Source organism: Pseudomonas sp. CNPSo 3701 (genome assembly GCF_028674975.1).
GTDB lineage: Bacteria > Pseudomonadota > Gammaproteobacteria > Pseudomonadales > Pseudomonadaceae > Aquipseudomonas > Aquipseudomonas straminea.
The window spans coordinates 285202-342370 of the sequence record NZ_JAQZSI010000001.1 but is presented as its reverse complement, the minus strand read 5'-3'; the positions used below and the strand labels follow the sequence as shown (position 1 = coordinate 342370).

The window sequence follows — 57169 nt, the reverse complement described above, 5'->3', positions numbered from 1 at the left end:
GCAGCAACAGCAAGGTGGCACGCGGTGCAACAGGCTGCCAGAGTTGGGCGGCGATACGGTAGTCGTCCACCTCGAACCAGCCGAGCCGACTGTCGACCGCCTCGCGTGGTACGAAGCCGTAGAACTGCCGGTAGGCCAGCTCCGCCGCCGACAGCGGCGCAGCGCTGGCCAGCGGGCGCAGGCTGGCGACCAGCGGTTCGGGTTGGAAGAGATCGGACATCGGCACCATCGGACTCATTGATTTATGGCAGCGTCGCCCCTCAGGACTCTCGCTAGAGTGACGATCTTCTGCTGCCAGGCTCGCCATGGCAAGCCACCGAATCGCCTATGAAAGCTGCCCGCATGGCTCGATCCCACCGCACCACCCGCCTCGCCTGCCTCGCCTGCCTCGCCGCGACACTTTGGCTGGCCGCCCTGTTTGCTGCCTTCTGGTGGTTCGAAGCCCGTTACCTGCGCCCCTTCGATGAGCGCACTGCGCTGTTTTCCGGCAGCGACCTGCGCCTGCCGGTGGAGCTGGCCGGCCCAGGCCAGATTCGCCTGGTGCACTTCTGGGACCCCGCCTGCCCCTGCAACGTCGGCAATCAACAGCACCTCGGCGAGCTGCTGGAGCGCTACCGCGAGCGTGGCGTGCAGTTCTACGCCGTGCAGAAGCCGGGCAGCCAGGGGCAGTTGCCGGAAGCGCTGCGCGCACTGCAGCCGCTGGCCGGACTGACGGGCACCCAGCAACTGCCGGCCAGCCCCGCCGTGGCGATCTGGGATCAACGCGGCCAGCTGGCCTACTTCGGGCCCTACAGCAGCGGCTTTAATTGCACCTCGGGCAACAGCTTCATCGAACCGCTGCTCGATGCGTTGCTGGAGGGGCGAAAGGTGCTGGCGGACAATAACCTGGCCAGCGGTTGTTTCTGCGAGTGGACGAAATGAAAACGGTCGTGCCTGGCGTTATCAATAGCACCGTCCACCCTTCACTGCGCATCACTCCGAGCGGCGTCACGTCCTGAGCAGGCCGCCTTGCAGTCGACGCGGATTGCCCGCAGCATGGCGACCCGCGCAAGATAAGGACGGCCGCATGAAACGCTTCCTCATCATCCTGGCGGCCGTGCTACTCACGACAGCCGGCAGTGGCGCCTGGTACCTGCACGACAAGCAGCCGCTGCGTAGCGGCGATCTGGCGTTGCAGCACCTCGGCGCGCCGGTTCAGGTGCGCTATGACGAGCGCGGCGTGCCACACATCGAGGCGCAGAACGAGGCTGACCTGTACCGCGCCCTGGGCTTCGTGCAGGCCCAGGATCGTCTGTTCCAGATGGAGATGCTGCGCCGCCTGGCCCGCGGTGAACTGGCCGAAGTGCTCGGCGCCAAACTGCTGCCCACCGACCGTCTGTTCCGCACCCTGCAGATCCGCGAGCGTGCCGACCAGCAGGCCCGCGAACTGGATCCCGAGAGCCCCCACGGCAAGGCGCTGGCCGCCTACCTCGACGGCATCAACCAGTATCAGGCCAGCCGCCCGGCGCCGCTGGAGTTCGACCTGCTGGGTATCGAGAAGCGCCCGTTCACCGCCGGCGATACCCTGTCCATCGCCGGCTACCTTGCCTACAGCTTCGCCGCAGCGCTACGCAGCGAGCCCCTGCTGACACGCATTCGCGATGAACTGGGCAGCGACTACCTGAAGATCTTTGATCTCGACTGGCACCCCGACGGCGTGCTCGACACAGCGTTCGGCAAAGCCGACTGGCGGATGCTCGACCGGATCGCCGCCCTGAGCGACCAGGCCCTGGCCGACAGCGGCCTGCCGCAGTTCGAGGGCAGCAACGCCTGGGCAGTGGCCGGCGCCCGCACCGCCAGCGGCAAGCCGCTGCTGGCTGGCGATCCGCACATCCGCTTCTCGGCACCGTCGGTGTGGTACGAGGCGCACCTCAAATACCCGGGCTTCGAACTCTACGGCCATCACCAGCCCGCAACCCCGGTGGCCTTTCTCGGCCACAACCGGGATTTCGCCTGGACCCTGACCATGTTCCAGAACGACGACATGGACTTGGTTGCCGAACGCCTCAACCCGGAGAACCCTGAGCAGGTCTGGTACCGGGGCCACTGGGTCGATCTGCAGCAGCGCGAGGAAGTCATCCGGGTCAAGGACGGCGAGCCGGTCACCCTGAAACTGCGTCGCTCGCCCCACGGCCCGATCATCAATGATGCCCTGGGCGACAGCGCTGGTGCCACGCCAATCGCCATGTGGTGGACCTTTCTGGAAACCGAGAACCCGCTGCTCGACGCCTTCTACCGCCTGAACCGTGCCGACACCCTGGCAAAGGGCCGCGCCGCCGCCGAGCGCATCCATGCGCCGGGCCTCAACCTGGTGTGGGCCAACGCCAGCGGCGACATCGCCTGGTGGGCCGCGGCCAAGCTGCCGATGCGACCCACCGGGGTGAACCCGGCATTCATCCTCGATGGCAGCACGAGCGCCGCCGACAAACCGGGCTTCCATCCATTCAGCGCCAACCCGCAGGAAGAGAACCCACCGCGCGGTTACATCGTCTCGGCCAACTTCCAGCCGCTGCCAGCCAGCGGTATCGAGATTCCTGGCTACTACAATCCGCCGGAACGCGGCCAACGCCTGAACCAACGGCTGGCCGCCCCGCAGGTGCGCTGGGATATCCACAATAGCCAGGCCCTGCAACTGGAAACCGCCACCGCTTACGGGCCCAAGCTGCTGGCACCGATCCTTGGCGAGCTGCGCGCCGCGGCAGCCGACGAGCAGGAGCGTGAGCTGGTCGAAGCCCTGGCCGCCTGGCAGGGTGATCACCCGCTGCAATCGCTGCCGGCGACGCTGTTCAACCAGCTCACCTATGAGCTGGGCCGCACGGCACTAGCGCCGCGCCTGGGCGCGCAGGCCTTCGAGCAACTGCTGTCGACGCGAATGATTGACAGCGCACTGCCACGCCTGACCGCTGACCCCGATTCGCCCTGGTGGGCGCGCGCCGATGGCCAGCCGCGCAGCCGCGCCGAGGCGGTGGCCGAAGCCTGGCGCGCCACCGTCGAGCACCTGCATGCCACCCTGGGCGACGACCCGGCGCAATGGCGCTGGGGCAAGGCCCATACCCTCACCCACCAGCACCCCCTGGGCGTGCAGTGGCCGCTGGATGCGCTGCTCAACGTTGGCCCACTGCCAGCGCCCGGCGGTCACGAGATGCCCAACAACCTGTCGCACCGCATTGGCGCCGCGCCCTGGGCCGTGGGTTATGGGCCCTCGACGCGTCGACTGATCGACCTGGCCGACGCCGATCACAGCCTGGGCATCAACCCATTGGGCCAGAGCGGCATGCCGTTCGACCGCCACTACAGCGACCAGGCCCAGCGCTTCATAGACGGTGAATACGTGCCGCAGCACCTGAGTACCGACGACGTAACCGCCCACACGCGCAGCACGCTGACGCTACGACCGGCGCCCTGAACGATCGGCGACGCGCCAAATCGCAGGCATGAAAAAGCCCGCCATGGGGCGGGCTTTTCGAGTCAGCCGATCAATTACTTGATCTTGGCTTCCTTGTACGCAACGTGCTTGCGGACGACCGGATCGTATTTCTTGATCTCGATCTTGTCCGGAGTGGTGCGCTTGTTCTTGTCGGTGGTGTAGAAGTGGCCGGTACCGGCGCTGGACACCAAACGGATCAGTTCACGCATGACAGTCTCCTTAAACCTTTTCGCCGCGAGCACGAAGCTCGGCCAGCACTACGTCAATACCACGCTTGTCGATGATGCGCATGCCTTTGGTGGACAGACGCAGACGGACGAAGCGGTTTTCAGACTCGACCCAGAAGCGGTGATGCTGCAGGTTCGGCAGGAAACGACGACGGGTTTTGTTGTTTGCGTGGGAAATGTTATTCCCGGTTACCGGACCCTTACCGGTAACTTGACAGACTCTCGACATACCTCAGCCCTCTAAACCACATGCCCAACCCGGCATGGGTTGGCCGCTTAATCTCTGTTTTTCGGCGCTGGGCGCCGCGTTTCTTCAGGGTCTTACCGGTGATAGATCGCGATCAAGCAACCGGGCCCCTAGAAAAGAGCGCTGCTTTATACCAGAAAGCCCCCACAGCAACAAGCGCAAACGCACTTTAAAATGCACGCCATTCGGGCGCTGAGCCCCAGGCGGCGGGCATGGACGCGAACGACCGCTCGTCGCCGTATTGCATTGTTAGCCTGCATCTTATCGTTTAGGGTCTGTCCACGCGTTAACGCGACCCTCTCTCCCCTAAGTATTTCATGACTGGCCCGCCGGATGCGCGCCGTTTCGTTCAGGAGATCACCATGCGCCTTGCCCTGTTGCCGCTGCTCGTCGCCCCGCTATTCGCCCAGGCCGCGACCCTGAGCGTCTGTACCGAAGCCAGCCCCGATGGCTTCGATGTGGTGCAGTACAACTCCCTGACCACCACCAACGCCTCGGCTGACGTGCTGATGAATCGCCTGGTGGAGTTCGATGCCGCCAAGGGCAAGCTGGTACCCAGCCTGGCCAGCAGCTGGAAAATTTCCGACGACGGTTTGAGCTACACCTTCACCCTGCGCAAGGACGTGCTGTTCCACCGCACCGACTACTTCAAGCCCACCCGCCGGACGCTGGAAGCCGATGACGTGCTGTTCAGCTTCCAGCGCATGCTCGACCCCAACCATCCCTGGTACAAGACCGCCGCCAGCGGCTACCCCCACGCCCAGTCGATGCAGTGGCCCGCGCTGATCAAGGCGGTGGAAAAGGTCGACGCCCATACCGTGCGCATCACCCTCAACAAGCCGGACGCGACCTTCCTGGCCACCCTGAGCATGGGCTTCGCCTCCATCTATTCCGCCGAGTACGCCGACCAGCTGTTCAGAGCCGGCACGCCGGAGAAGCTCAACAGCCAGCCAATCGGCACCGGGCCCTTCGTGTTCCGCCGCTTCCAGAAGGACGCCGCGGTGCGCTACACGGCCAACGCCGACTACTTCGCCGGCAAGCCCGAGGTCGACAACCTGGTCTTCGCCATCACCCCGGATGCCAACGTGCGCCTGCAGCGCCTGCGCCGCGGTGAATGCCAGATCGCCCTGTCGCCCAAGCCGGTCGATGTCGAAGCGGCGAGCAAGGATGCCGACCTCGCTACCGTGAAGACCGCCGCCTTCATGACCGCCTTCGTCGCCATCAACAGCCAGCACCCGCCTTTGGACAAGCCTGCGGTGCGCCAGGCCATCAACCAGGCCTTCGACAAGAGCAGCTATATCAAGGCGGTGTTCGAGAGTAGCGCAGAGCCCGCCAATGGCCCCTACCCGCCAAACACCTGGAGCTACGCCAGCGACCTGCCGGGCTACGCCCATGACCCGCAGAAGGCCCGCGAGCTGCTCAAGCAAGCCGGGCTGGCCGACGGCTTCAGCACCACCATCTGGACGCGCCCATCGGGCAGCCTGCTCAACCCAAACCCAAGCCTGGGTGCGCAGCTGCTGCAGGCCGATCTGGCCGAAGTCGGCATCAAGGCGCAGATCCGCGTGATCGAGTGGGGCGAGCTGATCCGCCGCGCCAAGGCCGGCGAGCATGACCTGTTGTTCATGGGTTGGGCCGGCGACAACGGCGACCCGGACAACTTCCTGACCCCGCAGTTTTCCTGCGCCTCGGTGGAGTCGGGCCTCAACTTCGCGCGCTTCTGCGACGCCAAGCTCGATAAGCTGATCGCCGACGGCAAAGCCATCAGCGACCAGGCCAAACGCAGCGCTCTCTATAAGGATGCCCAGACGATCATCCAGCAGCAGGCGCTGTGGCTGCCCCTGGCTCACCCGACCGCCTACGCGCTGACCCGCAAGGGCGTCGAGGGCTACAGCGTAAGCCCGTTCGGCCGTCAGGATTTCTCCAGGGTCAGCCTTAAGGACTGAGCCTGCCTCGCGCTACATCCAGCCGTGCTCGGCCATCGACAGCGGCTCGCCGTCGCCGACGATGAAATGGTCGAGCACACGCACCTCGACCAGCGCCAAGGCATCCTTGAGACGCTGGGTCAGCACCTTGTCGGCCTGGCTGGGTTCGGCGACGCCTGAAGGGTGGTTATGGGTGAGGATCAGCGCCGCGGCGTTATGGGACAGGGCGCGTTTCACGACTTGCCTGGGATAAACGCTGGCACTGTCGATGGAGCCGTGGAACAGCGCCTCGAAAGCCAGCACCCGGTGCTTGGCATCGAGAAATAGGCAACCGAACACCTCATGGGGCTCGTGACGCAACTGCGCCTTGAGGTAATCGCGCACCGCCTGCGGGCTCTCCAGGGCCGAATCACGGCGCAACTGCTCAGCCAGATGGCGACGGCCCATTTCCAGCACCGCCTGCAACTGGGCGAACTTGGCGGGGCCGAGGCCCAGGCGCTGACAGAAGCACGGCAGATCGGCCTGCAACAGCGCGCGCAGGCTGCCAAAATCGGCGAGCAGGTGGCGGGCCAGATCTACTGCACTTTGCCCCGCCACACCGGTGCGTAGAAAGATCGCCAGCAGTTCGGCGTCGGTCAAACTGGCCGCTCCCTGGGCCAGCAGTTTTTCCCGCGGGCGCTCTGCCGCGGGCCACTCACGAATGCTCATCAGACGCTCCCTGTCCATCGCTATGACGCCGGCCATCACTCGCCCGGCGCGCCGCTGCGCCGCTGCTCCCCTGCTGCCGCTGTGCTATCGTAGCCCGGTTTTTCGCAGGGCGCCGGGCCTGGGGAGGTCTCGGGCATCTGCGTCTGTAACTACACACGACAAAGGCAGAGTTATGCAGCGGCTGTATCGCAAACGCATCATCCTCGGCGTGGGTGGCGGCATCGCGGCGTACAAGAGCGCCGAGCTGGTCCGTCGCCTCAAGGATCAGGGCGCCGAAGTGCGCGTGGTCATGACCCAGGGCGGTCGCGAATTCATCACCCCGCTGACCCTGCAGGCGCTGTCCGGCCACCCGGTGCACCTGGATCTGCTCGACCCGGCGGCCGAAGCCGCCATGGGCCATATCGAACTGGCGCGCTGGGCCGACCTGGTGCTGATCGCGCCGGCCACCGCCGACCTGATGGCGCGCCTGGCCCAAGGCGTGGCCGACGACCTGCTGACCACCCTGGTGCTGGCCACCGATGCCCCAGTGGCCCTGGCGCCGGCCATGAACCAGGCGATGTGGCGCGATCCGGCGACGCTTGCCAACGTCGAGCTGCTGCGCAGCCGTGGCCTGAAGCTGTTCGGCCCGGCTTCCGGCAGCCAGGCCTGTGGCGACATTGGCCTGGGCCGCATGCTCGAGGCCGACGACCTGGCGCACCTGGCCGCCGACTGCTTCGAGCACCTGGCGCTGACCGGCAAGCACGTGCTGATTACTGCCGGCCCGACCCAGGAAAACATCGACCCGGTGCGTTACATCACCAACCACAGCTCCGGCAAGATGGGGTTCGCCCTCGCCGAAGCGGCGGTGGAAGCCGGTGCCAAGGTCACCCTGATCAGCGGCCCGGTGCACCTGCCAACGCCAGACCGGGTCAACCGCATCGACGTGGTCAGCGCACGCGACATGCTCGCCGCCTGCGAAGCGGCGATGCCCTGCGACATTCTCATCGCCGCAGCAGCGGTCGCTGACTACCGCCCGGAAGTTGTCGCCCAGCACAAATTGAAGAAAGACCCCAACAGCGGCGATGGTCTGCTGTTGCAGATGGTGCGCAACCCCGACATCCTCGCCACCCTGGCGCATCGTGATGACCGCCCGTTCAGCGTCGGCTTCGCCGCCGAGACCGAGAACCTGCTGGAGTACGCCTCGCGCAAGCTCAAGGACAAGAACCTCGACCTGATCGTCGCCAACGACGTGGCCAACCCGAGCATCGGCTTCAACAGCGAGGACAACGCGATCACCATCATCGATCGCGCGCTGCAGCAGACCAGCTTCGCGCAGACCAGCAAGGGCAAGATCGCCCGTCAGTTGGTGAGCTTCATAGCCGCGCAGCAACCCAAATCCTGACATTCATTTTCACGGAAATCCTGATCGCACCATGCACGCCTTACAAGCCAAGATCCTCGACCCCCGCCTCGGCAGTGAATTTCCCATGCCCGCCTACGCCACGCCCGGTTCCGCCGGCCTGGATCTGCGTGCCATGCTCAAGGAAGACCTGACCCTGGAGCCGGGCCAGACCGTGCTGATTCCCACCGGCCTGGCCATTCACGTCGCTGATCCGGGCCTGGCCGCGCTGATCCTGCCGCGCTCGGGCCTGGGCCACAAACATGGCATCGTGCTGGGCAACCTGGTCGGCCTGATCGACTCGGACTACCAGGGTGAGCTGATGGTGTCGTGCTGGAACCGCGGCAACACCAGCTTCAAGATGAGCATCGGCGAGCGTATCGCTCAGCTGGTGCTGGTGCCGGTGATCCAGGCGCGCTTCGAAGTGGTCGAGGAATTCGACGACAGCGAACGCGGCGCCGGTGGATTCGGCCACTCGGGTACCAAGTGATCCCCTTCTAGTTCTCCAGGAGACGTCGGATGAAAGGCTTCAAACGCGCGCCCAAGGAAGAACGCCCCGGCGACTCGCAACACGCTCCTCGTGGCCAGGCCAAAGCCTCGGCCGATCTGCTACCCGGCGTGATCGCTGCCGCCCTTGGCGTGGCCTTGGCCGGCGCCATCCTGTGGTTCGCCGCAGTGAGCCCGGCGCAGCAGGTGCAGCAGCAACAGCTCAACCAGGCCTGGGGCAGCAGCCAGGCCGCCAGCCTGCAGCAGGCTCTCAAGCAGCTCAGCGCCGACACCCTGGCCGCCGCGCGCAACCCGGCACTGGCGCAGGCGCTGCAGAGCGGTGATGAAGCCCAGCTGCGCAATGCCGAGAACGGCCTGCGCTACTGGAACGGCGTTGTCGATGCCCAGCTCAACTTGCCCGGCCAGGCAGTCCCGGACAGCTCGCGCGCCGCGCCAATGAACTTCGCCGCGCTGGATTTGCTGCGCCGCCTGGAAGCCGGTCAGGCGCCGGCCGTGGAAGCCTATAAAGTCGGCGAGCGCTGGCTGGCCTATAGCGTGGCGCCGGTACGCCTGGACGATAAACAGCCCATGGTCGGCACCCTGCTGCTGGCCGTCGACCTCAACCGCCTGCTCGGCAATCTGCCACTACTGCCGGCGGACGTCGGGCAGATCCAGCTGGTGCAACGCTTCGATGCCGGCGCGACTCAGGTGCTGACCCAGCGCGGCCAGGCCGAGGGCACGGCCCAGGCGTTCGCCACCGGCAATCCGCACTGGACGCTGAACTTCACGCCTGCTGCAGGTCTTGGCGCCACCGGCCTGTCGCCTGCGCTCCTGGGGCTTGCCCTGCTGGTCGCCCTGGCCGGTGCGCTAATCGGCCTGTTGCTGGTCAACCGCGGCCTGCAGCAGCGCCTGGCGCGCGACGTCGCGCAACTGAGCGAATTGGTAAAAGAACTCTCCGCGGGCAAAGCCGTCAAAGCCTTCAGCTTGAGCCTGCCCGCCCTGAATAACCTGGCGCAGAACCTGAGCCGACTGCCCCGTCGCGCCCAGGAACCCGTGGCGACTCGCCCGGAGCCCGCTGCCAGTGAAGCACCCAGTAGTCGCGTCGCAGCCAAGCCGGCGGATTTCGTGAATCCGCTGTTTCAAGACACCGATATTCTCGATATCGACATCCTCGACGACGACCAGGATCTCCTGGGACTGGAGCAGACACCGATCATGACCGCGCCGCAAGCCCCGAAACTCCCAGCAGACATCTTCCGAGCCTATGACATCCGCGGTGTGGTGGGCGCAGGCCTGACCCCAGAAACCGCCTACTGGATCGGCCGCGCCATCGGCTCCCAGAGCCTGGCCGAGGGGGAGCCGAACGTCGCCGTTGGCCGTGACGGCCGCCTGTCCGGCCCGAGCCTGGTGGAGCAGCTGATTCAGGGTGTGGCCGACAGCGGCTGCCACGTCAGCGACGTCGGCATGGTGCCGACCCCGGTGGTCTACTTCGCCGCCCATGTGCTGGCCGGCAAGACCGCGGTGATGCTCACCGGCAGCCACAACCCGCCGGACTACAACGGCTTCAAGATCGTCATCGCTGGCGACACCCTGGCCAACGAACAGATCCAGGCACTGAAGACCCGCATCGACACCAACGACCTGAGCAGCGGCGAAGGCAGCGTCGAACGCGTCGATTTGCTGCCGCGCTACCTAGAGCAGATCCGCAGTGACATCGCCATGGCCAAGCCGCTGCGTGTGGTGGTCGATTGCGGCAACGGCGCCGCCGGGGTGATCGCCCCGCAGCTGATCGAGGCGCTGGGCTGCAAGGTTATTCCGCTGTACTGCGAGGTCGACGGCAACTTCCCCAACCACCATCCGGATCCGGGCAAGCCCGAGAACCTGGTCGACCTGATCGCCAAGGTCAAGGAAGAGAACGCCGATGTCGGCCTGGCCTTCGACGGCGATGGCGACCGCGTGGGCGTGGTCACCAACACCGGCACCATCGTCTACCCGGACCGTCTGCTGATGCTGTTCGCCAAGGACGTGGTGTCGCGCAACCCGGGCGCCGACATCATCTTCGACGTCAAATGCACCCGCCGCCTGACCCCGCTGATCAGCGGCTACGGCGGCCGTCCGGTGATGTGGAAAACCGGTCACTCGCTGATCAAGAAGAAGATGAAGGAAACCGGCGCCCTGCTGGCCGGCGAGATGAGCGGCCACGTGTTCTTCAAGGAACGCTGGTTCGGTTTCGACGACGGCATCTACGCCGCCGCGCGCCTGCTGGAAATTCTCAGCCAGGACAAGCGCACCGCCGAGCAGGTGTTCGCCGCGTTCCCCAACGACGTGTCGACCCCGGAAATCAACGTGCAGGTCACCGAGCAAACCAAGTTCCCGATCATCGAACGCCTGCAGCGTGAAGGTCAGTGGGGCGAAGGCAGTGTGACCAACCTCGACGGTGTGCGCGTCGATTACCCCAAAGGTTGGGGCCTGGTGCGTGCATCCAACACCACGCCGGTACTGGTGCTGCGCTTCGAAGCGGAAAGCCAGGCCGAGCTGGAGCGGATCCAGGAGCTGTTCCGTTCGCAGATGCACCGCGTCGCCCCTGACGTCCAACTACCGTTCTGACCCGTCCAGCACTGGAGCCCCGCATGACCCTAGAGCGTGAAGCCGCCACCAACGTCGCCAAGGTGCTGTCCGAAGCACTGCCGTACATCCGCCGTTTCGTTGGCAAGACCCTGGTGATCAAGTACGGCGGCAACGCCATGGAAAGTGATGACCTGAAGGAAGGCTTCGCGCGCGATATCGTGCTGATGAAGGCGGTGGGCATCAACCCGGTGGTGGTTCACGGCGGCGGCCCGCAGATCGGCGACCTGCTCAAGCGCCTCTCCATCGAAAGCCACTTCATCGATGGCATGCGCGTTACCGACGCGGCGACCATGGACGTGGTGGAAATGGTGCTCGGCGGCCAGGTCAACAAGGACATCGTCAACCTGATCAACCGCCATGGCGGCAGCGCCATCGGCCTGACCGGTAAGGATGCCGAGCTGATCCGTGCACGTAAGCTCACCGTCAGCCGGCAGACGCCGGAAATGACCCAGCCGGAAATCATCGACATCGGCCACGTTGGCGAAGTCACCGGAGTGAACACCGATCTGTTGAACATGCTGGTAAAGGGCGACTTCATTCCGGTGATCGCGCCGATTGGCGTGGGCCCGAAAGGTGAGTCCTACAACATCAACGCCGACCTGGTGGCCGGCAAGGTGGCCGAAGCACTGAAAGCCGAGAAGCTGATGCTGCTGACCAACATCGCCGGCCTGATGGATAAGCAGGGTGAAGTACTCACCGGCCTGAGCACCGAGCAGGTCAACGAGCTGATCGCCGACGGCACCATCTACGGCGGCATGCTGCCGAAGATCAAGTGCGCCCTGGAAGCGGTGCAGGGTGGCGTGACCAGCTCGCACATCATCGACGGCCGCGTGCCGAATGCGGTGCTGCTGGAGATCTTCACCGATGTGGGTAATGGCACCATGATCAGCAATCGCAAGCGGCCCTGATCACGAGACGCAGAAATGACAACGCCGGCGCTGAGCCGGCGTTGTCATTTCTGCGGCATTAATTTCGCGACAGTTTTTATCGGCTCTGACTGTGAGATGGCGAAACGGCCGTTCGCGGGCTCGTGGGAGCGGCTTTAGCCGCGAGCTCTTTACGCCTAGCCAGGCATAATCGAGGCTAAAGCCTCTCCCACGAATGAACGGCCGCTTCTGCCTTCAATCCGCCCATCAACGAATCGCGTAGATATCCTTCTCGTTCGCTTCGGCGTATTCGTACAAGCGCGTCAGGTAGGCTTTCTGCTGCTGCCAGACCTTCTGCGCAGCCGGGTCGGCGGCAGCGGTGGCGTCGACTACCTGGGCGGAGACTTCCTTGAGCTTGGTGAGCACTTCGTCCGGCAGGCGGCGCACGTCGACGCCCTCCTTCTTGAGCTGCTCCATCGCTTCCATGTTCTTGGCGTTGTAGTCGTCGAGCATGTCGGCGTTGACGTCACGGGCCGCGGCGCGAACGATGGCCTGCAGGTCGGCCGGCAGGGTTTCCCAGGCCTTGAGGTTGATATCCAGCTCGAAGGTGACGTTCGGCTCCTGCCAGCCGGGCGTGTAGTAGTACTTGGCCGCCTTGTGCAGGCCCAGGGCCTGGTCATTGTACGGGCCGATCCACTCGGTAGCGTCGATGGCGCCGGTCTGCAGGGCGGTGAAGATCTCGCCGGCCGGCATGTTGACCACGGTGCCGCCGACCTTGGTCAGCACTTCACCGCCCAGGCCCGGGGTACGCATCTTCAGGCCCTTGAGGTCGTCGACCGATTTGATTTCCTTGTTGAACCAGCCCGCGGTCTGCACCCCGGTAGCGCCGCAGGCCATCGGCAGCACGCCGTAGGGTTTGTAGACCTCTTCCCAGAGCTGCATGCCGCCGCCGTAGTGCAGCCAGGCGTTCATTTCCTGGGCGTTAGGACCGAACGGCAGGGCGCAGAAAAACTGTGCGGCCGGCACCTTGCCTTTCCAGTAGTAGGGGGCGCCGTGGCCCATCTCGGCAGTACCGCGCGATACCGCATCGAACACTTCCAGGGCCGGCACCAGTTCACCGGCGGCGTAGACCTTGACCTTCAGGCGGCCGTTGCTCATCTGCTCGACCAGCTTGGCAAAGCGCTCGGCGCCCACACCCACGCCGGGGAAGTTCTTCGGCCAGGAGGTGACCATTTTCCAGGTGAAGGATTTGGCCTCTTCGGCCGGCTTGGCGGCGTTGGCGCCGGCCTCTTCCTTGCAACCGACCAGTGCCCCGGCAGCAATGCCGACGCCCGCAGCAGCCAGTATTTGGCGACGTTTCATTGTTAGCTCCTTTTGTTGTTGTAATGGTTCTTGCCCAGCACGCAATGCGCTGTCGCCGCCCGGTAGATCCGGCCTCGCGACACGCGCAAATATCGCTACATTAGAGGCAAGCTGCCATCAGGTATAGCAAAGCTGACTAAAGTCGTATGGCGATTGCTGTTTTACCGGGTAGCTGCCTAGAATCAGCCGCTTTTGCCGACACTCCCGATAACTATAAGGACGTCCCATGTCCAATTCGCCTTCACTCCCGCTGGGCCTGGCCAGAACCATCGACGCGATCAACAGCGCCCTTGGCAAGGCCTGCTCCTGGCTGACCCTGTTTCTGGTGCTCGGCACCACCATCGTCGTGGTATTGCGCTATGGCTTCGGCATCGGCGCCACCGCCCTGCAGGAAGCGGTGCTCTACGCCCACGCCTTGGTGTTCATGGGCGCCGCCGCCTGGGCGCTGCAGCGCAATGCCCACGTGCGCGTGGACATCTTCTACCAGCAGTTCAGCGGCCGCCGTCAGGCACTGGTCGAGATTCTCGGCAACCTGCTGTTCCTGCTGCCCCTGTGCCTGTTCCTCGGCTGGGCCAGCTGGGATTACGTCAGCAATGCCTGGGCGACCCATGAGGGCTCCAGTGAGTCGGGCGGCCTGAAATTCGTTTATCTGCAGAAGAGCATCATCCTGCTGCTGGTGGTCAGCCTCTCTCTGCAAGGCGTCTCCAACCTGATCAAGGCACTCTACGTGATCAGCGGTCGCCTGCCCGCCGAGGAGGTGAAACATGGCTGAGTTGATGGCGATTCTGCTGTTCGTCAGCATCTGCCTCGCACTAATGGCGGGCTACCCGGTGGCCTTCACCCTGGGCGGCGTATCCCTGCTGTTCGCCGGCATCGGCGTACTCACCGCCACTTTCGATGCCGGCTACCTGAGCGCCCTGCCCAACCGCCTGTTCGGCATCATGAACAACCAGACCATGCTGGCCGTGCCGCTGTTCGTGTTCATGGGCGTGATGCTGGAGCGCTCGCGGGTCGCCGAAGACCTGCTCGAATCCATGTCGCGGCTGTTCGGCACCCTGCGCGGCGGCCTGGCGATCTCCGTGTGCGTGGTCGGCGCCCTGCTCGCTGCCAGCACCGGTATCGTCGGCGCCACCGTGGTGACCATGGGCCTGCTGGCCCTGCCGACCATGCTGCGTCGCGGTTATGACCCGGCCATCTCCACCGGTACCCTGGCGGCGACCGGCACCCTGGGCCAGATCATCCCGCCGTCCATCGTGCTGGTGCTGCTCGGTGACGTGATGTCCAGCGCCTACCAGCAGGCGCAGCTAAAGATGGGCATCTTCTCGCCGAAGACCGTGTCGGTCGGTGACCTGTTCGTCGGCGCCCTGCTGCCCGGCCTGCTGCTGGTGGGGCTGTATATCGTCTACATCATCGCGGTGGCGATTCTGCAGCCGAAGAAGCTGCCGGCACTGTCCAAGGAAGAGCTTGGCGATGTCGAGTGGGGCCGCCTGCTCAAGGCACTGGTGCCGCCGCTGGTGCTGATCGGTGCGGTACTGGGCTCGATCCTCGCCGGCTACGCAACGCCCACCGAAGCCGCGGCACTCGGCGCCGTCGGCGCCATGCTGCTGGCCCTGTTCAAGGGCAAGCTGAATTTCGGCCAACTCCGTGAAGTGGCCTATGGCACCACCGAAATCAGCGCCATGGTGTTCCTGATCCTGATCGGCGCCTCGCTGTTCTCCCTGGTGTTCCGCGGCTTCGGTGGCGAAGTGCTGATCGAGGACGTATTCGCCCAACTGCCAGGCGGCGTGCTCGGTGCGTTCTTCCTGGTGATGCTGGTGATCTTCCTGCTCGGCTTCATCCTCGACTTCATCGAGATCACCTTCGTGGTGGTGCCGATCGTCGGGCCGGTGCTGCTGGCCATGGGGCTGGATCCGGTGTGGCTGGGCGTGATGATCGCCCTGAACCTGCAGACCTCGTTCCTGACCCCGCCCTTTGGCTTCGCGCTGTTCTACCTGCGCGGCGTGACCCCGCCGAGCATCCCGACCAGCACCATCTACAAGGGCGTGGTGCCGTTCATTCTGATTCAACTGCTGTTGCTGGTCATCGCGTACATCTTCCCGGGCCTGATCACCTGGCTGCCGACGCAGGTCTACGGCCCATAAACGGTCTGACCGGTGAAAACGCCCGTTTCGACGGGCGTTTTTCATGGTAAACGCGAACCTCGATGCCCCGTCGTGGCCCAACAGCCACCCCCTTTCAAGGAGCAGCATGCCCATGAGCACCACCCACGAACGCATTCAGCTGGGCGACCTGGCCTGCTGGCGCATCCGCCATTCCGGCGCCGAACTGCTGGTCAGCGAGCAGGGCGCGCAGATCCTGCGCCACCAGCCCGCCAGCGGTGAGGCACTGATCTGGCTCAGCGACGAGGCCGCCTATGCCGCCGGCAAGAGCGTGCGCGGCGGCGTACCGGTGTGCTGGCCCTGGTTCGGCGACCTGCAGCGCAACCCCGAGGCGATCCGCAACACCTATACGCGCCCGGCCGATGCCCCCGCCCACGGCCTGGTGCGTGACCGTGACTGGCAGCTGATCGGCCTGGATACCCGCGAGGACGGCGCGACCCTGTCGTTCGCCTTCGACACCGCCGCCCAGCCGATTGCCGAGTGGCCGTTCGCCGCCGAGCTACAGCTGGACATTCATCTCGGCGAGCGCCTGGCACTAAGCCTGACCACCCGCAACTTGGGCGACCACGAATTGCCGATCAGCCAGGCGCTGCACACCTATTTTGCGGTCAGCGATATCCGCCAGGTGCGCATCGAGGGGCTGGAAGGCTGCAGCTATGTCGACACGCTGCAGGACTGGAAGAACGTACGTCAGAACGGCGCGGTGACCTTCAGCGGCGAAACCGACCGCATCTACCTCGATACACCGCCCCAGCTGACCATCGTCGACCCGACCTGGAAGCGGCGCATCTTCATGCGCAGCCAGGGCTCGGGTTCGGCGGTGGTGTGGAACCCGTGGATCGACAAGGCCAAGCGCCTCTCGCAATTCGCCGATGACGCCTGGCAGGGCATGCTCTGCATCGAGCACGCCAATGTTCTGGACGATGCGCTGATCCTCGCGCCGGGCGCCGAATACCGCCTCGACGTGATGCTGTGGGCACAGCCGCTTTGAGGTGACGCCCAGCTCGGCAGTCAGGCGGCGCGGGTCAGCGCGTCGCCAGCCTGTTAGACTGCCGCGATGCACGCCCCTCCACCGGATACCCCGATGCACGCGAAGAACCCCGTAATCGGCTTGTGTCAGCAAGCCACCTTCCAGATCAGCGCCGCCAAGGTCGACCAGTGCCCGGACGACCAAGGCTATGAAGTCGCCTTCGCCGGCCGCTCCAACGCCGGCAAATCCAGCGCGCTGAACACCCTGACCCACGCCAGCCTGGCACGCACCTCGAAAACCCCGGGGCGCACCCAGCTGCTGAACTTCTTCCGCCTGGACGACGAACGCCGCCTGGTCGATCTGCCCGGCTACGGATACGCCAAGGTGCCGATTCCGCTCAAGCAGCACTGGCAGAAGCACCTTGAAGCCTACCTGGGCAGCCGCGAGAGCCTTCGTGGGCTGATCCTGATGATGGACATCCGTCACCCGCTGACCGAGTTCGACCGCATGATGCTCGACTGGTCTGGCGCCAGCGGTATGCCCATGCACATCCTGCTGACCAAGGCCGACAAGCTGGCCTTTGGCGCGGCGAAGAACGCGCTGCTCAAGGTGCAGCAGGAGATCCGCAAGGGCTGGGGCGAGCACGTCAGCATCCAGCTGTTCTCGGCGCCCAAGCGCATCGGTGTGGAAGACGCGCAAACCGTTCTGGGCCACTGGCTGGGCCTGATCGGCGAAGAGGAAGACGAGCAACCCCAAGAATAACCTCACTCCCGTAGCCCGTGGTCGAGCGTAGCGATACCCGGGAGCAGGATTGAGTGTTGTCGTACTTATCAGCGCCTCTTGGGTATCGCTGCACTCAACGCCAAGGCTACCCCTTGAAACGCCCCGCCAACGCGGGGCGTTTTGCGTTGCGCTCTGGCGAGGAGCGACTAGGCTCCAGGAAGGAAATAGGGGTATGGGAAGCTGCCGGCACTTTCCTGCAGGCAAAAAAAACCCCGAACTTCGTATGGGGAGGGAGAAGATCGGGGTTTAAGGGTCTGAACCGCTAGGGCGGGGCTCAGATGTCTGCCAACACTTAACACAACAAAGGAGCATCGAAGGGCTTTATGGGCCATTCCCAAACTCTGACCGGGCGGGCAGAAGTAAAGTTCAGCGGTGCTTAGATCCCTTTGTTTGGTCTTTATTCCAATTAAGACCGGCCAGTACTAATTGAAAACGGGACGCAACGGCGTCCCGTTTTCTTTGCCGTTCAGTGCGCTTCGTCCCAGTTGTTGCCCACCCCCACTTCAACCAGCAGCGGCACATCGAGCTTTACGGTTTCGCCCATCAGCGGGCGAATCTGCGCGCTGACCTGCTCGACCAGATCCTCGCGAACCTCCAGTACCAGTTCATCGTGTACCTGCAGGATCACTCGCGCATCCAGGCCGGACTCGGTCAGCCACTCATCGACGGCGACCATGGCCTTCTTGATGATGTCGGCAGCGGTGCCCTGCATCGGCGCGTTGATCGCCGTACGCTCGGCCCCGGCGCGTTCCTGCGGGCGGCTCGACTTGATCGCCGGCAAGTACAGGCGCCGCCCGAACAGGGTTTCCACGTAGCCCTGCTCCGCCGCCTGGTGACGGGTACGGTCCATATACTCGCGCACGCCCGGATAGCGGGTGAAGTAGGTTTCGATGTAGGCCTTGGCGGTCTTGCCGTCGACGCCGATGTCCTTGGCCAGCTTTTGCGCGCCCATGCCGTAGATCAGCCCGAAGTTGATGGCCTTGGCGCTGCGTCGCTGCTCAGTGGTCACCTGATCGAGCTCGACCTTGAACACTTCGGCGGCGGTCGCGGTGTGCACGTCAAGGTTGTCGCGGAAGGCGTTCATCAGCCCTTCGTCGCGGGACAGATGGGCCATGATGCGCAGCTCAATCTGCGAATAGTCCGCCGCCACCAGCTTGTAGCCCTTCGGCGCTACGAACGCCTGGCGAATGCGCCGGCCCTCGGCGCTGCGGATCGGGATGTTCTGCAGGTTGGGGTCACTGGACGACAGCCGCCCGGTGGACGCCACGGCCTGTTGATAACTGGTGTGGATGCGCCCGGTGCGCGGGTTGATCTGCTCCGGAAGGCGGTCGGTGTAGGTGCTCTTGAGCTTGCTCAGGCTGCGGTACTGCATCAGTACCTTGGGCAACTCGTAATCCTGCTCGGCCAGTTCGGCGAGCACCGCTTCGGCGGTCGACGCCTGGCCCTTGGCGGTCTTGCTGATGATCGGCAGGCCGAGCTTTTCATAGAGGATGGCGCCCAGCTGCTTGGGCGAGCCGAGGTTGAATTCTTCACCAGCCACCTCGAAGGCCTGGCGCTCCAGGGCCACCAGCTTCTCGCCCAGCTCCTGGCTGTGCTCGCCGAGCAGCTTGGCATCGACCAGCGCACCGTTGCGCTCGATGCGCGCCAGCACCGGCACCAGGGGGATCTCGATATCGCGCAACACGCCGGCCAGGCTCGGCATCTCTTCCAGGCGCGCCCACAGGTTCTGGTGCAGGCGCAGGGTCACGTCGGCATCTTCGGCGGCGTACGGGCCAGCCTGCTCCAGGGCGATCTGGTCGAAGGTCAGCTGCTTGGCGCCCTTGCCGGCGATGTCCTCGAAACGGATGGTGCTGTGGCCCAGGTACTTGAGCGACAGGCTGTCCATGTCGTGGCGGGTGGCGGTGGAATCCAGCACGTAGGACTCGAGCATGGTGTCGAAGGCCACGCCCTGCACGTTGATCGGCGTAGTAGCATTGGCCAGCACGTTGATGTCGTACTTGGCGTGCTGGCCGACCTTGGCCTTGGCCGGGTCTTCGAGAATCGGCTTGAGCGCGCGTAGCACGGCGTCGCGATCCAGCTGCTGCGGCACGCCCATGTAGCTGTGCGCCACCGGCACGTAAACCGCCTCGCCGGCCTTGACCGCGAAGGACAGGCCGACCAGCTGAGCCTGCTGGGCGTCGACGCTGGTGGTTTCGGTATCGAAGGCGATCAGCTCGGCCTGCTTGAGGTCCTCCAGCAGGGTGTCGAACTCGCCCTGGTCGAGGATGGTGCGGTACTCGCCGGTGACCACCGATGGCTGCTCCTCAGCAGTGGCCGGCGTGTCAGCCGCCTGCACCGCCGGCACCTCGCCCGCGTCCGTGCTGGCAGCCGCACTGAACAGATCGCCAGCAGGTGGCGCCATATCAGATCGCGCAGCCGCCTTGACCTTGGGTGCGGCAGCCTTGTTCTGGCGCAGCAGCTCGTCGAGCCAGCCCTTGAATTCCAGCTGCTCGTAGAGCGCGGTCAGGGTCTCGATGTCCGGCTCGCCGGGCATCAGTTGCGAGCAGTTCAGGTCCAGCGGCACGTCCAACTTGATGGTTGCGAGCTGGTAGGACAGGTAGGCCATCTCGCGGTGCTCTTCGAGCTTGGCCGGCAGGGCCTTGGCACCACGAATCGGCAGGCCGGGCACCTTGTCGAGGTTGGCGTAGATCACGTCGAGGCCGCCGCCGACGCCGACCAGCAGGCCCAGGGCGGTCTTTTCGCCGACGCCCGGCACGCCGGGAATGTTGTCGATCTTGTCGCCCATCAGCGCCAGGTAATCGATGATCAGCTCGGGACCGACGCCGAACTTCTCTTTCACGCCCTCGATGTCGTAGACGCTGCCGGTCATGGTGTTGACCAGGGTGACGTGCTTGCACACCAGCTGCGCCATGTCCTTGTCGCCGGTGGAGATCACCACGTCACGGCCTTCGGCGGCGCTCTGCCGGGCCAGGGTGCCGATCACGTCGTCAGCTTCCACGCCTTCCACACACAGCAGCGGCAGGCCCAGGCCGCGCACGCTGGCGTGCAACGGTTCGACCTGCAGGCGCAGCTCGTCGGGCATCGGCGGGCGGTTGGCCTTGTAGTCAGCGAACAGCTCATCGCGAAAGGTGCCGCCCTTGGCGTCGAACACCACCGCGAAGGGGCTGTCGGGGTATTGGCGGCGCAGGCTGCGCAGCATGTTCAGCACGCCCTTCACCGCACCGGTGGGCAGGCCTTTGGAGTTGGTCAGGGGCGGCAGGGCATGAAAGGCGCGGTACAGATAAGAAGAACCGTCGACCAGGACGAGGGGAGCTTGGCTCATGAGGGCAATCAACCTTTTCGGCGGGCGTGGCGCTAGAATACAAAGCACCGTTGATATCAAAGGGACAAGGTTACCATGGGACCATTCAATCGCTTGATCCTGCTTGCCGTGCTGGCAGCCGTGCCGTTCGCCGCGCAGGCCAGTGATGCGCCCTCGGCCGAGCCCGACGTAACCATCCGCCAGGACGGCGATCGCACCGTGGAGGAATACCGGGTCAACGGGTTTCTCTACGCCATCAAGGTCACCCCGAAAGGTGGCAAACCCTATTTCCTGGTACGGGCCGACGGCAGCGACGGCAACTTCGTGCGTTCCGATTCGCCGGATATGTTGATTCCGGCCTGGGAAATCTTCAGCTGGTAAGGCAGTCAATTCATGTCGGTGTTCACCCCGCTGCAACGTCCGCAACTGGAAACCTTTCTCGCGCCCTACGGGCTCGGTCGCCTGCTCGACTTCCAGGGCATCGAGGCCGGTAGCGAGAACAGCAATTTCTTCGTCAGCCTGGAACAGGGCGAGTTCGTGCTGACCCTGATCGAGCGCGGCCCCAGCGAGGATCTGCCGTTCTTCATCGAGCTGCTCGACATCCTCCATGACGCAGGGCTGCCGGTTCCGTATGCCCTGCGAACCGACAGCAACGAGGCGCTACGCACCCTGGCCGGCAAGCCGGCGCTGTTGCAACCGCGCCTGAGCGGCAGGCACATTCGCGACGTCAACGCCCAGCATTGCCATGAAGTCGGCGAGTTGCTGGCACGCATTCACCTGGCCACCCGCGACCATCCGCTGCAACGCAAGAGCGACCGTGGCCTGGAGTGGATGCTGCGCGAAGGCAAGGTGCTGGCCACCCATCAGGCGCCGGAGGCAACCGCCCTGCTGGAAAGTGCCTTGGCGGAAATCGCCGCCGTGCAGGAGCAGGTGCGCAAACTGCCGCGCGCCAACCTGCACGCCGACCTGTTCCGCGACAACTGCATGTTCGAAGGCACCCATCTGAGCGGCGTGATCGACTTCTACAACGCCTGCTCGGGGCCGATGCTCTACGACCTGGCGATCACCGTGAACGACTGGTGCTCGGACGAACAGGGCCGTCTGGATGAAGGCCGCGCCCGCGCGGTGATGGGCGCCTATGCGGCCCTGCGCCCGTTCACCGCCGCCGAAGCCGAGATCTGGCCGGCCATGCTGCGCATCGCTTGCGTGCGTTTCTGGCTGTCGCGGCTGATCGCTGCCGAGGCCTTCGCCGGCCAGGACGTACTGATCCATGATCCGGGCGAGTTCCAGCGCCGCCTGGCCGCACGCCAGCAGGTCAGCCTGGCATTGCCGTTCGCGTTGTAGACGCAGAATGTGACGAAATGGTGGCGCCTCGCCCGGGCGCCATCCTTGTTCCTGCCGAACCCTTGCTCCTATGCTGCAGCTCTCTTCGTCTGCTGCGGCAGGCCTTCATCATGGGCTCGTCCAAGGTCGGGTCAGGCGCACGACCTTGCAGGGCCACCATGCGATCAGCCTCGCCCAAGCACCATCGCCGCTCCACCTTCATTTCCTGGGTACGACGTGCGCTGGGCGCGATCGCCCTGCTGGTGCTTGGCGCGGTGCTCTGGCGTGCCTGGGACCATCAGGCGTTCATCGCCTGGCGTGAAGACGCCGGCGTGGTGCCCTTCTTTCTGGCCATGGCCCTGCTGCCTGCGCTGGGCGTGCCGATCACGCCCTTCTTCATCGTCGCTGGCGCGACCTTCGGCACCCTTGTCGGCCTGACCGGCAGCGCCGTAGCTCTGTGCAGCAACCTGCTGCTCTGCTACTGGATCGCCCGCAGCGGCCTACGCCCGTGGCTGGCTCGCTTGCTCGAACGCACCCGTTACGACATACCGGATTTCGAGGAAGGCACAGGCGCCCTGCGTTTCGCACTGCTGGTCAAGCTGGCACCGGGCGTGCCGCTCTTTATCAAGCACTATCTGCTGGGCATGGCGAGCGTACCTTTCTGGATCTACTTCGCCGTATCCGGGACGATCACTGGCCTCTATGCAGTGGCCTTCGTGGTGCTGGGCGAGTCGTTGCTCGAGCATGACTTGGGCAATGGCACCCTGGCGCTCGCCGGACTGGCAGCGGTGGCGCTGGCGATCTACCTGTGGCGCCGGCGTATGACGACCCGCCAGGATAGCGAATGAGCCTTTCTGGAAAGGTGCTTCTGGCAGTTTCACGCCACTGACCGGGCGCGCTTGCAGCCCGGTCAGTGCCTTTAGCCTAGAGCTTGCCCAGGCAGGCGCTGTAACCATCGGCCAGCGCCTGCAGCATGCTTTCGTAGCCTGTCGCATCAAGCGGCGCCTGGCTGCCCATGGCATCCAGCTCGGCCAGGGTGGCCGGCAGGCCGGCAGTCAGGGTTTCGGCCAGCCGCGGACGCAGCGGCGGCTCGCTGAACACGCAAGTCGGCCCGACTTCCTGCAGACGCTCGCGCATGGCCGCCACATGGCGGGCGCCTGGCTGCACTTCGTTGGCAACGCTGAATACGCCGGCGTGCTTGAGGCCGTTGGCGGCCTCGAAATAGTCGAACGCCTCGTGGAACACGAAGAACGGCTTTTCGGCCAGCGGCTTGAGTTGCGCGTGCAGGCGCGGCTCCAGGGCATCCAGGCGCTTGCCGAAGGATTCGAGATTGGCCTGGTAGCGTGCGGCGTTGGCCGGGTCGGCCTTGGCAAGATCAGCCGCCATGCGCGCGGCAATCACTCGGGCGTTGGCCGACGACAACCACAGGTGGGCGTCCAGGCTGCCGGGGCGATGGTCATGGTCGTGCTCGTCGGCGGTGGCCTGCCCAGCCTCGTGATCGTGATCGTGATCATCGCCATGCTCTTCGCCAAAGTGGCGCAAGGTCATGCCCGGCAGGCTCTGCACGGCCACGCTGGGCTTCTCGCGGGTCGCCAGCACGCGGTGCATGAAGCTCTCCATGTCCGGGCCGACCCAGTACACCAGATCGACTTCCTGCACCCGGCGCATATCCGAGGGGCGCAGCGCGTAATGATGCGGCGAGGCGCCCGGCGGTAGCAGCACGTCAGGCTCACCGACGCCGCTCTGCACTGCAGCAGCGATCAGCTGCATGGGCTTGATGCTGGTCAGCACGCGCACCTCGGCCTGGGCGGCGCCGGCGGCAACCAGCAAGGCAAGGGAGAGGATCAGGGAAAGCGGGGAAGGCAGGCGCGGCAACATAGGCTGAAGAATCGATCACGGGCGAAAGGGAGTAATACAATAACATCTCTTTTCACCACACGTCGAAGCGAGGCGACGGGCAAACCGGCCGATGCGTGGCATCGCGGCGCCGATGCGTAATAGAATAACGTCCTACGTTTCGAGGCCACGCCATGTACAAACCCGTCAGCGTCGTGCCGCCACTGGCATCGCGCCCCCATGATCACTCCCACTGCGTCAGCCATGCGCTGGCTGAAGCCGAGGCCATCTGCGCCCGCGAGGGCCTGCGCCTGACCGCCCTGCGCAAGCGCGTGCTGGAGCTGGTGTGGGCCAGCCACAAGCCGCTGGGCGCCTACGACATTCTCGCCGTGCTCAGCGAGGAAGACGGCCGCCGCGCCGCGCCGCCCACTGTCTATCGCGCCCTGGATTTTTTACTGGAAAACGGCCTGGTGCATCGCATCGCCTCGCTCAACGCCTTCGTCGGCTGCAGCCACCCGGCCCACGCGCACCAGAGCCAGTTCCTGATCTGCCGCAGTTGCAGTGCCGCCGTGGAGCTGGAGCAGACCGCCATCAGCGAGGCCATCGTGCGCGGCGCCAAGGGCGTCGGTTTCGCGGTGGAAAACCAGACCGTGGAAGTCGTCGGTCTGTGCGCAGGCTGCCAGGGCAACAAATGAGCAACGCGCTGATACGCCTCGAGGGCGTGACCGTCGGCTTCACCGGGCAGACCGTGCTGGACAAGGTCGAGCTGACCATCCAGCCCGGCGAAATCGTCACTCTGATCGGCCCCAACGGCGCCGGCAAGACCACCCTGGTGCGCGCCGTGCTCGGCCTGCTGACACCGGACAGCGGCACGGTGTGGCGCAAGCCCAAACTGCGTATCGGCTACATGCCGCAGAAGCTGCACGTCGACCCGACCCTGCCGCTCAGCGTGCTGCGTTTCCTGCGCCTGGTGCCGGGCGTGGATCGTGCCCGCGCCCAGGCCGCCCTGGCCGAAGTGGGCGCCAGCCAGGTGCTAGACAGCCCGCTGCAGGGCATTTCCGGCGGGGAGATGCAGCGTGTGCTGCTGGCCCGTGCGCTGCTGCGTGAGCCGCAATTGCTGGTGCTCGATGAGCCGGTGCAGGGCGTGGACGTAGCCGGCCAGGCCGAGCTGTACCGGCTGATCACCCGCCTGCGCGACCGTCACGGCTGCGGCGTGCTGATGGTCTCCCACGACCTGCACCTGGTGATGAGCACTACCGATCAGGTGGTGTGCCTGAACCGCCACGTGTGCTGCTCGGGTCATCCGGAGCAGGTCAGCTTCGACCCGGCCTTCGTCGAGCTGTTCGGCCGCGACGCCCAGAGCCTGGCCGTCTATCACCACCACCATGACCACGAACACGACCTGCACGGCGCCGTGGTCAGCGACAAACCCGGCCTGACCATCCACGGCCCGGTCCGCCCTCACATCCATGGAGACGGCTGCAAGCATGGCTGATTTTCTGCTCAACGCCCTGCTCGCCGGCCTCGCCCTGGCTCTGGTCGCCGGCCCGCTCGGTTCCTTCGTGGTGTGGCGGCGCATGGCCTATTTCGGCGACACCCTGTCCCACGCCGCCCTGCTCGGCGTGGCGCTGGGCCTGATGCTGGACGTCAACCCGACCTTCGCGGTGACCGTCGGCTGCGTACTGCTGGCGATCCTGCTGGTGACCCTGCAGACCCGTCAGCCGCTGGCGAGCGATACCCTGCTCGGCATCCTCGCCCACAGCACCTTGTCCCTGGGCCTGGTGGTGCTGAGCTTCATGCGTGACGTGCGCATCGACTTGATGGGCTACCTGTTCGGCGACCTGCTGGCAGTGAGCCCCACCGACTTGGCCTGGATCCTCGCCGGCAGCGCCCTGGTTCTGATACTGCTGGTGCTGATGTGGCGCCCGCTGCTGGCGATCACCGTGCACGAGGAACTGGCCCGTGTGGAAGGCCTGCCGGTCGCCGCCATCCGCCTGGGGCTGATGCTGCTGATCGCCATCGTCATCGCCGTGGCTATGAAGATCGTCGGCGTGCTGCTGATCACCTCGCTGCTGATCATCCCCGCTGCCGCCGCCCAGCGGCACGCCCGCACGCCCGAGCAGATGGCCTTCGGCGCCAGCCTGCTGGGCATCATTGCGGTGTGTTGTGGTCTGAGCCTGTCGTGGTTCAAGGACACGCCAGCCGGGCCGTCCATCGTGGTGTCGGCCGCCAGCCTGTTCCTGCTGAGCTTTCTACTGCCGCGCCGCAAGGCCTGACCGAGCGACCGTGATGGCACATTTGGTGGCCCGCCGGCCGCCGTGTAGAATTGCGTATTTTTTGCACAAACCGAGACCCGCAGTCATGACATCGTTTCCTTTACGCTGCGTTGCCCTAGCCGCGTTGGCCCTGCTGACCGTTGGCTGCCAGAGTCACAGTCAGCAGGCCGCCGCGCCCGCACCAGCGCCGGCCACAGTGGCAGCGACGCCCAGTGCCCAGGAGCAGTTCGAGGCGCACCTGGCCGCTGGCCAACTGGCCGAGGCAGAAGCCCAGCTGCAGGTGCTGCAGGCGGACGGTGAGCCCGCTGCCGTGTTGCAGGCCCAGCGCCAACTCTCCGAGGCGTACCTGAAGGAAGGCCAGAAGGCCCTGGAAGCCGGCGACCTGGACAAGGCCGCCAAATCCCTGGCCCACGCGCGCACCCTGATGCCCAAGGCGCCAGCCCTGACCACCGGTCTGGACGGCGCCATTGGCAAGGCTCGCCAGGCCGAACTGAGCGCCGTCGAGCAGGCCCGCCAGGCCGGTGAACAGGCCCATGCCGCCCGCCAGGAGCAGCTGCGCTTGCTTCGCCAGGCGGCGGAAACCCAGGCGGCCGCCAGCCGCGCTGCCGATAACGCACCCGCACCGTTGCCGGCGCAGCTGATCGACCCGACGGCCAAGCGCAGCGACGTCAGCCTGGCAATGCTCGACAGCCGCGACGAGGCGGCCCTGGCCGAGCGCCTGGATGCCGTGGCTGCCGACGTGGTGGCCTTCGACCGCAGCGTGCATATCCAGGTGCGCAGCCCCGAGGACCTGCGCCGCGTGACGGCGCTGCTCGAAGCACGGGTGATGAAGCTCGACCCAACGTTCAAACTTGTGCTCAGCCACGCCGTCAAACCGGTTCAGGTGCCGCGTCTGGTGCTGCGTGCAAGGGGCCAGTAAGGCCCCGACTCCGGCTGCTAAACCAGCCATTTAGCTATAAACATAGGCCTACAAATATTTTTGAGGCCTAAGCAGCGCCGGGTAAACTGGCAATCATTTTTATGCTCATGCCTACCCGGCAGAACGAAGAACCCAAAAGGTTTAACGCGTGATCGACTTTCATCAGGTTCACAAGGCGTACCGCGTCAGTGGCCGAGATATTCCCGCCCTGCAACCCTGCGACCTGCACATCGAACGTGGCGAAGTGTTCGGCATCATCGGCCACTCCGGTGCCGGCAAGAGCACCCTGCTGCGCCTGATCAACCGCCTCGAGGAGCCCTCCGGCGGGCGCATCGACATCGACGGTGTGGACGTCACCGCCCTGGGCGCCGACGGCCTGCGCAAGTTCCGTCAGCAAGTGGGCATGATCTTCCAACACTTCAACCTGCTGTCCTCCAAAACCGTTGCCGCCAACGTCGGCATGCCGCTGAAACTGGCAGGTATGCCCGCGAAGGAAATCGACCAGCGCGTCGCCGCCCTGCTCGAGCGCGTCGGCCTCAAGGACCACGCCAACAAGTACCCGGCGCAGCTCTCCGGCGGCCAGAAGCAGCGCGTCGGCATCGCCCGCGCCCTGGCGACGCGGCCGAAAATCCTGCTGTGCGACGAGGCCACCAGCGCCCTCGATCCGCAGACCACCGCTGCGGTGCTGCAGCTCCTAGCCGAGATCAACCGCGAACTGGGCCTGACCATCGTGCTGATCACCCACGAGATGGACGTAATCCGCCGAGTCTGCGACCGCGTGGCGGTGATGGATGCCGGCGTGATCGTCGAACAGGGCCCGGTGGCCGAGGTGTTCCTGCACCCGCAGCACGCCACCACCAAACGCTTCGTGCAGGAAGCCGAGCACGTCGACGAGGATGACCAGCGCGATGACTTCGCCCATGTGCAGGGCCGCATCCTGCGCCTGACCTTCATCGGCGAGTCCACCTACTCACCGGTTCTCGGCCAGGTCGCTCGGGAAACCGGCATCGACTACAGCATCCTCGCCGGGCGCATCGACCGCATCAAGGACACGCCCTATGGCCAGCTGACCCTGGCGTTGACCGGCGGCGACATCGACGCCGCCCTCGCCCGCTTCGAAGCGGCTGACGTGCACCTGGAGGTCCTGCGCTGATGGAAACCTTACTGCCCAACGTCGACTGGCTGGAAATCTGGCAGGCCAGTATCGATACCTTGAACATGCTCGGCGGCTCCATGCTGTTCACCGTGCTGTTCGGCCTGCCTCTTGGCGTGCTGCTGTTCTTGACCGGCCCGCGGCAGATGTTCGAACAGAAAGGCCTGTACGCGGTGATCTCCCTGGTGGTCAACGTGCTGCGTTCGGTGCCGTTCGTGATCCTATTGATCCTGCTGATCCCGGTCACGGTGGTGATCACCGGCACCTCCCTGGGCGTCGCTGGGGCCATTCCACCGCTGGTAGTCGGCGCCACGCCGTTCTTCGCACGCCTGGTGGAAACCGCCCTGCGCGAGGTTGACCGCGGCATCATCGAAGCGACCCAGGCGATGGGCGCCAGCACCCGACAGATCATCTTCAACGCCCTGCTGCCCGAAGCCCTGCCAGGCATTCTGGCGGCCATCACCGTGACTGCCATCACTCTGGTGTCCTACACCGCGATGAGCGGCCTGATCGGCGGCGGCGGCCTGGGCGACCTGGCGGTGCGTTACGGCTACCAGCGTTACCAGCCGGACGTGATGTTCGTGACCGTGGCGCTACTGGTGGTGCTCGTACAGATTCTGCAAACCATCGGCGACCGCCTGGTGGTGCACTTCTCTCGTAAATAAAACAGCTGGAAGGGCCAGCGGCAGCCTGCCGCCACGCCATCTCACTTCAAGGAGTCAACGATGAAAAAACTGCTTACTGCCCTGGCTGTCGTCGCAGCCTTCTCCAGCGCTGCCCAGGCTGAAGCCCTGCGCGTCGCCGCCTCGGCCGTCCCACACGCCGAGATTCTCAATTTCGTCAAACCGGCCCTGGCCAAGGAAGGCGTGGAGCTGGACGTGAAGGTCTTCACCGACTACGTGCAGCCGAACGTGCAGGTCGCCGAGAAACGCCTGGACGCCAACTTCTTCCAGCACCAGCCGTACCTGGACGAGTTCAACAAGAGCCGTGGCACCAGCCTGGTAAGCGTCGGTGGCGTGCACGTCGAGCCGTTCGGCGCCTACTCCAGCAAGATCAAGGATCTCAAAGACCTGCCGCAAGGCGCCAATGTGGTGATCCCCAATGACGCCACCAACGGCGGCCGCGCTCTGCTGCTGCTGCAGAAAGCCGGCGTGATCACCCTGAAGGATCCGACCAACATCCTGTCCACCCCGAAGGACATCGCCGAGAACCCGAAAGGCATCAAGGTGCGTGAACTGGAAGCCGCGACCCTGCCGCGCGTACTGACCCAGGTCGATCTGGCGCTGATCAACACCAACTACGCCCTGGAAGCCAAGCTGAACCCGACCCAGGACGCCCTGGCCATCGAAGGCAGCGACTCGCCATACGTCAACATTCTGGTGACCCGTGAAGACAACAAGGACAGCCCGGCCGTGCAGAAGCTGGTCAAGGCCCTGCACAGCGATGAAGTGAAAGCCTTCATCCTGGAAAAATACAAAGGCGCGGTGGTTCCGGCGTTCTGATTGCCGTAATACCGCTCCTGCAGTACCCGATGCCGCGCAGCCCTCAAGCTACGCGGCATTTTCATATCTGCGGCCCAGGTTTCAGTCGGCGGGAATAAAGCGCAGCACCCCGGCCTGTCGCGGGCCTGCTCCGCTGGGGTCGTCCTTGGGATGGGCGATGCCATCGCTGACCGGCACTTCGTCGAAATCGAAAGGGCTGATACCTTCCAGGCAAGCGACGTTGACGCCGTATTGGTGGGGATTGGAGCGACGCTGGTGGTGGGTGTAGATGCCACAGCGCGAGCAGAAGAAATGCTCGGCGCTCCCGGTATTGAAACGATAGGTGGTCAGCAGCTCCGCACCCTGAAGAATCCGAAAACCGGCCAGCTCGGCGGACACTGCCACCGCGCCACGCATCCTGCAGTAGGAGCAGGTGCAACGCCGTGCGGTATGCAGACCGTCGCTCAGGGTCACGTGAAAACGCACGCCGCCGCAATGACAGGCGCCATTGATCTCGCCGATATCCTTGTTCATCCGTCACACCTCCGCTAGGCAGAAACGCTGATCATAAATCCGATTCACTCGGCAGTGGTCTGGCCAGGCACTGCAGCAGCCAGTCCAGTGCCGGCTGGCGCTGGGCACGACGCAGGATCGCCACCAGCTCGCGATGGAAGGTCAGCTCGCCCAGCTCCACCACGCGCAACGTCTGCGGCCGCTGGCACCACAGGCCGGCGCGGGGAATCAGCGATACACCCAGGCCGCACTCGACCATACGCACGATGGCTTCCAGTTCATCCAGCTCCAGCGCTTCGCGGGGCGCCAGGCGTTGTTCGCGCAGGAAACGCTCGACCTGGCGGCCGCCGAAGGAACGCCGGTCATAGCGCACGAAGGGCTGTTCACGCAGCAGTTGCAGCGGGTCATCCCCCTCCATGCCGGGCGGTACGATCAGCACGAAGGGCTCGCGGGCCAGGTCGACTTGCATCAGCTCCTTGGGCAGCTCGAAGGGCGGGCGGATCAATAGCGCCAGATCCAGCTCGCCGGCATCCACCTGGCCGAGCAGATCCAGGGATACGCCGGGCACCAGCTTCAGCTCGACCTGCGAAGCCCGGGCGCGAAAGCGCACCAGGGCCTCGGGCAGCAATCCCGTCTGTACGCTGGCAATGGCGCCGATCTTCAGCTCGCCCCGCCATTCCTCGAGTGCGGTGGGCAGGGCCATCTGCGCATACAGGCCGAGCATCTGCTCGGCCAGCGGCAAGGCATGGCGCCCGCCGGCGCTGAGCACCGCACTGCGCCCACTGCGATCGAACAGGCGCACGCCGAGGCCCTGCTCCAGCACGCGCATCTGTGCGCTGACGGCGGATTGGGTGAGGCCCACGCGTAGCCCGGCGGCCGCGAAGGTGCCGTAGCGGGCCACGGCTACGAAGGTCTTCAATTCTCGGATCATTAATCGATTTCTTTTGAGCTCGACGGCAAGGATATTCGCTTTTAATCAAAATCCTTGCATCTAGAATCGGTGACACCGACCTGAGGAGCTCACACATGGCACTGTCCCCGTTTCACCTGGCCATCCCCGTCTACGACCTGGCCGCCGCCCGGCATTTCTACGGCGAGGTGTTTGGCTGCACCGAAGGCCGCAGCAGCGATCACTGGGTGGATTTCGACTTCTTCGGCCACCAGTTGGTGATCCACGAAGCCCCGAAAATGCCGCACCAGGAATCGGCCATCAGCAACCCGGTGGACGGCCACGACGTGCCGGTGCCGCACTTCGGCGTGATCCTCGACTGGCCAACCTGGGAAGCCCTGGCGCAGCGCCTGCAGGCACGCGAAACGGCCTTCGTGATCGAGCCCTATATCCGCTTCAAGGGCCAGGTCGGCGAACAGGCCACCATGTTCCTCCTCGACCCCTGCGGCAACGCTCTGGAGTTCAAGGCCTTCAAGGACATGAGCCAACTGTTCGCCAAATGATTGTTGGTAGCTAAAAAAATGGGACCCGATGGGTCCCATTTTTCATTTGCTGCCGACCAACCCCGGCAGCTGCGCCGCCAGCTTGTCGATATTGATCGGCGCACGGATGAAGCCGCGCTGGGTGCCGTCCGGGCCGATGATGGCGAGGTTGCCGCTGTGGTCGACGGTGTAGTTTTCCTTGCTGGTATCGGCAGGAATGAAGGGGATGCTTACCGCGCTGGACAGCTTCTGGATGGTGTCCGGCTCGCCGCTCAGGCCCATGAAGCCAGCGTTGAAGTAGCCCAGGTATTTCTTCATCTGCTCCGGTGTGTCGCGGGCCGGGTCGACGCTCACCAGCACGATGCGCAGGTTGTTCCAGGTCTCTTCCGGGATCTGCGTGCGCAGCTGGCGCAGCTGCGCCAGGGTCGCCGGGCAGATGTCCGGGCAGAAGGTGTAGCCGAAGAACAGCAGGCTCCACTGGTCCTTGAGCTGGCCGGTGGAGAAGGGCTTGCCGTCCTGGTCAAGGAAATTCAGGGCCGGTACCTGGCGCGCCTGGGGCAGCATGATGATGCCGGCGTCCTGCAGCGCCGCGGCGCTGTTGGACTTGCCGCGCAGGGCCTCGCCGGCAACCAGGCCGAGGGCCAGAACGGCAGCGGCGATAAGGGCGAAGATAGCGATGTGCTTGCGAGTCATGGTGGCCACGATGGTCAGGGTGAAAGGTATCGCCCTGAATGACCCGATGCCCCCGGCTCGGCGGGAGAGCTGTGCCTAGGGGCACAGGGATCGGCCATCTGGCGATGCGCAGCGGGGAAAGGTACCAGATACGCGGCGCCAGGTGGCCGTTGCACCCTGCGGCCAGCTGTCACGCGGACAGCCGGCCAGATGTGCCTCAGAGCCTGTTCAAATTCTCGCGAGCTAGAGCAATGCAAGGCGAAAACAGGCGAGGACGCGGAGTTTACGAGCTGTAAATGAGCAGTCCGAGCCTGTTTTTAACGCAGCAGTGCCGACGCGCAGCAGACTTTCAACAGGTTCTCAGGCCATGGCGCGGCGCATGTTCAACGCGCGGCCCTCGAGGCGACGGGTCAGGCCATGGCGCTCGATCAGCAGCGCCCCGCCCTGCTGCTCGGCGGCGCGGCCCCAGTCGTCGAGCAGTTCCATGCAGGCATGGTCGACGTAGCTGAGCTTGTCGAGCGGCACGTGCAGGCGCGTGGTCGGCGCGATGCCTTCCAGCACACTGGCCAGGTGCGGCACCTTGAGGAAGGTCGCCGAGCCGGTCAGGCGCAGTTCCGCTTCGTCGGGGCCGAGCTCGTTGAGGCTGACCTTCAGGCGCGAGGCCTTGCCGGCCAGCTTGAGCAGGGTCAGGGCGAAGCCGATCAGCACGCCAGTCAGCAGGTCCACGGTGACGATGCCCAGGGCGGTGGCCGCATAGATGAACACCGGAGCACGGCCGTAACGGCCCAGGCCGCGAATGGCCTTGATGTCGACTAGCTTGAAGCCGGTGTACACCAGCACGCCGCCCAGGCAGGCGACGGGAATGCTTTGCAGCACCGCCGGCAGCACCATCACGAAGGCCAGCAGCCAGGCACCGTGGAAGATGGTCGATAGGCGGGTGCGGGCACCGGCCTGGACATTAGCCGAGCTGCGCACGATCACGCCGGTCATCGGCAGCGCGCCGAGCACGCCGCAGAGCATGTTGCCGACGCCCTGGGCGGACAGTTCACGGTCCAGGTTGGAACGGGGGCCATTGTGCATACGGTCCACCGCCGCGGCGGACAGCAGGGTTTCCGCACTGGCGATAAAGGCCAGCACCACCGCCGCCAGGATGATCTGCGGGTTGGCGAGGTTGAACAGGTCGGCCGGCTGTATCCAGTCGATGGCATCGCTCAGGTTGGCCGGCACCTCGACCCGTGCCACTCCCAGGCCCAGCCACAGGCTGATGGCGGTCATCAGCGTCACGCCGATCAGCGCGCCAGGCAGAAAGCGCAGGCTTTGCGGGCGCAATTTGTCCCACAGGAACATGCAGGTGATGGTGCCGAAGCCCAGCAGGGCCGCCGCCAGCGCACTGCCGCCGCCGAGGCCGGGAATGGCCTGGCTCAGAGTCGCGGGAAAGGCCATGAGGTTGTCCAGGCCGGAGGCCTGGGGCTTCACGTCGAACATCACGTGGAACTGCGAAAGCACGATAAGGATGCCGATACCGGCGAGCATGCCGTACACCACCGCCGGGGCGGTAACGCGGAACCAGCATCCCAGGCGCAGGCGCCCGGCGACCAATTGCAGCAGACCGGCGAGCAGCAGGATCGGCCCGAGCATGGCGATACCGTGGGTGCGTACCAGCTCGAACACCAGCACGGCGAGGCCCGCCGCCGGGCCGCTGACCTGCAGCGGCGAGCCGGCTATCCAGCCGACTACCAGGCCGCCAATGATGCCGGTGATCAGGCCCTTGGCCGGTGGCATGCCGGAGGCGATGGCGATACCCATGCACAGCGGCAGGGCGACGAGAAACACCACGATGGATGCCAGGGCATCGCGTGGCAGAGCGGATTTGAATGAAGCGAGGGTCATGGTGCGGTCTCCTGCAGATACGGCGCACGAAAGGTCATGACGGAGAGCTATGGCTCGCCGTCAGCAGGTGTAAGGCAGTCAGAACCCAAGGAGCTTGTTGCCTGAGGTCAGGCAACAAGCCAGAACGGCTGTCGATTGTGGGCGGTTAATCCGCGGGTCGATTCATGGCCACCGGGTGACGTCCTGTCATTAGCGTTACGAGGCCAGGTAACGGGCTCGCGGGCTGGCATTGGGGGTGGTTTCGCCATCGAGGGGCAGGAACTCGCCACGCTCGGCGTCGTACGCCTTGATGGTGCAGTTCTCGATGTCGTAGACCCAGCCGTGAATGAACAACTGGCCGCTGGCCAGGCGCGCAGCGACGGAAGGATGAGTGCGCAGATGATCGAGCTGAGCGACCACGTTCTCTTCGGTCAGCACGCCAAGTTCCTGGTGCTCGGCGCAGCTGCAGCTCTGCTGGGTAACGGTCTTGGCGACCTCGGCATGGCGCAGCCAGGCCTTGACGGTAGGCATGCGCTCGATGCTCTGCGGGTTGAGCACCGCCTTCATGGCGCCGCAATCGGAGTGGCCGCAGATGATGATGTGCTGCACGCCCAGGCCCATCACCGCGTATTCGATGGCAGTGGAAACGCCGCCGTTCATCTGGCCATACGGCGGCACCACGTTGCCGACGTTACGGGTCACGAACAGCGAGCCGGGATCGCTCTGGGTGATCAGCTCGGGAACGATGCGCGAATCGGCGCAGGTGATGAACATGGCCCGGGGGCTTTGCTGGTTGGCCAGTTTGCTGAACAGCTCGCGCTGCTCGGGGAACACGTCGCTACGAAAACGCTGGAAGCCATCAAGCAGGGTTTGCAGGGCCTCGTCTGCGCTCTGCTTGCCGGCTGCTGGGGGTGTGGCGGATCGGATGGAACGAACACGCTCGCTCATGGTGCCTCCTGGTTTTCAGTCGTGATATTGACTTGCCATCTAATGGCAGTTTGCTTCGTGACTCATAGGTCACATAGCAAACGAACTTACCCATGAAGGCTTAAACCAACCTTAATCGCAAGAAATCCGCCCAATATTGGCAGTGCTTTTGTAACCGCATGCCACCACGCGTGGATAAACGCGATGGTTTACCCCGCCGCTCTAACATGGGCCTGATAGCGACCCATTCAAAAACGCGCAGATGTCTTTTCCGTGACAGCCCAGAGCCTTTGATCGAGAAACAAGGGTGTGGGTAGGAGAGCGAGCCGAGCCCTATCCCGCACAGACCTGCTGTGCGGGATAGGGCTGCATGGCAGGATCAGCCGCGGTGGCGACCGCGGAAGAAGTCGATCAGGCCTTGAGTGGAACCGTCCTCGGCCTTCGGCTCGTCGCTGCCGACCATGCGCGAATAGACGCCCTTGCCCAGCTCCTTGCCCAACTCCACACCCCATTGGTCGAAGGCGTTATTGCCCCAGATGACGCTCTGCACGAACACCTTGTGCTCGTACATGGCGATCAGCGCGCCGAGGCGACGCGGGCTGACGCGCTCCATCACCAGGGTGTTGCTCGGCCGGTTACCGGGGATCACCTTGTGCGGCGCCAGGCGCTGCACGTCTTCCTCGCTCATGCCCTTGGCGCGCAACTCGGCCTCGGCCTCTTCACGAGACTTGCCAAGCATCAGCGCCTGGCTCTGCGACAGGCAGTTGGCGTACAGCCACTGGTGGTGATCGGCGACCGGATTGTAGCTGCTCACCGGCACGATGAAATCCGCCGGAATCAGTTGGGTGCCCTGGTGCAGCAACTGGTGGTAGGCGTGCTGGCCGTTACAGCCCACACCGCCCCAGATCACCGGGCCAGTGGCGACGCTGACCGGCTGACCATCACCGCGCACGCTCTTGCCGTTGGACTCCATGTCCAGCTGCTGCAGGTGCTTGGTGATGTTACGCAGGTAGTGGTCGTACGGCAGGATGGCATGGCTCTGGGCATTCCAGAAATTGCCGTACCAGACGCCGAGGAGCGCCAGCAACACCGGCATGTTTTCCTCGAATGGCGCGGTCTTGAAGTGCTCGTCCATGCGATAGGCGCCGGACAGCAGCTCCTTGAAGTTGGACATACCAATGGACAGCGCGATGGGCAACCCGATGGCCGACCACAGCGAGTAACGGCCGCCGACCCAGTCCCACATCGGAAAGATGTTCTCTTCGCGAATGCCGAAACCCACCGCCGCTTCACGGTTGCTCGACACGGCGATGAAGTGCCGGTAAAGCTCGGCTTCGGAACCGCCCTGGGCCAGGTACCAGCCGCGGGCCGCCTGGGCATTCTTCAGGGTTTCCAAGGTGCCGAAGGACTTCGACGAAACGATGAACAGGGTGGTCTCGGCGCGCAGCTTGGCGGCCAGCTCATGGAATTCGCTGCCATCGATATTGGCCAGGTAATGGCAGCGCACGCCGCGCTGGGCGAACGGCAACAGCGCCTCGGAAACCAACTGCGGGCCGAGGAAGGAGCCACCAATACCGATGTTCACCACGTCAGTGATCGGCTTCTCGGTGTAGCCGCGCCACAGGCCGTCGTGGATGCGACCGACCAGCTCGGTCATCTGCTGCAGCACGCGCTGCACCTCGGGGATGATATCGACGCCGTCAACTTCCACCTTGTCGCCCAGCGGGCGGCGCAGCGCGGTGTGCAGGGCCGGGCGCTTTTCGGTGTTGTTCAGCAGCTCGCCTTCGAACAGCGCGCGAATAGCCTTTTCCAGCCCGACTTCACGTGCCAGGTTGACCAGCAGCTCGCGGGTTTCGGTGTTGATCAGGTTCTTCGAGTAATCCAGGAACAGCCCGCAGCCGCTCAGGCTGAAGGTGTCGAAACGTTTGGAGTCGGCGGCGAAGGCCTGGCGCATGCTGAAGTCGGCAAGACGCGCACGGTGGGCGACCAGGGCCTGCCAGCTCGGCAGTTGGGTGACATCCATCGATGAAGAAAGGTACGGCATGAAGACTCCTTGGTTCGGGCCAGCCTCCCAGCCCTGCGAATTCGATTACATGCCGAGGGACGCGTGCGTTGGCAAGTACGGCGTTGAAAATTGCCTACTACGCCTCGCGCCCCTGAACGGCCTTTACTGCGCCAGCTCATGCCGATACGGCAGTTGCGGGCCAACCCGTGAGCAGGTCAGCGCCGCCGCCTGCACGGCGAAATCGAGCATCGCCGAGAGCGCCTCACGCGACAAGCCGGCCACACCAGCCGGGCTGTCCAGCCCATGCTGCACCAGGTAGGCGATGATCGCCGCCTGAAAGGTGTCCCCGGCGCCCACGGTGTCAAGGGTGACCACCTGGCGTGCCGGTGCCGACCAGTGCCCATGCTGCCGGCTGAATACGCTCGCCCCCTCGCTGCCGCGGGTCAGGAACACCACCTGGCAACGCTGGGCCAACCAGCGCTCGATGCTCGTCGACGGTGAGATACCGGGATACAGCAGCTCCAGGTCCTCCTCGCTGACCTTGATCAGATGCGCGTGGGCGGCAAAAGATTCAATTCGCTGCCGCCAGCGCTCGATATCGGGTGCCGGATTGAGACGCACGTTGGGGTCCAGGCTGATCAGCCGCCGCCCGCTCTCGCGCTCCACCAGCGCCAGCAGGGTGTCGCCAACCGGCGGCACCACCAGGGAATAGGAGCCGACGTGCAGGCCGCTGACGGCTTCGTCGAGCACCTGCAGATGCGCGGCCAGCACCTGACGATCAGCGCAGTCCTCGCCGCGGAACATGTACTGCGGCGAGCCCTGGGCATCCAGCGCGACCATGGCCATGGTGGTCGGCGCGTCGCTGGCGATCAGGTAACGATCACTGACGCCCTCCTCGCTCAGCACCTGGCGCAGGCGCTGGCCGAGGTAGTCGCTGGAGATGCCGCCCAGCAGCGCCGAGTCGACGCCAAGGCGGCGCAGGCCGACCGCCACGTTGAACGGTGAGCCGCCGGCCAGGGCCTTGAAATTCAGCTCGCTGCTGCGCTCGCCGGGGTTGCAGAAGAAATCGAACAGGGCTTCGCCGCATACCAGGTACATGGGATCTCCGCGTCACGGAACAGGCGCATTCGCGCAGGAAAGGGGCCGGTGGCGACAGGCCACCGGATTGGATTATTGCAGCGCGCGAACCTGCTCGCGGTAGCGCTGGTAGACGCCTTCGTAGGCTCGGCTGCGCAGCTCGTCGGGCTCGGCGCTGCGAGCGTCATCGAGGCTCACGCAGCGCTCGCATAGGCTTTGCAGGCTCAACGCCTCGCCGTGTTGATGGCTCACGCACCAGGCCGCCTGAATCGCCGCACCGAGCGCCGCCGCCTCGGTGTGCTGCGGGCAGGCCACCGGCGCGCCCATGATGTCGGCGACGATCTGCCGCCAGGTCGCGCTCTTCGCACCGCCACCGATCAGGCGGATGCTGTCGCTGCGAATGCCGCTGTCCTTGAGCAGATCGAGGCCGTAGCGCAGGCCGAAGGTGGTGCCTTCCACCACCGCGCGGCAGAGGTTGGCGCGGGTCAGGTTGTCGCTCGTGAGGCCGTGCAGGCTGGCGGTGGCCAGCGGCAGCGCCGGCACCCGCTCGCCATTGAGGAACGGCAGCATCAGCACGCCTCCGGCGCCGATGGGCGCCTCGCCGACCAAGGTGCCGAAGGTCTCCACATCCAGCCCCAGCAGGTCGCGGATCACGCCGCTGGCGTTGGTCAGGTTCATGGTGCAGATCAGCGGCAGCCAGCCGCCGGAGGACGAACAGAAGGTCGCCACCTGCGGGTGTGGGCTGACGCGCGGCTGATCGGCGTAGGCGTACACCGTGCCCGAGGTGCCGAGGCTCATGGTGATGGCGCCCGGGGCGATGTTGCCGGTGCCGATGGCGCCCATCATGTTGTCGCCACCGCCGCTGGCCACCAGCGCCCAAGGGTTTAGGCCCAGGCGCTCGGCGATTTCCGGGCGAATCGAACCGACGCACCGGTCGGATTCGATCAGCTCCGGCAGCGCCCGCACCAGGGCGCCCTCCGGGTCGATCAGCTCCAGCAGCTCGGTGTCCCAGGTGCGCGTACGCACGTTGAAATAACCGCTGCCGGAGGCATCGCCGTACTCGGCGCAGGCGCGCCCGGTCAGCCAGTAGTTGAGGTAGTCGTGGGGCAACAGGATGTGGGCGATACGGCCGAACACCTCGGGGTGATGGTCACGGGTCCACAGCAGTTTCGACACCGTGTAGCCCGGTGCGATGGCCACGCCCAGGCGTTCCAGCGAGCCGCTGTCACCGCCGAGAAAATCCAGCAGGTGGGCGTTTTCGGCAGTCGACTCGGTGTCGCACCAGAGCTTGGCCGGGCGCAGCACCTCACCCTTGGCATCGAGCAGCACCAGGCCGTGCTGCTGGCCGGACACGCCGATACCGAGAATCTCGCTGCCCGCCACCCCGGCCTGCTGCAGGGCCTGGGCGGTGGCCTGCTCGAAGGCCAGCAGCCAGTCGGCCGGGTCCTGCTCGCGGCGGCCATTGGCGCCGCTGATCAGCCGGTGCGCCGCACTGCCCTCGCCGAGCACCTTGCCACTGTGGATATCCAGAATCAGCGCTTTGGTGCCCTGGGTGCCGCAATCGATGCCGAGGTACATGGCTCACTCACCCAGCAAGGTCTGCAGGGTGCGCGTCACGCCCAGCTTGCGCAGGCTGTCATAGCACAGCTCGAAGGCGGTGACGAAGGCCGCCGATTGCGGAATGGCGGTGCCGAAGATCACCTCGACGCCCAGCACCCGCTCGCGCACCCGGTCATCGTCGGCCACCAGCGCCTGGCAGAACTCGGCGCGCGGGTCGGGGATGCGGTAGGTGGTGCCGGTCTCGTCGACGCCCTTGAGATACAGCGCCCAGGCCGCGACCACCAGGGCCGCGCGCTCCAGCGGCCGGCCATCTTCGATCAGCCGGTTGATGGTCGGCACGATGAACTTGGGAAACTTCGACGAGCCGTCCGAGCAGACGCGCTCGAGCTGATCGGCGATGGCCTGGTTGGAGAAGCGCTCGATCAGGGTGTCCTTGTAGTCGTCCAGGTCGATGCCCGGTACTGGCGCCAGCTGCGGGGTCACGTCCAGGTCCATGAAGGTGCGCACGTAACGGCGGAACAAGGGGTCGTTCATGGTTTCGTGAACGTAGCGGTAGCCCTTGAGAAAGCCCAGGTAGGTCAGCGCCAGGTGGCTGCCGTTGAGCAGCTTGATCTTCATTTCCTCGTAGGGCGTGACGTCGTCGGTGAACTGCACGCCGACCTTTTCCCAGGCCGGCCGGCCATTGACGAACTTGTCTTCCAGCACCCATTGCAGGAACGGCTCGCAGACCACCGGCCACGCGTCGGCGACGCCATGGCGCTCGGCCAGCTGGGCGCGGTGAGCATCGCTGGTCATCGGCGTGATGCGGTCGACCATGGCATTGGGAAAGCTCACGTGGCTGTCGATCCAGCCCGCCAGCTCATGATCGGCCAGATGGGCGAAGGCCAGCAGTGCCTTGCGGGTCACCGCGCCGTTGTGCGGCAGGTTATCGCAGGACATCAGGGTGAACGCTGGGGTGCCGGCAGCGCGGCGTTTGGCCAGGGCGGCGCAGAGGAAGCCGAACACGCTGCGCGGCGCCTCCGGGTGCACCAGGTCGTGCTGGATGTCCGGCAGGTGGGCCATGAACTCACCGGTGCTGTCGTCGATGCAGTAGCCGCCTTCGGTGATGGTCAGCGAGACGATGCGAATCGCCGGGTCGGCCAGCTTGTCGATCAGCGCGGCGGGCGAATCCTCGGCCAGCAGCATGCCGTTGATGGCACCGACCACGCGTACCTCGAGGCCCGGCTCGTCGCCCAGCACGAACATCGTGTAGAGGTGATCCTGCTCGGCCAGGGCCTGCTGCATGGCGCGGTCTTCGCGACGCAGGCCGACGCCGCAGATGCCCCACTCGCGGGCTTCGCCGCGGTTGAGCAGGGCTTCGGTGTAGATCGCCTGGTGGGCGCGGTGGAAGCCGCCGACACCGATATGGGCGATGCCCTGGCGCACGTCGGCCGGGTCGTAGGCTGGCACGTCGATTTCAGGGGCCAGTGCGGAGAGGTTCTTGCGATTGAGTTTCATGGGGTGATTCCTGCGCGTCAGGCGGCCTGGCCGGCCTGGATGCGTTTGTCGATGGCCAGGCCATCGGCGTTGAAGACGTGGCAGTGGGCTGGGTCGAAATCCAGCGCCAGGGCTTCTCCATAAGCCGGCGAGAAGTCGCCGCGTACCCGCACGGTGAGGTCTTCCTCGCCGACGCGCACGTGGCAGAAGGTGTCGCTGCCCAGGCGTTCGCTGACGTCGGCGGTGGCCTGCAGGCGACCCTGCCCGGCCGGCACCACGTTGAGGTGCTCGGGGCGGATACCGAGGGTGATCTGGTCACCGTTGCGCAGGCCGGTGGCGGCCAGCGGCAGATCCAGCGCTGCGCCGCAACTCAGGCGCAACTGGCAGCGGCCGCCGTCGACGCCTTCCACCTGGCCACGCAGGAAGCCCATCTTCGGCGTGCCGAGAAAGCCGGCGACGAACAGGTTGACCGGGTGGTTGTAGAGCTCCAGCGGCGAGCCGACCTGCTCGACGCGGCCGCCGTTGAGCACCACCACCTTGTCGGCCAGGGTCATGGCCTCGACCTGGTCGTGGGTCACGTAGATCATCGTCGCCTTGAGCTCCTTGTGCAGGCGCGCCAGTTCCAGGCGGGTCTGTACGCGCAGGGCGGCATCGAGGTTGGACAGCGGCTCGTCGAACAGAAAGATCTTCGGATTGCGCACGATGGCGCGGCCGATGGCCACACGCTGGCGCTGGCCGCCGGAGAGCTGCTTGGGTTTGCGATCAAGCAGCGCACCCAGCTCGAGGATGCGCGCGGCGTTGGCGACCTTCTCCTCGACCTCCTGTTTCCCGACCCGGGCCAGGTCGAGGGCGAAGGACAGGTTCTTGCGCACCGTCATGTGCGGGTACAGGGCGTAGGTCTGGAACACCATCGCCAGGTCGCGCTTGGCCGGCGCGGTGTCGGTGATATCGGTGCCATCGAGGGTGATGGTGCCGCTGGAGACTTCCTCCAGCCCGGCGATCAGGCGCAGCAGCGTGGACTTGCCACAGCCGGACGGGCCGACGAACACCACGAACTCACGGTTCTCGATATCCAGGTCGATGCCCTTGATGATCGCCGTGCCGTCGAAGCCTTTTTTCAGGTTGCGGATTTTCAAATCAGCCATGACGTAAACCTCTTATTTGACGGCGCCGAACGACAGACCACGCACCAGCTGCTTCTGGCTGATCCAGCCGAAGATCAGGATGGGCGCGCAGGCGAGGGTCGAAACGGCGGAAAGCTTGGCCCAGAACAGGCCTTCGGGGCTGGAATAAGAGGCCACCAGCGCGGTCAGCGGCGCGGCGGCGGAGCTGGTCAGGTTGAGCGACCAGAACGCCTCGTTCCAGCACAGGATCAGCGACAGCAGCATGGTCGAGGCCAGGCCACCGCGGGCGATGGGCAGCAGCACGCGAGCGATCTCCTGCCAGGTGGTGGCACCATCGAGCCGCGCCGCTTCGAGGATCTCGCCGGGAATGTCCTTGAAGTAGGTGTACACCATCCACACCACGATCGGCAGGTTGATCAGGGTGTAGATGACGATCAGCGCGATGCGTGAATCGAGCAGGCCGAACTGCTTGGCCAAGAGATAAATCGGCACCAGCACGCCCACCGGCGGCAGCATCTTGGTGGACAGCATCCACAGCAGCGTGCCCTTGGTGCGTTTGGTCTCGAAGAACGCCATCGAGTAGGCCGCTGGCACCGCGATGAGCATGCACAGCAGGGTCGCGGCGAAGGAGATCAGCACCGAGTTCCAGGCGTAGGCGAAGTAATCGCTGCGCTCGTTGATGTGCAGGTAGTTCTCCAGGGTCGGGGTGAAGATGAACTGCGGCGGCGTGGCGAAGGCGTCCAGCTCGGTCTTCAGGCTGGTCAGCACCATCCAGAAGATCGGGAAGAAGATCAGCGCGGCCACGGCCCAGGCCAGCGTGCCGACCAGCACGCTTTGCAGGCGACGGGATTGCTTGAGAGTCAGCATGCTTCGCTCCTACTGCCGGTCGGTGAGGTTCTTGCCGATCATGCGGATCAGCACGATGGCGGCGATGTTGGCGATGACCACGGCGATCAGCCCGCCGGCGGAGGCCATGCCCACGTCGAACTGCAGCAGCGCCTGGGTGTAGATCAGGTAGGCCAGGTTGGTCGATTCGTAACCCGGGCCGCCACTGGTGGTGGTGTAGATCTCGGCGAATACCGAGAGCAGGAAGATGGTCTCGATCATCACCACCACGGCGATCGGCCGTGCCAGGTGCGGCAGGGTCAGGTGCCAGAAGATCGCCAGCGGGCCGGCACCGTCGAGGCGCGCGGCCTCCTTCTGCTCCTGATCCAGCGACTGCATGGCGGTCATCAGGATGAGGATGGCGAACGGCAGCCACTGCCACGACACGATGAGAATGATCGAGAACAGCGGGTGGTGCGCCAGCCAGTCCACCGGCTGGGCGCCGAAGAACTGCCAGACGGCGGCGAGAATCCCCGAAACCGGATGGAAGATCAGGTTCTTCCACAACAGCGCGCTGACCGTCGGCATGATGAAGAACGGCGAGATCAGCAGCACTCGCACGATGCCGCGGCCAAAGAACTCGCTGGCCTCCAGCAGGGCGGAGATCAGCACGCCGAACACCACGCTGATCAACAGCACGCTGCCGACCAGCAGCAGGGTGTTGCCGGCGCCGGACAGGAAGGCGGCGTCGGTGACGAAGTATTCGAAGTTTTCCAGGCCGACGAAATCGTTCTCGCCGGGGTACAGCAGGTTGTAGCGGATCAGCGAGAAGTAGATGGTCATGGCCAGGGGCACGATCATCCAGATCAGCAGCAGAACCACCGAAGGGCTGACCAGGAACCAGCCGGGCGCCAGGCGCTTGCGCCGCGTGGCGACGGCTTCGCCCGCCGCTGGCGAGCGGGAGTCGAGGGTTGTGTTATCCATGGGGGCTCCGCAATGAGCGGTTAGGTATTGATCGCTCCCACGCTCCGCGTGGGAACGCCGCCTGTGGCGCTCCGCGCCGCGTAACACCGGGTCAGCGGACGCGGAGCGTCCCGACATACGTTCCCACGCCGACGGCTCGACGCCTCGACGTGGGAACGATCACGGTGCCGTTACTTCGGATACCCGGCGCGTTTCATTTCCCGCTCGGTGCTCTGCTGCGCGGCCTGCAGCGCCTGCTCGGGCTGCATCTGCCCGGTCAGGGCCGCGGCGAACAGCTTGCCGACGGCGGTTCCAATGGCCTGGAACTCGGGAATGGTCACCAGCTGGATGCCCACGTACGGCACCGGCTTGGCGCTCGGGTCGGCCGGGTTGGCCTTCTTCAGCGAATCGAGGGTCACCTTGGCGAACGGCGCGGCCTTCATGTAGGCATCGCTGTAGGTCGAGGCGCGGGTGCCTGGCGGCACGTTGGCGACGCCATCCTTCTCGGCGACCAGCTCGGCGTAGGCCTTGGAGGTAGCCCAGGCGCTGAAGGTCTTGGCGGCATCCTTGGACTTGGAACTGGTGGGGATCGCCAGCGCCCAGGAGTACAGCCACGAGGCGCCCTTGTCGGTGACCTGGGTCGGCGCGAAGGTGAAGCCCACCGAGTCGGCAACCTTGCTCTGCGACTTGTCGGTAACGAACGAGCCGGCCACGCTGGCATCGACCCACATGGCGCACTTGCCGCTGTTGAACAGCGCCAGGTTCTCGTTGAAGCCGTTGCTCGAGGCGCCCGGCGGGCCGTATTTCTTCATGGTGTCGACGTAGAAGTTCAGCGCGTTCTTCCACTCGCTGCCGGTGAATTCCGGCTTCCACTGTTCATCGAACCAGCGCGCACCGTAGGCGTTGGCCACGGTGGTGATCAGCGCCATGTTCTCGCCCCAGCCGGCCTTGCCACGCAGGCAGATGCCGTACTGGCCCTTGTCCGGCTGGTGCAGCTTGCCGGCGAACTCGGCCATCTGCTCCCAGGTCGGCTGCTCGGGCATCTTCAGCCCGGCCTTTTCGAACAGGTCGGTGCGGTAATAGGTGATCGAGGCTTCGGCGTAGAACGGCAGTGCGTAGAGCTGGCCGTTGGCCGACAGGCCTTCGCGCACGGAGGGGAACACATCATCGAGGGCGTAATCGGCAGGCAGATCCTTCATCGGCTCCAGCCAGCCCTTCTCGCCCCACAGCGCCGCTTCGTACATGCCGATGGTCAGCACGTCGAACTGGCCGCCCTGGGTGGCGATGTCGGTGGTCAGGCGCTGGCGCAGCACGTTCTCTTCGAGCACCACCCACTTGAGCTTGATGTCCGGGTGCTGTTCTTCGAAGGTCTTGGCCAGGCGCTGCATGCGAATCATGTCGCTGTTGTTGACCGTGGCGATGGTCACGGTTTCGGCAGCCTGGGCGCCGACGGTCAGGGAAAGGCATGAAGCGGCTACGAATACTTTGAGCGTATGGTTCATGGTCTTGAACTCCTCTCCCTGGCCCGGTGAGCCTCGGGAGACGTTATTGTTTTTGTGGGCCGACCCGGATTACACCCCTAGCGCCGAACGCGAACAACGCCTCGACTGCACTTTGACCGATACTTTTTTGCACTGAGAGGGGAGCAAGCTGGCCAGCAGAAAAAGCCAAGCGCAGCCTCAAAAACGCTGCTTCTGGCTGTTTCCCCGTAGTTAGGCGTGAAGGATTCAGTACAGGTTTTGCGCAGTAAAGCGCTGGGTGACCAACCGTCGGTAGCCGCTGGGTGTCATGCCCTTGAGCTGCTGGAAGCGTCGGTTGAAGTTGGAAATATTGTTGAAGCCGGACTCGAAACACACCTCGGTCACCGGCTTGTCGCTCTGCGTCAGCAGCTCGCAGGACTTGCTCACCCGCAGGCGATTGACGAACTCGACGAAGCCGCGCCCGGTGGCCTGCTTGAAGAAGCGCGAGAAGTAGGTGGGCGTCATCCCGAGGTACTCGGCCACTTCCTCCTGGCTCAATTCCTGGGCATAGCGCTGGAAGATGTAGTCGACGGCGCGGTTGATGCGGTCGACATGGTGTTCGTCGGCCAGCTGCGCAGCGGTGCGATCGGACAGCAACTGGTAATCGTCGCAGGCGGCGAGCAGCTCCATGAGAATGAAGAAGTTACCCAACCGGGTCATACCCTGGGAATCGGCGATGCGCTGCAGCAACTGGCGCGCCTCGCCGATGGTGTGCGGGCAACGGAACTCGATGCCGTACTGGGCGCGGGCCAACAGCGGCTGCAGGTCCTTGAGCTCGGCGAACACCGCGGTGCCGCTTTCCAGCACCTCGTCGGTGAAGTTGACCAGCATGTCGCGTTCGGCCACCGCTTCGCCCGGCGCCATCTGGCTGATCCAGTTGTGCGGCAGGTTGGGGCCGGTGAGAAACAGGGTGTCGGGAGAGAAATTGCCGATGTAGTCGCCGATAAACACCTTGCCGGCGCTGGCGACGATCAGGTGCAGCTCGTATTCCTTGTGGAAATGCCAGCGCACCAGCGGGCTGGGAAAGCCGTGCTGGCGATAGATCAGCGAATGACCTTCGTGGTCATCCATCAGCTCATAGGACGGGTCGAGCGTTCTTTGCGATCGGGACATGGCGGGCCGGCATCGTCTTGTTCTTGTCGGTGATTGCCGGTGGCCGCGCTCGTCGCGCAACCCACCGACCGACTAAAGACCCTAGCACAACCCGTCGGGTTCGCTTGTACGACTCGGATTGTAGGATGGGTCGGGCCGCGTAGGTAAAACCCATCAATGCGGTGATGGGTTTCACCCATCCTACGGATCTACATTCTGTGGGAGCGGGCCATGCGCGCGAATCGCGGGCATGGCCCGCTCCCACAGGCGCAAGGTGGACGACGCGTCACCTACGCGGCTCGCACTATCCTACGAGCCCTCAGCCCTGTGGATAACGCGCGCGCGGCGTGGCCATCGGCAGTGGGCCATCGCCGATCTGGCGGAACTCGCCGGTTTCGGCATCGTAGGCTTTGATCTCGCTGCTTTCGATGTCGTACACCCAGCCATGGATGAACAGCTGGCCGGCCGCCAGGCGCGAGGCCACCGATGGGTGGGTGCGCAGGTGGTCGAGCTGGGCCACCACGTTTTCCTCGGTCAGTACGCCCAGGGTGGTGTGGTCAGCGCAGCCGCAGTTGTCGGCCACCACGGTCTTGGCGACTTCAGCATGACGCAGCCAAGCCTTTACCGTGGGCATGCGCTCCAGGGTTGCCGGATCAAGTACCGCTTTCATCGCGCCGCAGTCGGAGTGGCCGCAGACGATGATGTGCTGCACGCCCAAGGCGGCGACCGCGTATTCGATGGCGGTGGACACGCCGCCGTTCATCTGGCCATAGGGCGGCACCACGTTGCCGACGTTGCGGGTCACGAACAGATCGCCCGGCTCGCTCTGGGTGATCAGCTCGGGGACGATGCGCGAGTCGGCGCAGGTGATGAACATGGCGCGGGGCGACTGGGCGTGGGCCAGCTTCTTGAACAGCGCCTGCTGCTGCGGGAATACATCCTGACGAAAACGCAGGAAACCATCGACCAGATGATCCAGCGCCTCGGCGGCCGATGCGGCGTTCTTTTCGGATTTGCTATCAGCAGGACGACGATTACCAGGCATAGCATTACCTCGCTTACGGATGGGGGACGGCGCGTGCGACAGCGCACAGCTTCCCAGCCGGCAGGATCACCGGCAAGGGATTGGGGCATTTGACTGTGGCAAATCCCTTCAGGACACGTCGGCGCGATAAATCGTCGAGCGGCCGGAGATATCGACCGTGTTTTCGCTAGGTCGTGCGCCAGGCCGACAACCGCGACCTGGGTATCGCTGCGCTCAACGCCAGGCTACAGAGCCCGTAGCCCGGGTCGAGCGCAGCGACACCCGGAAACCGGCGCGCTCAGAACAAGCCCATCTGCTGCCCCGGCGGTGCGAACTGCGAGCAATCCAGCACGCCGCGCTTGCTGCCATCGTACCCATAACGGCGGCGCGCCAGGCGAAAGCGCTGGGCCAGCAGCTCGGCGAAGTGCCCCTCCCCCTTCATTCGCGCGCCGAAACGGCTGTCGTAGTTCTGCCCGCCGCGGGATTGGCGGATCAGGCTCATTACGTGTTCGGCGCGGTCGGGGAAATGGGTCTGCAGCCATTGCTCGAACAAATCGGCGATCTCCAGGGGCAAGCGCAGCAACACGTAGCCGGCCGAACTGGCGCCCGCCTCGCGGCCCGCTTCGAGCAGGCGCTCGAGCTCCATGTCGTTGATCATCGGGATCATCGGCGCAGCCATCAGGCCGACCGGCACGCCGTGCTCGTGCAGGGCCTTCATCGCCCGCAGACGCGCCTTGGGCGCTGCGGTGCGCGGCTCCATGATGCGCTTGAGCTCGTCGTCCAGAGTGGTGACGCTGAACGCCACGCTGACCAGATTACGGCTGGCCAGCTCTTCGAGCAGATCCAGGTCGCGCAGGATCAGCGCGCTCTTGGTGATGATGCTCACCGGGTGGCGAAAGCGCAGCAGAATCTCCAGGGCCTGGCGGGTCAGCTGGTGCTCGCGCTCGATAGGCTGGTAACCGTCGGTGTTGATGCCCAGGGCGATGGGCGCCGGTACGTAACCCGGTTTGCTCAACTGCTCTTCGAGGCGCTCGGCCAGGTTGGTCTTGGCGATCAGCTTGGTCTCGAAGTCGATGCCCGGCGACAGGTCCCAATAAGCGTGGCTGGGCCGGGCGAAGCAGTAGATGCAACCATGTTCGCAGCCGCGATAGGGGTTCACCGAGCGGTCGAAGCCCACGTCCGGCGAGCTGTTGCGGCTGATCACCGTCTTAGCCTTTTCATGACGGACTTCGGTGACGAAGGTCAGCGGCGTCTGTTCTTGATACCAGCCGTCGTCCTCGGCCTCGCTGGTGGTGGGCGCGAAGCGGTTGTGCGGCTTGCTGGCGGTGCCGCGCCCGCGGACGAAATCAGACATGGGAGATCTCACGAATACTGTATTTACATACAGTAATTGAGCATGGAAATTTTTCCCAGCACGCCCGATCAATGGCCGCCGGCACCTCGGACCTGAACGGTGCGAGGAAAAGTCGCACACATCTGGTTACATGACGTTAAAATAGTTGTTTTGCTAACTATCAGAAGACTCTTCAATGAACCTTTCCCGTCGCCAATTGCTGGGTACGCTGCTGGTCTCGGGCGGCTGTGCGGCGTTCGCCGGCTTGCCCGCCTGGGCCCTGTCGGCCGAGAGCCCCGCGCCTTACACGCGCTTCATGCGCCTCTCCACGCTGCTGATCAACCACCAGCTCAGCGCCGCGGTCGGCATGCGCATCGCCGACGCCGCGCTGCAAAAGTACCCGCAGCTGACCGACATGATGAACCGCATCATCGCCATCGCCGAGCAGCGCCAGGCCCGCACCGTGGAAGATTTCTTCGCCGACATTCCCGAAGGCGAACTGCGCGAGCTGGCGTACTGGGTGATCTTCGCCTGGTACAGCGGCGTGTCCTCGCCCGCGGCGGACGCCCAGCTGTTCACTTATGAAGAAGCACTGACCTTCAAGACCACCGCCGATTTGGTTGCCATCCCGTCCTACGGGCTGAGCGCGCCCAATGGCTGGAGCCAGGTCACCGTCGCCCTGAGCCCGCTGCCCCGTTTCTGATCCCCTCGAAGAATTCCAGAAAAATGAAAAGCCTGAACAGCGCCGACGTCGTGATCGTCGGCACCGGCGTGGTCGGTGTGACCATCGCCGAACAACTGCTCGACGCCGGCCTTAGCGTGCTGCTGCTCGAAGCCGGCCCGCGAGTCACCCGCGCCGAAATCGTCGAGAACTTTCGCAACCTGCCCCTGGGCCTCAAGGGCGACTCCACGGCCTGCTACCCGCCGCGCCCCTGGGCGCCGCACCCGATGCCCTCGTTCGAGAAGCCGGACGACGCCTACCTGCAGCTCAGCGGCCCCGACGCCTACGCGCAGACCTTCATCCGTTACGCCGGCGGCTCGACCTGGCACTGGGCCGGCACCAGCTGGCGCCTGACGCCCGAGGACATGCGCCTGCGCACCCTGTACGGCGTGGGCCGCGACTGGGCCTTCGACTACCAGGAGCTGGAGCCCTACTACACACGCACCGAATACAAGCTGGGCATCTGCGGCCCGTCCAAGCCCGAGGATCAGTGGCCGCCGCTGCCGCGCGCCAAGCCATACCCGATGCCGCCGCTGCCGTTCAGCCCCGGCGAGCAGCGCTTCACCGAAGTGGTGCAGACTCTGGGCTACCGCAACGTGCCGGTGGCCCAGGCGCGCAACAGCGGCATGCCCTACGACGACCGCCCGGCCTGCTGCGCCAACAACAACTGCGTGCCGGTGTGCCCGGTGGGCGCCAAGTACGACGCCGCCACGGCCCTCGGCCGCCTGGAAGCCAAGGGCGCGGTGATCACCACCGATGCGGTGGTCTACCAGGTCGAGACTGGCGAAGGTAACCGCATCCAGGCCGTGCATTATCTGGACAAGGAAAAGCAGCGCCACCGCATTGGCGGCAAGCTGTTCGTGCTGGCCTGCAACGGCCTGGAAACCGCCAAGCTGCTGCTGATGTCGGCCGATGAGCGCAACCCCAACGGCGTGGCCAACAGCTCCGACCAGGTGGGCCGCAACATGATGGACCACCCGCAGATCAGCCTGAACCTGACCCTGGCCGAGCCGTACTGGTCCGGCGTCGGCCCGGTGGTCAACAGCGGCATCATGGAAACCTCCCAAGGCGATTTCCGCAGCGAGCACGCCGGTGCCTACTTCCGCTTCAACAACTTTGCGCGCAACCGCTTCGTCACCTTCGAAGCTCTTGGCAAGGGCCTGGTCGGCAAGGCGCTCGACGAAGAAATCCGCCGCCTGACCGCCTGCACCGCCAACGTGGTGATCGCCCACGAGATGCTGCCGGACGCCAACAATCGCCTGACCCTGTCGGACAAGAAGGACTGGCTGGGCCTGCCCAAGCCGGCCATTCACTACGACGTCGGCGATTACGTGCGCAAGTCCTTCGAGCGCTACTCGCGGCCCATCGCCCTGCGCATCGCCGAGGCCATGGGCGCCACTGACGTGAAGGTCGCGCCCAAGTTCGCCCAGAGCAAGCACATCATGGGCGGCACCATCATGGGCCTGGACCCGCGCGACTCGGTGGTCGACTCCCACTGCCGCGCCCACGACCACGACAACCTGTTCCTGCCCGGCGGCGGCGCCATGCCGAGCACCGCCTGTGGCAACAGCACCATCACCATGGTAGCGCTGGGCCTGCGCGCCGCTGACGCCATCGTCAGCCAGCTGAAGGGGGCATGAGCATGAACCGCCTCAACACCCTGCTCGCCGCCGCTTTCATCGTACTACCGGGCCTGGCCGCCGCGCAGAGCTTCCCCGAGGAGCTGGTCAAGCGTGGCGAGTACATGGCCACCGCCTCGGACTGCGTGGCCTGCCACACCGCCCACGGCGGCAAGCCGATGGCCGGCGGGCTGGTGATGGCCTCGCCGGTTGGCGATATCGTCGCCACCAACATCACCCCGTCCAAGCAGTTCGGCATCGGCCACTACACCGAACAGCAGTTCGCCGACGCCCTGCGCAAGGGCGTGCGCGCTGACGGCGCCAACCTCTACCCGGCGATGCCCTACACCGCCTACGCCAAGCTCAGCGATGACGACGTGCACGCCCTGTACGCCTACTTCATGCAGGGCGTGGCGCCAGTGGACGAGCCGTTGGCCGAAACCAGCCTGCCGTTCCCGATGAATATCCGCCTGTCCATGAAGGCCTGGAACCTGCTGTTTCACGACGACCAGCCGCTCAACGATGACGCCGAGCACTCGGCCGCCTGGAACCGCGGTCGCTACCTGGTCGAAGGCCCGGCGCACTGCGGCACCTGCCATACGCCGCGCGGCCTGCTGATGCAGGAGCAGAACGACAGGTTCCTCGCCGGCGCCCAGGTCGGCCCCTGGTACGCACCGAACATCACGCCGCACCGCAACAGCGGTATCGGCAGCTGGACGGCCGATGAGCTGGTGCAGTACCTCAAGACCGGCCACCTGGAAGGCAAGGCGCAGGCCGCCGGCAGCATGGCCGAGGCGATCAGCCACAGCTTCCAGCACCTGCGTGACGACGACCTGCGAGCCATCGCCGAGTACGTGATGAGCGTGCCGGCCGTAGCGAGTGCCGACGGTTTCAGCGGCGAGCAGTCGCGCTTCAACCAGGGCCAGGCCGGCAACCATTTGAGTGATTTGCGCGGAGTGGAAAGCGCCGAGGACGCCAAGGGCACGCGCATCTACTCCGGCAGCTGCGCCTCCTGCCACGGCTACAACGGCCAGGGCACCACGGACGCCTACTACCCAAGCCTGTTCAGCAACTCGGCGCTGACCGGCGTGAACACCAGCAACCTGCTGGCGACCATCCTCTATGGAGTCGACCGCAAGACCGCCCAGGGCCACGTGTTCATGCCGCCATTCGGCGATCAGCCTAATGCACTCAATCGCCTGAACAACGACGAGATCGCCGCGCTGGCCAACTACTTGGTGCGCCAGTACGGCGACGGCAAGCAGACGGTCAGCGCCGACGATGTGCAGACCATCCGCCAGGGCGGCCCGGCGTCCAACCTCCTGCTGCTGGCCCGCCTCGGCATGCTGGCCGGCGCGCTGGTCGCCCTCGGGCTGATCATTTGGCTGCTGGCGCGCAGGCGTCGCGTAGCCCGGCAGCGCGCCGCCTGACCGCAGCAGCGGGCCGGCCCTCGGCTCGCTGCTGCTTGAGCCCGGGTAGTGCAACGCTACCCGGCGCACGTTGCCCTGAAACGGTTGCCTGAACCGTTCGTCGCCTGGCATGGTCGCATCTGCACACACCTTCGCGTCCCTGCTGTGCCGGAGCCTCCATGCCGCCCGTACCGACCTCTGCGTTGCCTCGCCTTGCCGTGGCCCTGCTGGCTTTCGCGCTGCTGGCCGGCTGTAGCGACGAGCCGCCGCCCGCGCCGAAGAGTCCGCGGGTCAAGGTGGCGACCGTCAGCCAGGTGGACTACGCGGCGGATGCCACCGTCACCGGCGACGTGCAGGCGCGGGTGCAGACCGACCTTTCGTTTCGCGTCGGCGGCAAGATCACCGAGCGTCTGGTGGATGTCGGCGACACGGTGAAGGCCGACCAGGTGCTGGCGCGGCTAGACCCGCAGGACCAACGCAACGCCGTGCGCTCCGCTGAAGCGGCCGCCGAGGCCGCCCGCGCCCAGGTCAAGCTCAGTGCCGCCAACCTGTGGCGCCAGCAGCAACTACTGCCCAAGGGCTACACCAGCCGCAGTGAATACGACAGCGCCGTGGCCAGCGACCGCAGCGCGCGCAACAGCCTGGCCGCCGCCGAAGCGCAGCTGGCCGACGCCCGCGAGCAGGCCGGCTACACCGAGCTGCGCGCCGAGAGCGACGGAGTGATCACCGCCCGCCAGGCCGAAGTCGGCCAGGTGGTACAGGCGGCCACGCCGATCTTCGGCCTGGCCCGAGACGGCGCCCGCGATGCGGTGTTCAACGTTTTCGAAGCGCTGCTGGTCGAGCCCGGCCAGGCGGTGCAGGTCAGCCTGCTCGACAACCCCGAGGTGACTGCCCGCGGCGTGGTGCGCGAGATCAACCCGCAGGTGTCGGCGCAGAGCGGCACGGTGCAGGTCAAGGTCGGCCTCGAAGAAGTGCCAGCGGCGATGACCTTGGGCTCGGCGGTCAGCGCCCATGTCAGCAACCCGGTGGTGCGCAGCGTCGAATTGCCCTGGTCAGCGTTGACCAAGGCGGAGAGCGAGCCGGCGGTGTGGCGCCTGGGTGACGACGACATCGTGCAGCTGCACCCGGTGCAGGTCGGCCGCTACCTGACCGACAAGGTGATCATCCGCGCCGGCCTGGACGACGGCGACCGCGTGGTGGTGGCCGGTGGGCAACTGCTGCATCCCGGCCAGAAAGTGGAAATCGCCGAGGCCCGTGAACAGAATCAGCAGCAACAGCAGGAGCAGCAGCCATGAAGCGCGCCATCCCTTTCGCGCTGCTCGCCGCCCTGCTCGCCGGCTGCGCCGAGGAAGAAAAACCCGCGCCGATCCGCCCGGTGCTCTACACCGAAGTGCAGCAGCAGGACCAGCAAGTGCTCGGCCGCTTCGCCGGCACCATCGAGGCGCGGGTGCAGAGCACCCTGGGCTTTCGCGTCGGCGGTCGGGTTTCCCACCGCCTGGTGGACGCCGGTGCCGAAGTGGCGGCCGGCACGCCGCTGGCCACCCTCGACCCTACCGATCAGCAGAACGCCCTGCGCGCCAGCGAAGGCGACCAGGCACGCGCCGAGGCGCAATGGATCAACGCCCAGGCCAATGCGCGCCGCCAGCAGGAACTGTTCGACCGCGGCGTCGGCGCCAAGGCCAACCTGGAGCAGGCGCAGACCGAACTGAGCAACGCCCGCAGCAACCGCGACCAGGCCGAGGCCGCCACCCGCCAGGCCCGCGACCGCCTGAACTACGGCACCCTGGAAAGCGACTTCGATGCGGTGGTCACCGCCTGGCACGTGGAGGCCGGCCAGGTAGTCGGCGCCGGCCAGGAAGTGGTCACCCTGGCCCGCCCGGACGTGCGCGAAGCGGTGTTCGACCTGCCCGTTGAGCTGGCCGACGGCCTGGACGAGCAGGTGCAGTTCAACGTCGCCTCCCAGCTCGACCCGAACATCGCCACCCGTGGCAGGCTGCGCGAGCTAGAGCCGCGCGCCGACGCCGCCACCCGCACCCGCCGAGCCCGCCTGACCCTGGAAGAAACCCCGCCCGGCCTGCGCCTGGGCACCGCCGTGGCCATCAGCCTGACCCGCGCCCAGCAGCCGCGTAGCCTGCTACCGGCTACCGCCGTGCAGGAAGTCGACGGCCAGAGCCGCGTGTGGCTGATCGACACCCAGGCCAAAACGGTGCACCCGCGCAACGTGAGGGTGGTCGGCCGCGAAGGCGAACAGATCAGCGTCGAGGGCCTCGCGGCCGGCGACAAGGTAGTCAGCGCCGGCCTGAGCGAACTCAAGGAAGGCCAGCAGATCCGCATCGATGAGGGCGTCGCACCATGACCCAGCAGGCGCCGCGCAAGGACGGCTTCAACCTCTCGGACTGGGCACTGCGCCACCAGTCGTTCGTCTGGTACCTGATGTTCGTGTCGCTGCTGATGGGCGTGATTTCCTACATGAACCTGGGCCGCGAGGAAGACCCGGCGTTCACCATCAAGACCATGGTCATCCAGACCCGCTGGCCGGGCGCCACGGTGGACGAAACCCTCAACCAGGTCACCGACCGCATCGAGAAGAAGCTTGAGGAGCTTGACTCGCTCGACTACGTGAAGAGCTACACACGGCCCGGCGAGTCGACCGTCATGGTGTTCCTGCGCGACACCACCAGCGCCGGCGATATCGACAACATCTGGTACCAGGTGCGCAAGAAGATCGACGACATTCGCGGCGAGTTTCCCCAGGGCTTGCAGGGCCCGTCGTTCAACGACGAGTTCGGCGACGTGTTCGGCTCCATCTACGCCTTCACCGGTGACGGCTTGAGCATGCGCCAGCTTCGCGATTACGTGGAAAAGGTGCGCGCCGAGATCCGTAGCGTGCCGGACCTGGGCAAGGTGCAGATGGTCGGCCAGCAGAACGAGGTGTTCTACCTCAACTTCTCGACCCGCAAGCTGGCCTCCCTGGGCATCGACCAGAGCCAGGTGATCCAGAGCCTGCAGGCGCAGAACGCGGTCACGCCGTCCGGGGTGATCGAAGCCGGCCCGGAGCGGATTTCCGTGCGCACCAGCGGCCAGTTCGCCTCGGAAGCCGACCTGCGCAACGTTAACCTGCGCCTGGACGACCGCTTCTACCGGCTGACCGATATCGCGGAAATCACCCGCGGCTACGTCGACCCGCCGCAAGCGCTGTTCCGCTACAACGGCAAACCGGCCATCGGCCTGGCCATCGCCATGCGCGACGGCGGCAATATCCAGACCTTCGGCAAGGCTCTGCATGCACGCATGGACGAGATGACCGCCGAACTGCCAGTAGGGGTGGGCGTGCACGTGGTGTCCGACCAGGCCGAGGTGGTCGAAGAGGCGGTCAGCGGCTTCACCCGGGCGCTGTTCGAAGCGGTCGTGATCGTCATGCTGGTGAGTTTCGTCAGCCTCGGCATCCGTGCCGGCCTGGTGGTCGCCTGCTCGATTCCGCTGGTGTTGGCCATGGTGTTCATGTTCATGGAGTACAGCGGCATCACCATGCAGCGTATTTCCCTGGGTGCATTGATCATCGCCCTCGGGCTGATGGTCGACGACGCGATGATCACTGTCGAAGTGATGGTCACCCGCCTGGAGAAAGGCGACTCGCTGCACGATGCCGGCACCTTCGCCTACACCTCCACGGCCTTTCCGATGCTCACCGGCACCCTGGTCACGGTGGCCGGCTTCGTGCCCATCGGCCTCAACTCCAGCTCGGCGGGCGAGTACACCTTCACCCTGTTCGCCGTGATCGCCGTGGCACTGCTGCTGTCCTGGCTGGTGGCCGTGGTGTTCGCCCCGGTGATCGCCGTGCACATCCTGCCCAAGCGTCTGCAGGCCAAGGAGAAAGGCCCGGGCCGCATCGCCCGTGCCTTCGACAGCGGCCTGCTGTTGGCCATGCGGCACCGCTGGTGGACCATCGGCCTGACCATCGCCCTGTTCGCCGCCTCCCTGGCCGGCATGACGATGGTGCAGAGCCAGTTCTTCCCGGCCTCGGATCGCCCGGAGCTGCTCGTCGACCTCAACCTGCCGCAGAACGCCTCGATCAACGAGACCCGCGCCCAGGTCGACCGCCTCGAAGCCACCCTGGAGGGCGATGAAGACATCGCCCGCTGGAGCACCTACATCGGCCAGGGCGCCCTGCGCTTCTACCTGCCGCTCGACCAGCAATTGCAGAACCCCTTCTATGCCCAGCTGGTGATCGTCGCCAAGGACATCGATGCACGCGACCGCCTGGTGGCCAAGCTCAACAAGCGCCTGCGCGAGGACTTCGTCGGCATCGGCACCTTCGTGCAGCCTCTGGAGATGGGCCCGCCAGTGGGCCGGCCGATCCAGTACCGGATCAGCGGGCCGAACGTCGATCAGGTGCGCAAGCACGCCCTGGAGCTGGCCACCCTGCTGGACAAGAACCCGGACATCGGCGAGATGGTTTACGACTGGAACGAGCCCGGTAAGGTGCTGCGCATCGACGTCGCCCAGGACAAGGCGCGG

The 57169-nt window shown here is 65.2% G+C and carries 51 protein-coding genes (2 of these 51 running past the window's edge); 28 read left to right on the top strand and 23 right to left on the bottom strand.

Translation table 11 applies throughout. The annotated features are described in order from the left end of the window. Positions 1 to 220 carry the 5' portion of an alpha/beta hydrolase gene (locus tag PVA39_RS01505; RefSeq protein WP_093501218.1) on the bottom strand. Its footprint begins 722 nt before the window's first position, so 220 of the gene's 942 nt are visible here — the first part of the coding sequence; its start codon is at positions 218 to 220; the stop codon falls past the left edge of the window. Between the two features lie 122 nt (positions 221 to 342). Between PVA39_RS01505 and PVA39_RS01500 the strand changes: the two genes are divergently transcribed. Together PVA39_RS01500 and PVA39_RS01495 are read left to right on the top strand one after the other, a co-directional pair. After that, positions 343 to 921 (top strand): DUF6436 domain-containing protein, encoded by a 579-nt coding sequence (locus tag PVA39_RS01500; protein WP_274122497.1) that lies wholly within the window; start codon positions 343 to 345, stop codon positions 919 to 921. A 145-nt stretch (positions 922 to 1066) separates the two neighbouring features. Then, positions 1067 to 3445, top strand: coding sequence for a penicillin acylase family protein (locus tag PVA39_RS01495; protein ID WP_274122496.1), 2379 nt, complete (start codon positions 1067 to 1069; stop codon positions 3443 to 3445). Between the two features lie 74 nt (positions 3446 to 3519). Here the strand turns inward: PVA39_RS01495 and rpmG are convergent, their stop codons facing one another. Both rpmG and rpmB read right to left on the bottom strand, forming a co-directional pair. Then, positions 3520 to 3675: a 50S ribosomal protein L33 gene (rpmG, locus tag PVA39_RS01490; RefSeq protein ID WP_013793373.1), complete on the bottom strand. Its 156-nt coding sequence runs from the start codon at positions 3673 to 3675 to the stop codon at positions 3520 to 3522. 10 nt (positions 3676 to 3685) lie between these two features. Then, positions 3686 to 3922 carry a 50S ribosomal protein L28 gene (gene rpmB / locus PVA39_RS01485; RefSeq protein WP_013793374.1) on the bottom strand — a complete coding sequence of 79 codons (237 nt, stop codon included), beginning with the start codon at positions 3920 to 3922 and terminating at the stop codon, positions 3686 to 3688. Positions 3923 to 4302: 380 nt separating this feature from the next. On the opposite strand from rpmB, the gene PVA39_RS01480 reads away from it, so the two are divergent. Beyond that, positions 4303 to 5883 carry an ABC transporter substrate-binding protein gene (locus PVA39_RS01480; RefSeq protein ID WP_274122495.1) on the top strand — a complete coding sequence of 527 codons (1581 nt, stop codon included), beginning with the start codon at positions 4303 to 4305 and terminating at the stop codon, positions 5881 to 5883. A gap of 12 nt (positions 5884 to 5895) precedes the next feature. On the opposite strand, the gene radC is transcribed toward PVA39_RS01480, so the two are convergent. Next, complete coding sequence (gene radC / locus PVA39_RS01475) at positions 5896 to 6570, bottom strand: RadC family protein (protein ID WP_274122493.1); 675 nt, start codon at positions 6568 to 6570, stop codon at positions 5896 to 5898. Between the two features lie 172 nt (positions 6571 to 6742). Between radC and coaBC the strand changes: the two genes are divergently transcribed. The 4 genes from coaBC (at position 6743) to argB (ending at position 11970) form a co-directional block, all read left to right on the top strand. Then, entirely contained in the window at positions 6743 to 7951 is a 1209-nt protein-coding gene (coaBC, locus tag PVA39_RS01470) for a bifunctional phosphopantothenoylcysteine decarboxylase/phosphopantothenate--cysteine ligase CoaBC (RefSeq protein WP_147176305.1), read from the top strand. A gap of 31 nt (positions 7952 to 7982) precedes the next feature. Continuing rightward, a complete protein-coding gene (gene dut, locus PVA39_RS01465; RefSeq protein WP_147176304.1) occupies positions 7983 to 8438 on the top strand; it encodes a dUTP diphosphatase in 456 nt (151 codons plus the stop codon). Positions 8439 to 9649: 1211 nt separating this feature from the next. Next, entirely contained in the window at positions 9650 to 11041 is a 1392-nt protein-coding gene (gene algC / locus PVA39_RS01460; RefSeq protein ID WP_218571901.1) for a phosphomannomutase/phosphoglucomutase, read from the top strand. A 23-nt stretch (positions 11042 to 11064) separates the two neighbouring features. Continuing rightward, positions 11065 to 11970 carry an acetylglutamate kinase gene (argB, locus tag PVA39_RS01455; protein ID WP_027908549.1) on the top strand — a complete coding sequence of 302 codons (906 nt, stop codon included), beginning with the start codon at positions 11065 to 11067 and terminating at the stop codon, positions 11968 to 11970. A 225-nt stretch (positions 11971 to 12195) separates the two neighbouring features. Here argB and PVA39_RS01450 read toward each other — a convergent pair whose 3' ends face one another. Then, positions 12196 to 13290, bottom strand: coding sequence for a TRAP transporter substrate-binding protein (locus tag PVA39_RS01450; protein ID WP_274122492.1), 1095 nt, complete (start codon positions 13288 to 13290; stop codon positions 12196 to 12198). Positions 13291 to 13516: 226 nt separating this feature from the next. On the opposite strand from PVA39_RS01450, the gene PVA39_RS01445 reads away from it, so the two are divergent. The 4 genes from PVA39_RS01445 (at position 13517) to yihA (ending at position 17181) form a co-directional block, all read left to right on the top strand. Beyond that, the gene (locus tag PVA39_RS01445; RefSeq protein ID WP_274122491.1) at positions 13517 to 14062 is read left to right on the top strand and encodes a TRAP transporter small permease subunit; all 546 of its coding nucleotides are present in this window, start codon (positions 13517 to 13519) and stop codon (positions 14060 to 14062) included. Continuing rightward, on the top strand, positions 14055 to 15431 hold the full coding sequence (locus PVA39_RS01440) for a TRAP transporter large permease (RefSeq protein ID WP_274122489.1): 1377 nt from the start codon (positions 14055 to 14057) through the stop codon (positions 15429 to 15431). Before PVA39_RS01445 ends, PVA39_RS01440 begins: the two co-directional genes overlap by 8 nt. Positions 15432 to 15543: 112 nt before the next feature. After that, positions 15544 to 16440: a D-hexose-6-phosphate mutarotase gene (locus PVA39_RS01435; protein ID WP_274122488.1), complete on the top strand. Its 897-nt coding sequence runs from the start codon at positions 15544 to 15546 to the stop codon at positions 16438 to 16440. Between the two features lie 93 nt (positions 16441 to 16533). Beyond that, positions 16534 to 17181: a ribosome biogenesis GTP-binding protein YihA/YsxC gene (gene yihA / locus PVA39_RS01430; protein WP_274122486.1), complete on the top strand. Its 648-nt coding sequence runs from the start codon at positions 16534 to 16536 to the stop codon at positions 17179 to 17181. Positions 17182 to 17668: 487 nt separating this feature from the next. On the opposite strand, the gene polA is transcribed toward yihA, so the two are convergent. Then, complete coding sequence (polA, locus tag PVA39_RS01425; RefSeq protein WP_274122485.1) at positions 17669 to 20524, bottom strand: DNA polymerase I; 2856 nt, start codon at positions 20522 to 20524, stop codon at positions 17669 to 17671. Positions 20525 to 20599: 75 nt separating this feature from the next. On the opposite strand from polA, the gene PVA39_RS01420 reads away from it, so the two are divergent. From PVA39_RS01420 to PVA39_RS01410, 3 genes are all read left to right on the top strand, one after another. Next, the gene (locus tag PVA39_RS01420) at positions 20600 to 20884 is read left to right on the top strand and encodes a DUF2782 domain-containing protein (RefSeq protein WP_013793388.1); all 285 of its coding nucleotides are present in this window, start codon (positions 20600 to 20602) and stop codon (positions 20882 to 20884) included. 12 nt (positions 20885 to 20896) lie between these two features. Then, a complete protein-coding gene (locus tag PVA39_RS01415) occupies positions 20897 to 21847 on the top strand; it encodes a homoserine kinase (RefSeq protein WP_274122484.1) in 951 nt (316 codons plus the stop codon). 158 nt (positions 21848 to 22005) lie between these two features. Beyond that, on the top strand, positions 22006 to 22674 hold the full coding sequence (locus PVA39_RS01410) for a TVP38/TMEM64 family protein (protein WP_274122482.1): 669 nt from the start codon (positions 22006 to 22008) through the stop codon (positions 22672 to 22674). Positions 22675 to 22750: 76 nt separating this feature from the next. On the opposite strand, the gene znuA is transcribed toward PVA39_RS01410, so the two are convergent. Then, positions 22751 to 23704, bottom strand: coding sequence for a zinc ABC transporter substrate-binding protein ZnuA (gene znuA / locus PVA39_RS01405; protein WP_274122481.1), 954 nt, complete (start codon positions 23702 to 23704; stop codon positions 22751 to 22753). 152 nt (positions 23705 to 23856) lie between these two features. Between znuA and PVA39_RS01400 the strand changes: the two genes are divergently transcribed. From PVA39_RS01400 to PVA39_RS01370, 7 genes are all read left to right on the top strand, one after another. After that, the gene (locus tag PVA39_RS01400) at positions 23857 to 24357 is read left to right on the top strand and encodes a Fur family transcriptional regulator (protein ID WP_027908539.1); all 501 of its coding nucleotides are present in this window, start codon (positions 23857 to 23859) and stop codon (positions 24355 to 24357) included. Continuing rightward, positions 24354 to 25157, top strand: coding sequence for a zinc ABC transporter ATP-binding protein ZnuC (gene znuC, locus PVA39_RS01395; protein ID WP_274122480.1), 804 nt, complete (start codon positions 24354 to 24356; stop codon positions 25155 to 25157). Before PVA39_RS01400 ends, znuC begins: the two co-directional genes overlap by 4 nt. Continuing rightward, positions 25150 to 25938, top strand: a complete 789-nt coding sequence (znuB, locus tag PVA39_RS01390; RefSeq protein ID WP_274122479.1) for a zinc ABC transporter permease subunit ZnuB — start codon at positions 25150 to 25152, stop codon at positions 25936 to 25938. The genes znuC and znuB overlap by 8 nt, the downstream gene beginning before the upstream one ends. Positions 25939 to 26023: 85 nt before the next feature. Then, positions 26024 to 26857: a hypothetical protein gene (locus PVA39_RS01385; protein ID WP_274122478.1), complete on the top strand. Its 834-nt coding sequence runs from the start codon at positions 26024 to 26026 to the stop codon at positions 26855 to 26857. A 148-nt stretch (positions 26858 to 27005) separates the two neighbouring features. Next, complete coding sequence (locus PVA39_RS01380) at positions 27006 to 28010, top strand: methionine ABC transporter ATP-binding protein (protein WP_274122477.1); 1005 nt, start codon at positions 27006 to 27008, stop codon at positions 28008 to 28010. After that, a complete protein-coding gene (locus PVA39_RS01375; RefSeq protein WP_027908535.1) occupies positions 28010 to 28675 on the top strand; it encodes a methionine ABC transporter permease in 666 nt (221 codons plus the stop codon). Before PVA39_RS01380 ends, PVA39_RS01375 begins: the two co-directional genes overlap by 1 nt. Positions 28676 to 28735: 60 nt before the next feature. Next, on the top strand, positions 28736 to 29512 hold the full coding sequence (locus PVA39_RS01370; RefSeq protein WP_147176295.1) for a MetQ/NlpA family ABC transporter substrate-binding protein: 777 nt from the start codon (positions 28736 to 28738) through the stop codon (positions 29510 to 29512). Between the two features lie 81 nt (positions 29513 to 29593). Here the strand turns inward: PVA39_RS01370 and PVA39_RS01365 are convergent, their stop codons facing one another. Further along, positions 29594 to 30025: a GFA family protein gene (locus tag PVA39_RS01365; RefSeq protein WP_274122475.1), complete on the bottom strand. Its 432-nt coding sequence runs from the start codon at positions 30023 to 30025 to the stop codon at positions 29594 to 29596. A 31-nt stretch (positions 30026 to 30056) separates the two neighbouring features. Then, the gene (locus PVA39_RS01360; RefSeq protein ID WP_274122474.1) at positions 30057 to 30935 is read right to left on the bottom strand and encodes a LysR family transcriptional regulator; all 879 of its coding nucleotides are present in this window, start codon (positions 30933 to 30935) and stop codon (positions 30057 to 30059) included. Positions 30936 to 31030: 95 nt separating this feature from the next. Here PVA39_RS01360 and PVA39_RS01355 point away from each other — a divergent pair, with 95 nt between their 5' ends. Next, on the top strand, positions 31031 to 31456 hold the full coding sequence (locus tag PVA39_RS01355) for a VOC family protein (RefSeq protein ID WP_147176292.1): 426 nt from the start codon (positions 31031 to 31033) through the stop codon (positions 31454 to 31456). A gap of 42 nt (positions 31457 to 31498) precedes the next feature. Here the strand turns inward: PVA39_RS01355 and PVA39_RS01350 are convergent, their stop codons facing one another. The 14 genes from PVA39_RS01350 to PVA39_RS01285 form a co-directional block, all read right to left on the bottom strand. Then, a complete protein-coding gene (locus PVA39_RS01350) occupies positions 31499 to 32128 on the bottom strand; it encodes an SCO family protein (protein WP_274122472.1) in 630 nt (209 codons plus the stop codon). A 339-nt stretch (positions 32129 to 32467) separates the two neighbouring features. Beyond that, positions 32468 to 33997: a SulP family inorganic anion transporter gene (locus PVA39_RS01345; RefSeq protein WP_274122471.1), complete on the bottom strand. Its 1530-nt coding sequence runs from the start codon at positions 33995 to 33997 to the stop codon at positions 32468 to 32470. Positions 33998 to 34192: 195 nt separating this feature from the next. Then, positions 34193 to 34924, bottom strand: a complete 732-nt coding sequence (locus PVA39_RS01340; protein WP_013793404.1) for a carbonic anhydrase — start codon at positions 34922 to 34924, stop codon at positions 34193 to 34195. Between the two features lie 358 nt (positions 34925 to 35282). Beyond that, positions 35283 to 36947, bottom strand: coding sequence for a glucose-6-phosphate isomerase (gene pgi, locus PVA39_RS01335; RefSeq protein WP_274122470.1), 1665 nt, complete (start codon positions 36945 to 36947; stop codon positions 35283 to 35285). 123 nt (positions 36948 to 37070) lie between these two features. Further along, positions 37071 to 38006: a carbohydrate kinase family protein gene (locus PVA39_RS01330; RefSeq protein ID WP_274122468.1), complete on the bottom strand. Its 936-nt coding sequence runs from the start codon at positions 38004 to 38006 to the stop codon at positions 37071 to 37073. Positions 38007 to 38078: 72 nt separating this feature from the next. Then, positions 38079 to 39563: a xylulokinase gene (gene xylB / locus PVA39_RS01325; RefSeq protein WP_274122467.1), complete on the bottom strand. Its 1485-nt coding sequence runs from the start codon at positions 39561 to 39563 to the stop codon at positions 38079 to 38081. A 3-nt stretch (positions 39564 to 39566) separates the two neighbouring features. Then, positions 39567 to 41042, bottom strand: coding sequence for a mannitol dehydrogenase family protein (locus PVA39_RS01320; RefSeq protein WP_274122466.1), 1476 nt, complete (start codon positions 41040 to 41042; stop codon positions 39567 to 39569). 17 nt (positions 41043 to 41059) lie between these two features. Then, the gene (locus PVA39_RS01315) at positions 41060 to 42166 is read right to left on the bottom strand and encodes an ABC transporter ATP-binding protein (RefSeq protein WP_093500775.1); all 1107 of its coding nucleotides are present in this window, start codon (positions 42164 to 42166) and stop codon (positions 41060 to 41062) included. Between the two features lie 12 nt (positions 42167 to 42178). Beyond that, complete coding sequence (locus PVA39_RS01310; RefSeq protein WP_027904257.1) at positions 42179 to 43012, bottom strand: carbohydrate ABC transporter permease; 834 nt, start codon at positions 43010 to 43012, stop codon at positions 42179 to 42181. A 9-nt stretch (positions 43013 to 43021) separates the two neighbouring features. Continuing rightward, positions 43022 to 43954: a carbohydrate ABC transporter permease gene (locus tag PVA39_RS01305; RefSeq protein ID WP_274122465.1), complete on the bottom strand. Its 933-nt coding sequence runs from the start codon at positions 43952 to 43954 to the stop codon at positions 43022 to 43024. A gap of 170 nt (positions 43955 to 44124) precedes the next feature. Then, positions 44125 to 45435 carry an ABC transporter substrate-binding protein gene (locus PVA39_RS01300; protein WP_274122464.1) on the bottom strand — a complete coding sequence of 437 codons (1311 nt, stop codon included), beginning with the start codon at positions 45433 to 45435 and terminating at the stop codon, positions 44125 to 44127. A 225-nt stretch (positions 45436 to 45660) separates the two neighbouring features. After that, entirely contained in the window at positions 45661 to 46566 is a 906-nt protein-coding gene (locus PVA39_RS01295; RefSeq protein ID WP_093500779.1) for a helix-turn-helix domain-containing protein, read from the bottom strand. A 298-nt stretch (positions 46567 to 46864) separates the two neighbouring features. After that, positions 46865 to 47590, bottom strand: a complete 726-nt coding sequence (locus PVA39_RS01290; RefSeq protein WP_093500781.1) for a carbonic anhydrase — start codon at positions 47588 to 47590, stop codon at positions 46865 to 46867. A gap of 277 nt (positions 47591 to 47867) precedes the next feature. Further along, complete coding sequence (locus PVA39_RS01285) at positions 47868 to 48923, bottom strand: PA0069 family radical SAM protein (protein WP_274122463.1); 1056 nt, start codon at positions 48921 to 48923, stop codon at positions 47868 to 47870. Positions 48924 to 49098: 175 nt separating this feature from the next. On the opposite strand from PVA39_RS01285, the gene PVA39_RS01280 reads away from it, so the two are divergent. From PVA39_RS01280 to PVA39_RS01255, 6 genes are all read left to right on the top strand, one after another. Further along, positions 49099 to 49605 carry a sorbitol dehydrogenase family protein gene (locus PVA39_RS01280; protein WP_274122462.1) on the top strand — a complete coding sequence of 169 codons (507 nt, stop codon included), beginning with the start codon at positions 49099 to 49101 and terminating at the stop codon, positions 49603 to 49605. A 23-nt stretch (positions 49606 to 49628) separates the two neighbouring features. Then, on the top strand, positions 49629 to 51263 hold the full coding sequence (locus PVA39_RS01275) for a GMC family oxidoreductase (protein WP_274122461.1): 1635 nt from the start codon (positions 49629 to 49631) through the stop codon (positions 51261 to 51263). A gap of 2 nt (positions 51264 to 51265) precedes the next feature. Then, positions 51266 to 52672, top strand: a complete 1407-nt coding sequence (locus tag PVA39_RS01270) for a c-type cytochrome (RefSeq protein WP_274122460.1) — start codon at positions 51266 to 51268, stop codon at positions 52670 to 52672. A gap of 158 nt (positions 52673 to 52830) precedes the next feature. Further along, positions 52831 to 53946: an efflux RND transporter periplasmic adaptor subunit gene (locus PVA39_RS01265; RefSeq protein WP_274122459.1), complete on the top strand. Its 1116-nt coding sequence runs from the start codon at positions 52831 to 52833 to the stop codon at positions 53944 to 53946. Continuing rightward, the gene (locus PVA39_RS01260; protein WP_274122458.1) at positions 53943 to 55007 is read left to right on the top strand and encodes an efflux RND transporter periplasmic adaptor subunit; all 1065 of its coding nucleotides are present in this window, start codon (positions 53943 to 53945) and stop codon (positions 55005 to 55007) included. The genes PVA39_RS01265 and PVA39_RS01260 overlap by 4 nt, the downstream gene beginning before the upstream one ends. Beyond that, positions 55004 to 57169: the 5' portion of an efflux RND transporter permease subunit gene (locus PVA39_RS01255; protein ID WP_274122457.1), read on the top strand. Its footprint extends 921 nt past the window's final position; only the first 2166 of its 3087 coding nucleotides appear in the window; its start codon is at positions 55004 to 55006; its stop codon lies off the right edge, out of view. The genes PVA39_RS01260 and PVA39_RS01255 overlap by 4 nt, the downstream gene beginning before the upstream one ends.

Coding starts and splice junctions, on each gene's coding strand:
- PVA39_RS01500 (WP_274122497.1), top strand. CDS start 343: ATGGCTCGATCCCACCGCACCACCCGCCTCGCCTGCCTCGCCTGCCTC.
- PVA39_RS01495 (WP_274122496.1), top strand. CDS start 1,067: ATGAAACGCTTCCTCATCATCCTGGCGGCCGTGCTACTCACGACAGCC.
- rpmG (WP_013793373.1), bottom strand. CDS start 3,675: ATGCGTGAACTGATCCGTTTGGTGTCCAGCGCCGGTACCGGCCACTTC.
- rpmB (WP_013793374.1), bottom strand. CDS start 3,922: ATGTCGAGAGTCTGTCAAGTTACCGGTAAGGGTCCGGTAACCGGGAAT.
- PVA39_RS01480 (WP_274122495.1), top strand. CDS start 4,303: ATGCGCCTTGCCCTGTTGCCGCTGCTCGTCGCCCCGCTATTCGCCCAG.
- radC (WP_274122493.1), bottom strand. CDS start 6,570: ATGAGCATTCGTGAGTGGCCCGCGGCAGAGCGCCCGCGGGAAAAACTG.
- coaBC (WP_147176305.1), top strand. CDS start 6,743: ATGCAGCGGCTGTATCGCAAACGCATCATCCTCGGCGTGGGTGGCGGC.
- dut (WP_147176304.1), top strand. CDS start 7,983: ATGCACGCCTTACAAGCCAAGATCCTCGACCCCCGCCTCGGCAGTGAA.
- algC (WP_218571901.1), top strand. CDS start 9,650: ATGACCGCGCCGCAAGCCCCGAAACTCCCAGCAGACATCTTCCGAGCC.
- argB (WP_027908549.1), top strand. CDS start 11,065: ATGACCCTAGAGCGTGAAGCCGCCACCAACGTCGCCAAGGTGCTGTCC.
- PVA39_RS01450 (WP_274122492.1), bottom strand. CDS start 13,290: ATGAAACGTCGCCAAATACTGGCTGCTGCGGGCGTCGGCATTGCTGCC.
- PVA39_RS01445 (WP_274122491.1), top strand. CDS start 13,517: ATGTCCAATTCGCCTTCACTCCCGCTGGGCCTGGCCAGAACCATCGAC.
- PVA39_RS01440 (WP_274122489.1), top strand. CDS start 14,055: ATGGCTGAGTTGATGGCGATTCTGCTGTTCGTCAGCATCTGCCTCGCA.
- PVA39_RS01435 (WP_274122488.1), top strand. CDS start 15,544: ATGAGCACCACCCACGAACGCATTCAGCTGGGCGACCTGGCCTGCTGG.
- yihA (WP_274122486.1), top strand. CDS start 16,534: ATGCACGCGAAGAACCCCGTAATCGGCTTGTGTCAGCAAGCCACCTTC.
- polA (WP_274122485.1), bottom strand. CDS start 20,524: ATGAGCCAAGCTCCCCTCGTCCTGGTCGACGGTTCTTCTTATCTGTAC.
- PVA39_RS01420 (WP_013793388.1), top strand. CDS start 20,600: ATGGGACCATTCAATCGCTTGATCCTGCTTGCCGTGCTGGCAGCCGTG.
- PVA39_RS01415 (WP_274122484.1), top strand. CDS start 20,897: ATGTCGGTGTTCACCCCGCTGCAACGTCCGCAACTGGAAACCTTTCTC.
- PVA39_RS01410 (WP_274122482.1), top strand. CDS start 22,006: ATGCGATCAGCCTCGCCCAAGCACCATCGCCGCTCCACCTTCATTTCC.
- znuA (WP_274122481.1), bottom strand. CDS start 23,704: ATGTTGCCGCGCCTGCCTTCCCCGCTTTCCCTGATCCTCTCCCTTGCC.
- PVA39_RS01400 (WP_027908539.1), top strand. CDS start 23,857: ATGTACAAACCCGTCAGCGTCGTGCCGCCACTGGCATCGCGCCCCCAT.
- znuC (WP_274122480.1), top strand. CDS start 24,354: ATGAGCAACGCGCTGATACGCCTCGAGGGCGTGACCGTCGGCTTCACC.
- znuB (WP_274122479.1), top strand. CDS start 25,150: ATGGCTGATTTTCTGCTCAACGCCCTGCTCGCCGGCCTCGCCCTGGCT.
- PVA39_RS01385 (WP_274122478.1), top strand. CDS start 26,024: ATGACATCGTTTCCTTTACGCTGCGTTGCCCTAGCCGCGTTGGCCCTG.
- PVA39_RS01375 (WP_027908535.1), top strand. CDS start 28,010: ATGGAAACCTTACTGCCCAACGTCGACTGGCTGGAAATCTGGCAGGCC.
- PVA39_RS01370 (WP_147176295.1), top strand. CDS start 28,736: ATGAAAAAACTGCTTACTGCCCTGGCTGTCGTCGCAGCCTTCTCCAGC.
- PVA39_RS01365 (WP_274122475.1), bottom strand. CDS start 30,025: ATGAACAAGGATATCGGCGAGATCAATGGCGCCTGTCATTGCGGCGGC.
- PVA39_RS01360 (WP_274122474.1), bottom strand. CDS start 30,935: ATGATCCGAGAATTGAAGACCTTCGTAGCCGTGGCCCGCTACGGCACC.
- PVA39_RS01355 (WP_147176292.1), top strand. CDS start 31,031: ATGGCACTGTCCCCGTTTCACCTGGCCATCCCCGTCTACGACCTGGCC.
- PVA39_RS01350 (WP_274122472.1), bottom strand. CDS start 32,128: ATGACTCGCAAGCACATCGCTATCTTCGCCCTTATCGCCGCTGCCGTT.
- PVA39_RS01345 (WP_274122471.1), bottom strand. CDS start 33,997: ATGACCCTCGCTTCATTCAAATCCGCTCTGCCACGCGATGCCCTGGCA.
- PVA39_RS01340 (WP_013793404.1), bottom strand. CDS start 34,924: ATGAGCGAGCGTGTTCGTTCCATCCGATCCGCCACACCCCCAGCAGCC.
- pgi (WP_274122470.1), bottom strand. CDS start 36,947: ATGCCGTACCTTTCTTCATCGATGGATGTCACCCAACTGCCGAGCTGG.
- PVA39_RS01330 (WP_274122468.1), bottom strand. CDS start 38,006: ATGTACCTGGTATGCGGCGAAGCCCTGTTCGATTTCTTCTGCAACCCC.
- xylB (WP_274122467.1), bottom strand. CDS start 39,563: ATGTACCTCGGCATCGATTGCGGCACCCAGGGCACCAAAGCGCTGATT.
- PVA39_RS01320 (WP_274122466.1), bottom strand. CDS start 41,042: ATGAAACTCAATCGCAAGAACCTCTCCGCACTGGCCCCTGAAATCGAC.
- PVA39_RS01315 (WP_093500775.1), bottom strand. CDS start 42,166: ATGGCTGATTTGAAAATCCGCAACCTGAAAAAAGGCTTCGACGGCACG.
- PVA39_RS01310 (WP_027904257.1), bottom strand. CDS start 43,012: ATGCTGACTCTCAAGCAATCCCGTCGCCTGCAAAGCGTGCTGGTCGGC.
- PVA39_RS01305 (WP_274122465.1), bottom strand. CDS start 43,954: ATGGATAACACAACCCTCGACTCCCGCTCGCCAGCGGCGGGCGAAGCC.
- PVA39_RS01300 (WP_274122464.1), bottom strand. CDS start 45,435: ATGAACCATACGCTCAAAGTATTCGTAGCCGCTTCATGCCTTTCCCTG.
- PVA39_RS01295 (WP_093500779.1), bottom strand. CDS start 46,566: ATGTCCCGATCGCAAAGAACGCTCGACCCGTCCTATGAGCTGATGGAT.
- PVA39_RS01290 (WP_093500781.1), bottom strand. CDS start 47,590: ATGCCTGGTAATCGTCGTCCTGCTGATAGCAAATCCGAAAAGAACGCC.
- PVA39_RS01285 (WP_274122463.1), bottom strand. CDS start 48,923: ATGTCTGATTTCGTCCGCGGGCGCGGCACCGCCAGCAAGCCGCACAAC.
- PVA39_RS01280 (WP_274122462.1), top strand. CDS start 49,099: ATGAACCTTTCCCGTCGCCAATTGCTGGGTACGCTGCTGGTCTCGGGC.
- PVA39_RS01275 (WP_274122461.1), top strand. CDS start 49,629: ATGAAAAGCCTGAACAGCGCCGACGTCGTGATCGTCGGCACCGGCGTG.
- PVA39_RS01270 (WP_274122460.1), top strand. CDS start 51,266: ATGAACCGCCTCAACACCCTGCTCGCCGCCGCTTTCATCGTACTACCG.
- PVA39_RS01265 (WP_274122459.1), top strand. CDS start 52,831: ATGCCGCCCGTACCGACCTCTGCGTTGCCTCGCCTTGCCGTGGCCCTG.
- PVA39_RS01260 (WP_274122458.1), top strand. CDS start 53,943: ATGAAGCGCGCCATCCCTTTCGCGCTGCTCGCCGCCCTGCTCGCCGGC.